General features: G+C 71.5%; 57 protein-coding genes and 2 pseudogenes (2 of these 59 running past the window's edge). 34 read left to right on the top strand and 25 right to left on the bottom strand.

The genetic code is table 11. The features are described 5' to 3' along the window. The 4 genes and pseudogenes from LK409_RS03180 to LK409_RS03165 all read right to left on the bottom strand — a co-directional run. On the bottom strand, positions 1–171 hold the start of the coding sequence (locus tag LK409_RS03180; RefSeq protein ID WP_003809215.1) for an SAM-dependent methyltransferase. 738 nt of this gene lie to the left of the window's left edge; only the first 171 of its 909 coding nucleotides appear in the window; the start codon lies at positions 169–171; its stop codon lies beyond the left edge, outside the window. A 182-nt stretch (positions 172–353) separates the two neighbouring features. Further along, positions 354–1,209 (bottom strand): annotated as a pseudogene (locus tag LK409_RS03175) (pirin family protein). Positions 1,210–1,325: 116 nt separating this feature from the next. Then, positions 1,326–1,931, bottom strand: a complete 606-nt coding sequence (locus LK409_RS03170; protein WP_003809213.1) for a HutD/Ves family protein — start codon at positions 1,929–1,931, stop codon at positions 1,326–1,328. Between the two features lie 116 nt (positions 1,932–2,047). Beyond that, positions 2,048–2,920: a LysR family transcriptional regulator gene (locus tag LK409_RS03165; protein WP_003809212.1), complete on the bottom strand. Its 873-nt coding sequence runs from the start codon at positions 2,918–2,920 to the stop codon at positions 2,048–2,050. Positions 2,921–3,044: 124 nt separating this feature from the next. Between LK409_RS03165 and LK409_RS03160 the strand changes: the two genes are divergently transcribed. Next, entirely contained in the window at positions 3,045–4,271 is a 1,227-nt protein-coding gene (locus LK409_RS03160; protein WP_041937125.1) for an MFS transporter, read from the top strand. Here the strand turns inward: LK409_RS03160 and LK409_RS03155 are convergent. Next, a complete protein-coding gene (locus LK409_RS03155; RefSeq protein ID WP_010926116.1) occupies positions 4,268–5,389 on the bottom strand; it encodes a CaiB/BaiF CoA transferase family protein in 1,122 nt (373 codons plus the stop codon). The genes LK409_RS03160 and LK409_RS03155 overlap by 4 nt on opposite strands. A 125-nt stretch (positions 5,390–5,514) precedes the next feature. Here LK409_RS03155 and LK409_RS03150 point away from each other — a divergent pair, with 125 nt between their 5' ends. Beyond that, positions 5,515–6,426, top strand: a complete 912-nt coding sequence (locus LK409_RS03150; RefSeq protein WP_010927836.1) for a LysR family transcriptional regulator — start codon at positions 5,515–5,517, stop codon at positions 6,424–6,426. A gap of 12 nt (positions 6,427–6,438) precedes the next feature. Here the strand turns inward: LK409_RS03150 and LK409_RS03145 are convergent, their stop codons facing one another. The 3 genes from LK409_RS03145 to LK409_RS03135 are packed head-to-tail and all read right to left on the bottom strand — an operon-like array spanning position 6,439 to position 9,100. Beyond that, complete coding sequence (locus LK409_RS03145; RefSeq protein ID WP_010927835.1) at positions 6,439–7,428, bottom strand: Bug family tripartite tricarboxylate transporter substrate binding protein; 990 nt, start codon at positions 7,426–7,428, stop codon at positions 6,439–6,441. 24 nt (positions 7,429–7,452) lie between these two features. Further along, a complete protein-coding gene (locus LK409_RS03140) occupies positions 7,453–7,920 on the bottom strand; it encodes a MaoC family dehydratase (RefSeq protein ID WP_003809198.1) in 468 nt (155 codons plus the stop codon). Positions 7,921–7,933: 13 nt separating this feature from the next. Continuing rightward, positions 7,934–9,100, bottom strand: a complete 1,167-nt coding sequence (locus LK409_RS03135) for an acyl-CoA dehydrogenase family protein (protein WP_010926114.1) — start codon at positions 9,098–9,100, stop codon at positions 7,934–7,936. A gap of 203 nt (positions 9,101–9,303) precedes the next feature. Here LK409_RS03135 and LK409_RS03130 point away from each other — a divergent pair, with 203 nt between their 5' ends. After that, positions 9,304–10,011, top strand: a complete 708-nt coding sequence (locus LK409_RS03130) for an ArsR/SmtB family transcription factor (RefSeq protein ID WP_010927834.1) — start codon at positions 9,304–9,306, stop codon at positions 10,009–10,011. A 22-nt stretch (positions 10,012–10,033) separates the two neighbouring features. On the opposite strand, the gene LK409_RS03125 is transcribed toward LK409_RS03130, so the two are convergent. From LK409_RS03125 to LK409_RS03115, 3 genes are all read right to left on the bottom strand, one after another. Then, a complete protein-coding gene (locus LK409_RS03125; protein WP_010927833.1) occupies positions 10,034–10,348 on the bottom strand; it encodes a hypothetical protein in 315 nt (104 codons plus the stop codon). A gap of 292 nt (positions 10,349–10,640) precedes the next feature. Then, the gene (ilvA, locus tag LK409_RS03120) at positions 10,641–12,221 is read right to left on the bottom strand and encodes a threonine ammonia-lyase, biosynthetic (RefSeq protein ID WP_010927832.1); all 1,581 of its coding nucleotides are present in this window, start codon (positions 12,219–12,221) and stop codon (positions 10,641–10,643) included. Between the two features lie 180 nt (positions 12,222–12,401). After that, on the bottom strand, positions 12,402–12,884 hold the full coding sequence (locus tag LK409_RS03115; protein ID WP_010927831.1) for a YaiI/YqxD family protein: 483 nt from the start codon (positions 12,882–12,884) through the stop codon (positions 12,402–12,404). 77 nt (positions 12,885–12,961) lie between these two features. Here LK409_RS03115 and LK409_RS03110 point away from each other — a divergent pair, with 77 nt between their 5' ends. Beyond that, positions 12,962–13,180 carry a SlyX family protein gene (locus LK409_RS03110; RefSeq protein WP_010927830.1) on the top strand — a complete coding sequence of 73 codons (219 nt, stop codon included), beginning with the start codon at positions 12,962–12,964 and terminating at the stop codon, positions 13,178–13,180. Positions 13,181–13,193: 13 nt separating this feature from the next. Here the strand turns inward: LK409_RS03110 and ppk2 are convergent, their stop codons facing one another. After that, the gene (ppk2, locus tag LK409_RS03105) at positions 13,194–14,225 is read right to left on the bottom strand and encodes a polyphosphate kinase 2 (protein WP_010927829.1); all 1,032 of its coding nucleotides are present in this window, start codon (positions 14,223–14,225) and stop codon (positions 13,194–13,196) included. Between the two features lie 125 nt (positions 14,226–14,350). Continuing rightward, positions 14,351–14,575: a YdcH family protein gene (locus LK409_RS03100; RefSeq protein ID WP_003809185.1), complete on the bottom strand. Its 225-nt coding sequence runs from the start codon at positions 14,573–14,575 to the stop codon at positions 14,351–14,353. Positions 14,576–14,827: 252 nt separating this feature from the next. On the opposite strand from LK409_RS03100, the gene LK409_RS03095 reads away from it, so the two are divergent. From LK409_RS03095 to LK409_RS03075, 5 genes are all read left to right on the top strand, one after another. Beyond that, on the top strand, positions 14,828–16,630 hold the full coding sequence (locus LK409_RS03095; protein WP_010927828.1) for an amidohydrolase: 1,803 nt from the start codon (positions 14,828–14,830) through the stop codon (positions 16,628–16,630). Positions 16,631–16,678: 48 nt separating this feature from the next. Continuing rightward, complete coding sequence (locus LK409_RS03090) at positions 16,679–17,482, top strand: AraC family transcriptional regulator (RefSeq protein WP_003809179.1); 804 nt, start codon at positions 16,679–16,681, stop codon at positions 17,480–17,482. Between the two features lie 49 nt (positions 17,483–17,531). Then, the gene (locus LK409_RS03085; protein WP_041937124.1) at positions 17,532–18,476 is read left to right on the top strand and encodes a DMT family transporter; all 945 of its coding nucleotides are present in this window, start codon (positions 17,532–17,534) and stop codon (positions 18,474–18,476) included. A 63-nt stretch (positions 18,477–18,539) separates the two neighbouring features. Further along, positions 18,540–19,415: a LysR family transcriptional regulator gene (locus LK409_RS03080; protein WP_003809176.1), complete on the top strand. Its 876-nt coding sequence runs from the start codon at positions 18,540–18,542 to the stop codon at positions 19,413–19,415. After that, a complete protein-coding gene (locus LK409_RS03075) occupies positions 19,412–20,530 on the top strand; it encodes an NAD(P)H-dependent flavin oxidoreductase (RefSeq protein WP_041937123.1) in 1,119 nt (372 codons plus the stop codon). The genes LK409_RS03080 and LK409_RS03075 overlap by 4 nt, the downstream gene beginning before the upstream one ends. A gap of 13 nt (positions 20,531–20,543) precedes the next feature. Here LK409_RS03075 and LK409_RS03070 read toward each other — a convergent pair whose 3' ends face one another. Then, positions 20,544–21,251: an IclR family transcriptional regulator gene (locus tag LK409_RS03070; protein WP_003809171.1), complete on the bottom strand. Its 708-nt coding sequence runs from the start codon at positions 21,249–21,251 to the stop codon at positions 20,544–20,546. Between the two features lie 99 nt (positions 21,252–21,350). On the opposite strand from LK409_RS03070, the gene LK409_RS03065 reads away from it, so the two are divergent. From LK409_RS03065 to LK409_RS03055, 3 genes are read left to right on the top strand one after another with little or no spacing between them, the layout of a single operon-like run. Continuing rightward, positions 21,351–22,070, top strand: a complete 720-nt coding sequence (locus LK409_RS03065) for a PIG-L deacetylase family protein (protein WP_003809169.1) — start codon at positions 21,351–21,353, stop codon at positions 22,068–22,070. A 5-nt stretch (positions 22,071–22,075) separates the two neighbouring features. Then, positions 22,076–22,705: an RraA family protein gene (locus tag LK409_RS03060; RefSeq protein WP_003809168.1), complete on the top strand. Its 630-nt coding sequence runs from the start codon at positions 22,076–22,078 to the stop codon at positions 22,703–22,705. Positions 22,706–22,739: 34 nt separating this feature from the next. After that, positions 22,740–23,702, top strand: coding sequence for a Bug family tripartite tricarboxylate transporter substrate binding protein (locus LK409_RS03055; RefSeq protein ID WP_010927825.1), 963 nt, complete (start codon positions 22,740–22,742; stop codon positions 23,700–23,702). A 16-nt stretch (positions 23,703–23,718) separates the two neighbouring features. Here the strand turns inward: LK409_RS03055 and LK409_RS03050 are convergent, their stop codons facing one another. Then, positions 23,719–24,672, bottom strand: coding sequence for an adenosine deaminase (locus tag LK409_RS03050; RefSeq protein WP_010926108.1), 954 nt, complete (start codon positions 24,670–24,672; stop codon positions 23,719–23,721). Between the two features lie 98 nt (positions 24,673–24,770). On the opposite strand from LK409_RS03050, the pseudogene LK409_RS03045 reads away from it, so the two are divergent. Next, positions 24,771–25,261: pseudogene (locus LK409_RS03045) on the top strand (cupin domain-containing protein). On the opposite strand, the gene LK409_RS03040 reads toward LK409_RS03045, so the two are convergent. After that, a complete protein-coding gene (locus LK409_RS03040) occupies positions 25,258–26,148 on the bottom strand; it encodes a LysR substrate-binding domain-containing protein (protein WP_010927823.1) in 891 nt (296 codons plus the stop codon). The pseudogene LK409_RS03045 and the gene LK409_RS03040 sit on opposite strands and share 4 nt — an antisense overlap. Before the next feature lie 130 nt (positions 26,149–26,278). Between LK409_RS03040 and LK409_RS03035 the strand changes: the two genes are divergently transcribed. The 4 genes from LK409_RS03035 (at position 26,279) to LK409_RS03020 (ending at position 30,807) form a co-directional block, all read left to right on the top strand. Next, positions 26,279–26,515 (top strand): hypothetical protein, encoded by a 237-nt coding sequence (locus LK409_RS03035; protein ID WP_010927822.1) that lies wholly within the window; start codon positions 26,279–26,281, stop codon positions 26,513–26,515. A gap of 313 nt (positions 26,516–26,828) precedes the next feature. Continuing rightward, on the top strand, positions 26,829–27,236 hold the full coding sequence (locus LK409_RS03030) for an Hsp20/alpha crystallin family protein (protein ID WP_003809153.1): 408 nt from the start codon (positions 26,829–26,831) through the stop codon (positions 27,234–27,236). Then, complete coding sequence (gene lon, locus LK409_RS03025; protein WP_003819660.1) at positions 27,233–29,584, top strand: endopeptidase La; 2,352 nt, start codon at positions 27,233–27,235, stop codon at positions 29,582–29,584. The genes LK409_RS03030 and lon overlap by 4 nt, the downstream gene beginning before the upstream one ends. Positions 29,585–29,880: 296 nt before the next feature. Beyond that, entirely contained in the window at positions 29,881–30,807 is a 927-nt protein-coding gene (locus LK409_RS03020; RefSeq protein WP_010927821.1) for an alpha/beta fold hydrolase, read from the top strand. 22 nt (positions 30,808–30,829) lie between these two features. Here the strand turns inward: LK409_RS03020 and LK409_RS03015 are convergent, their stop codons facing one another. Then, positions 30,830–31,183 carry an EF-hand domain-containing protein gene (locus tag LK409_RS03015; protein ID WP_003809146.1) on the bottom strand — a complete coding sequence of 118 codons (354 nt, stop codon included), beginning with the start codon at positions 31,181–31,183 and terminating at the stop codon, positions 30,830–30,832. 315 nt (positions 31,184–31,498) lie between these two features. Here LK409_RS03015 and dsrO point away from each other — a divergent pair, with 315 nt between their 5' ends. Genes dsrO through LK409_RS03000 form a run of 3 tightly spaced genes read left to right on the top strand, consistent with a single transcriptional unit; the run spans position 31,499 to position 36,475 of the window. Next, a complete protein-coding gene (gene dsrO, locus LK409_RS03010) occupies positions 31,499–32,272 on the top strand; it encodes a sulfate reduction electron transfer complex DsrMKJOP subunit DsrO (RefSeq protein ID WP_010927820.1) in 774 nt (257 codons plus the stop codon). Positions 32,273–32,285: 13 nt separating this feature from the next. Further along, positions 32,286–33,287 carry an NrfD/PsrC family molybdoenzyme membrane anchor subunit gene (nrfD, locus tag LK409_RS03005; protein WP_010927819.1) on the top strand — a complete coding sequence of 334 codons (1,002 nt, stop codon included), beginning with the start codon at positions 32,286–32,288 and terminating at the stop codon, positions 33,285–33,287. Positions 33,288–33,313: 26 nt separating this feature from the next. Further along, entirely contained in the window at positions 33,314–36,475 is a 3,162-nt protein-coding gene (locus LK409_RS03000) for a tetrathionate reductase subunit A (RefSeq protein ID WP_010927818.1), read from the top strand. Between the two features lie 10 nt (positions 36,476–36,485). On the opposite strand, the gene LK409_RS02995 is transcribed toward LK409_RS03000, so the two are convergent. The 5 genes from LK409_RS02995 to LK409_RS02975 form a co-directional block, all read right to left on the bottom strand. Then, positions 36,486–36,818, bottom strand: a complete 333-nt coding sequence (locus tag LK409_RS02995; protein WP_003809136.1) for a hypothetical protein — start codon at positions 36,816–36,818, stop codon at positions 36,486–36,488. Positions 36,819–36,969: 151 nt separating this feature from the next. Then, positions 36,970–38,391 carry an aminotransferase-like domain-containing protein gene (locus LK409_RS02990; RefSeq protein ID WP_003819654.1) on the bottom strand — a complete coding sequence of 474 codons (1,422 nt, stop codon included), beginning with the start codon at positions 38,389–38,391 and terminating at the stop codon, positions 36,970–36,972. A 16-nt stretch (positions 38,392–38,407) separates the two neighbouring features. Then, entirely contained in the window at positions 38,408–38,554 is a 147-nt protein-coding gene (locus LK409_RS02985; protein WP_003819653.1) for a DUF2474 family protein, read from the bottom strand. A 10-nt stretch (positions 38,555–38,564) separates the two neighbouring features. Then, positions 38,565–39,572 carry a cytochrome d ubiquinol oxidase subunit II gene (gene cydB, locus LK409_RS02980; RefSeq protein ID WP_010927817.1) on the bottom strand — a complete coding sequence of 336 codons (1,008 nt, stop codon included), beginning with the start codon at positions 39,570–39,572 and terminating at the stop codon, positions 38,565–38,567. A 1-nt stretch (position 39,573) separates the two neighbouring features. After that, on the bottom strand, positions 39,574–40,962 hold the full coding sequence (locus tag LK409_RS02975; RefSeq protein WP_010927816.1) for a cytochrome ubiquinol oxidase subunit I: 1,389 nt from the start codon (positions 40,960–40,962) through the stop codon (positions 39,574–39,576). A 289-nt stretch (positions 40,963–41,251) separates the two neighbouring features. On the opposite strand from LK409_RS02975, the gene LK409_RS02970 reads away from it, so the two are divergent. The 13 genes from LK409_RS02970 to LK409_RS02910 all read left to right on the top strand — a co-directional run bounded on the left by LK409_RS02970 (position 41,252) and on the right by LK409_RS02910 (position 52,055). Further along, on the top strand, positions 41,252–42,400 hold the full coding sequence (locus tag LK409_RS02970) for a metallophosphoesterase (protein ID WP_010927815.1): 1,149 nt from the start codon (positions 41,252–41,254) through the stop codon (positions 42,398–42,400). Positions 42,401–42,567: 167 nt separating this feature from the next. Beyond that, positions 42,568–43,071, top strand: coding sequence for a VOC family protein (locus LK409_RS02965; RefSeq protein ID WP_010927814.1), 504 nt, complete (start codon positions 42,568–42,570; stop codon positions 43,069–43,071). 56 nt (positions 43,072–43,127) lie between these two features. Beyond that, positions 43,128–43,787: a DNA-3-methyladenine glycosylase family protein gene (locus LK409_RS02960; protein WP_010927813.1), complete on the top strand. Its 660-nt coding sequence runs from the start codon at positions 43,128–43,130 to the stop codon at positions 43,785–43,787. A 58-nt stretch (positions 43,788–43,845) separates the two neighbouring features. Next, positions 43,846–44,922 (top strand): bifunctional DNA-binding transcriptional regulator/O6-methylguanine-DNA methyltransferase Ada, encoded by a 1,077-nt coding sequence (gene ada / locus LK409_RS02955; protein ID WP_003809128.1) that lies wholly within the window; start codon positions 43,846–43,848, stop codon positions 44,920–44,922. Then, positions 44,919–45,554, top strand: a complete 636-nt coding sequence (locus LK409_RS02950; RefSeq protein ID WP_010927812.1) for a 2OG-Fe(II) oxygenase — start codon at positions 44,919–44,921, stop codon at positions 45,552–45,554. The genes ada and LK409_RS02950 overlap by 4 nt, the downstream gene beginning before the upstream one ends. After that, positions 45,551–45,841 carry an Ada metal-binding domain-containing protein gene (locus tag LK409_RS02945; protein WP_010927811.1) on the top strand — a complete coding sequence of 97 codons (291 nt, stop codon included), beginning with the start codon at positions 45,551–45,553 and terminating at the stop codon, positions 45,839–45,841. Before LK409_RS02950 ends, LK409_RS02945 begins: the two co-directional genes overlap by 4 nt. Positions 45,842–45,878: 37 nt before the next feature. Then, entirely contained in the window at positions 45,879–46,406 is a 528-nt protein-coding gene (locus LK409_RS02940; RefSeq protein ID WP_003809125.1) for a hemerythrin domain-containing protein, read from the top strand. A 232-nt stretch (positions 46,407–46,638) separates the two neighbouring features. After that, entirely contained in the window at positions 46,639–47,058 is a 420-nt protein-coding gene (locus tag LK409_RS02935; RefSeq protein ID WP_010927810.1) for a nuclear transport factor 2 family protein, read from the top strand. Between the two features lie 50 nt (positions 47,059–47,108). After that, the gene (locus LK409_RS02930) at positions 47,109–47,729 is read left to right on the top strand and encodes a 2-hydroxychromene-2-carboxylate isomerase (RefSeq protein WP_010927809.1); all 621 of its coding nucleotides are present in this window, start codon (positions 47,109–47,111) and stop codon (positions 47,727–47,729) included. A 168-nt stretch (positions 47,730–47,897) separates the two neighbouring features. Beyond that, the gene (locus LK409_RS02925; RefSeq protein WP_226376509.1) at positions 47,898–48,782 is read left to right on the top strand and encodes a TRAP transporter substrate-binding protein; all 885 of its coding nucleotides are present in this window, start codon (positions 47,898–47,900) and stop codon (positions 48,780–48,782) included. Between the two features lie 31 nt (positions 48,783–48,813). Next, the gene (locus LK409_RS02920; RefSeq protein WP_010927807.1) at positions 48,814–49,317 is read left to right on the top strand and encodes a TRAP transporter small permease; all 504 of its coding nucleotides are present in this window, start codon (positions 48,814–48,816) and stop codon (positions 49,315–49,317) included. After that, positions 49,318–50,604 (top strand): TRAP transporter large permease, encoded by a 1,287-nt coding sequence (locus LK409_RS02915; RefSeq protein WP_010927806.1) that lies wholly within the window; start codon positions 49,318–49,320, stop codon positions 50,602–50,604. A gap of 5 nt (positions 50,605–50,609) precedes the next feature. Continuing rightward, positions 50,610–52,055: an amidase gene (locus LK409_RS02910; RefSeq protein ID WP_010927805.1), complete on the top strand. Its 1,446-nt coding sequence runs from the start codon at positions 50,610–50,612 to the stop codon at positions 52,053–52,055. A gap of 5 nt (positions 52,056–52,060) precedes the next feature. On the opposite strand, the gene LK409_RS02905 is transcribed toward LK409_RS02910, so the two are convergent. Together LK409_RS02905 and LK409_RS02900 are read right to left on the bottom strand one after the other, a co-directional pair. Next, positions 52,061–52,852, bottom strand: coding sequence for an AadA family aminoglycoside 3''-O-nucleotidyltransferase (locus tag LK409_RS02905; RefSeq protein WP_010927804.1), 792 nt, complete (start codon positions 52,850–52,852; stop codon positions 52,061–52,063). Between the two features lie 65 nt (positions 52,853–52,917). Then, positions 52,918–53,169, bottom strand: a complete 252-nt coding sequence (locus LK409_RS02900; RefSeq protein WP_010927803.1) for a hypothetical protein — start codon at positions 53,167–53,169, stop codon at positions 52,918–52,920. 187 nt (positions 53,170–53,356) lie between these two features. Between LK409_RS02900 and LK409_RS02895 the strand changes: the two genes are divergently transcribed. Beyond that, positions 53,357–53,824 carry a YMGG-like glycine zipper-containing protein gene (locus tag LK409_RS02895; protein WP_226376508.1) on the top strand — a complete coding sequence of 156 codons (468 nt, stop codon included), beginning with the start codon at positions 53,357–53,359 and terminating at the stop codon, positions 53,822–53,824. Positions 53,825–53,876: 52 nt separating this feature from the next. On the opposite strand, the gene LK409_RS02890 is transcribed toward LK409_RS02895, so the two are convergent. After that, a protein-coding gene (locus LK409_RS02890; RefSeq protein WP_010927801.1) for a sensor domain-containing diguanylate cyclase crosses the window boundary here: on the bottom strand, positions 53,877–54,110 show its 3' portion. 1,470 nt of this gene lie beyond the right edge of the window; only the last 234 of its 1,704 coding nucleotides appear in the window; the start codon falls outside the window, past its right edge; it ends in the stop codon at positions 53,877–53,879.

The following is a 54,110-nucleotide window of genomic DNA, read 5'->3' as shown; positions in this document are numbered from 1 at the left end:
CAGGAAGCGGCCCAGCTCGGACTCGGCCAGCCCATGCAGCAGTTCGATCTGGCGCGCCACATCGAAACCGGGCACGTTGCCTTGCAGGAGGATGCGCTGGCGGGCCTGGCGCACCATGCCGGCCAGATCGGCCGACGCCGCGCGATGGGAAATGAGAGGGGATGGGGACATGGCTGGCCGAATAAAAAAAAACCGGCGGATGAACGCCGGCAGAGGTTGCTACGAAGGCAAGCCAGAGTAACTCGCAGATGTCCGCGCCAGCGTCAGGTATTTGCTCCACGTAAAGCAGGAAATATCGGAGAGAGGGGGGCCTGTCCCCGTGGGGACAGGCCCCCCCTCGTGGGGATGGCCGCTCAGCCCATGCGGCCGAACGCGCCGCGGTTGAAGTCGTCGATGGCCTGCACGATCTCGGCCTGGGTGTTCATGACGAACGGCCCATGGCCCACCACCGGCTCGTCGATGGGCTCGCCGCTCAACACCAGCAGCACCGCATCGTTGTTGGCCTCGACCTGCACGCCCGCGCCGCCGCGCTCGAGCACGGCCATCTGGGCGTCGCGCAGCACTTGCGCGCCGTTGACCAGCACCGTGCCGCGCAGCACCACCAGCGCCGCGTTGTGGCCGTCCGGCACCGGCAGCGCGGCCTGCTTGCCCGCCGCCAGCCGCACATCCCACACGTTGACCGGCGTGAAGGTGCGCGCCGGCTTCGCCGAACGCCCCGGCGATGACGCGTACCGTGCCGGCCTCGCCGTCGAGCGCCAGGCGCGGGATGTCGCTGTCCACGATGCTCTGGTAGGTCGGCGCGGCCATCTTGTCGCGAGCCGGCAGGTTGACCCACAGCTGTACCATTTCGAGCGGACCGCCGCGGCGCGCGAAGGCCTCGGAGTGGAACTCCTCGTGCAGGATGCCGGCGCCGGCCGTCATCCATTGCACGTCGCCGGGACCGATCACCCCGCCCTGCCCGGTCGAGTCGCGGTGCGCGACTTCGCCCTCGTACACGATGGTGACGGTCTCGAAGCCGCGGTGCGGATGCTCGCCCACGCCGCGCTGGCGGGCGGTGGCGTCGAACTGCGCCGGACCGGCATAGTCCAGCAACAGGAACGGGCTGAGTTCACGGCCCAGGCTGTGGTACGAAAACAGCGAGCGGACAGGGAAGCCGTCACCCACCCAGTGGGGACGGGGAGCGCTGTGCGTGCCGATGACTTGCTTCATGGTTTCCTCCTTGCGGGCGCCTCGCGGCGCGAGGGGTGCATGTAAGCAAGATAGGGCCGGCGGCCCGGTTCCGGTAGAGGGGGAATCACGCCCTCAGCGTCCCACCCATGGAACGGTCACGCATCCGGCGCAACCGCCGTCGCGCCCGCCTCCAGCAGGCGCACCGCGATCAGTCCGCCCTCGCCGCCCAGCGGCGTGGCGTGGATGGCGCCGGCCGCGGCGCGCCACACCACGCCGGCCCCGGCGCGCAGCAGCGCCTGGCCAGCGTCGCATTGCACGCGCCAATCGCCGCCGGCGGCAAACAACACGCCGGCTGGCGCCGGCGCCAGCACGGCCTGGCCGTGCAGCACGCGCGCCTCGGCGCGCCAGCGGCCGCGCCGCGTCATGACATTGAAGTCGCGCGATGGTCCGCCCAGCAAGGTCGCGTCGATGGCATGTTCGCCGGCAAAGGCGAACGGGCGCAGCGCCACGTCGAGCAAGTGGTCGAGCGTGCCGTCGGCCGAGCGCATGCGCACGCCAGCGCCCTCGAGCAGGGTGATGCTGCGATCGATGCCCGGATAGGCCGAGAACGGCCCGTCCGCGCCGATATCGGCGACGCTGACGCGCCATTCGAAGCCGTCCGCGGCGGCGCCCTGGGGATGGCGCGCCACTTCGCGCGTGGCGCCGCCGCCGTTGCGCCATGGGCTGACGGGCAACTGCGCCAATTCGAAACGCTGGAACATGATGCGGTACTCGCGGGCCGCGCGGCCCGCCCTGTGCGGGAAGTCAGATTACGGCCGGCATCATACCGGCGTCGCCATGCGATATATATACACCGGCCGGCGCGGCCGCTGCGGCGTCAGCCGCGCAGCGCCGCCGCGCCTTCGCGCAGGCTGTCGCACAGGCTGCGCGCCGCCGGCCCCAGCGGCTCGTCGGCGCGGTGGCTGAGGTAGGCGCGCATCTGCACCGCGCCGTCCGGGCCGAGCTCGGCCAGCGGCAGGCGCACCAGGGTGCCTGCCCGCAGGTCGGCCTGCACCAGCCAGGCGGGCAGGCTGCCCCAGCCCACGCCGGCGCGCAGCAGCGCCAGCTTGGTGACCATGTCGCCCACCCGCCACGTGCGCGGCGACAGCACGCCGTAATCGCGGCCGCGCGTGGCGGCGGACAGATCCTCGACCACCACCTGCAGATGATCGGCCAGCTCCGTGCCGGCCTCGCCGCGCGCCAGCGGATGGCCCGGCGCGGCCACCGCCCAGGTGGTGACCGGCGCCAGGAAGCGACGCCGGATCTGGTCGTCGGGCCGCTCCAGCACGGCGACCGCCAGCGTGCAGCGGCGCGCCTTGAGCGCCTGCGCCGGCCCGCCCAGCGAGGCATATTCGACCCGCACTCCCACGCTGGGATAGCGCGCGTGCATGGCCTTGAGCGCATGCGCCACCGCGTCGGGCGGAAACAGCGTATCGACCGCCAGCGACAGGCCCAGTTCGACCCCTTCGCCCAGTTCGTGCGCATGGGCGCGCAGGGCGTCGACCTTGGCCAGGATGATGCGCACGTCGGCCAGCAGCGCCTGGCCCGCGGGCGTCAGGACCGGCTTATAGACCGAGCGGTCGAACAAGGTGACGCGCAGCTGCGCCTCCAGGTTGGCGATGGCGTGGCTGACGGCCGATTGCACCCGATGCAGCCGCGCCGCCCCGGCGCGAAAGCTGCCGGCCTGCGCCACGGCGGCGAAGGTGCGCATCTGGTCGAGCGTGAGGTTGTCCAACATGATCTAAATATTAGATCAGCTTGGACGAAAATATCTAATTTCATGGAACATGAAAGACTGGCACAGTAGCGCCATGCCCGCCCACCGGAACCCCCCCATGTCCCGCTCGCTCGCTTCCGCCCTGCCCGCCGCGCCCGGCGCCGCCCCCGCCCGCCACGGGCGCGTGGTCGCGCTGGTGGTCGGGGCGGGCATCGTCTCGGCCATGCAGGTCGGCAAGGTGCCCGCCGCCCTGCCCGAGCTGCGCGCCGCGCTGGACGCCAGCCTGGCCCAGGCATCCTGGCTGCTGTCCGCGTTCGCCGCCATCGGCGCGGCGCTGGGCGCGGGCGTCGGCATGGCGGTCGATGCCTGGGGCGCGCGGCGCATGGCGGTGGCCGGCATGCTGGCGCAGGGCGTCGCGTCGCTGCTGGGCGCGATGGCCGGCGCGATCGGCTGGCTGCTGGCGCTGCGCGTGGCCGAAGGCATAGGTTTTCTGGCCGTGGTCGTATCGGCGCCGTCGCTCATCGTGGCCGCGACCGGCACGGCGCCGGCGCGCGCGCGGGCGCTGGCGGCCTGGAGCACCTTCATGCCGCTGGGCGTGGCCGCCGCCATGCTGAGCGCCCCCGCGCTGGAATACCTGGGCTGGTCCGGCATGTGGCGCCTCTACGGCCTGGCGCTGCTTGCCTACGCCTGCTGGCTGGCATGGGGCACGCGCGGCCTGCCGGGCAGGGCCGCGGCGCGCCGCACCACCCTGGCCGGACTGCGCGCCACCCTGGCCGCGCCCGGGCCGCGGCTGTACGCGATGCTGTTCGGCCTGTATACGGCGGCCTATTTTTCCATCTTCGGCTTCCTGCCCTCCATCCTGGCCGAACGCCTGCATGTCGCGCCCTGGGCCGCCGGGCCGCTGGCCGCGCTGGTGGTCTCCGCCTGCGTGGCCGGCAACCTGGGCGGCGGCGCGCTGCTGGCGCGCGGCGTGCCCCGCACCCGCCTGATGGCGGCCGGCTTCGTCCTGCTGGCCCTGGGCACGGCCGTGACCATGGCGCCCGGGGTGCCCGGCGCGGCCGCCTACCTGGCCTGCCTGGCCGCCTCGGCGCTGTGCGGGCTGGTGCCCACCGCCCTGCTGGCCGGCGCGCCGCAGCACGCCCCCCGGCCGGAACTCGCCGGCGCCACCATGGGCATCATCATGCAGGGCAACAACACCGGCCTGCTCGTCGGTCCGGCGGTGGCCGGCGCCATTGCCGGCGCATGGGGCTGGACCTGGGTGGCCGCCTGGGTCGGCCTGCTGGCGCTGGCCGCGCTGGGCCTGATCGCGCGGCTTGCCCGCACGCCGCGCGAGCGGGCGCCCTAACCGCGCCGCGCTTCGTCTTCGGCGGCCCAGCGGGCCAGCACCGCCGCAAGCGTGCTGTCCGGCGACTCGGACGGCGGCCGGGGCGTGGCCGGCGGCGTGCGGCCAAAGCGCGGGGCGGGCGCCGGCTGCACCACGCCATCGACCTCGACGAACGTGCCGCGCGCCTTCAGGTGCGCATGCGCCGGCGCCTCTGCGAACGACAGGACCGGCGCGAAGCAGACATCCGAACCCTCGAGCAAGGCGCACCATGCATCGCGGGTGCGGGTACGGAAGCGGCTGGCGATGGCCATCCTGGCGCGCGGCCAGGCGGCGCGGTCGTCGCGCGCGCCGACATCCTGGGCGCGCAGTTCCAGCTTCTCCAGCAATTGCGCGTAGAAGCGCGCCTCGATGGGGCCGACCGAAATCCAGGCGCCATCGGCGCACTCGTAGACATCGTAGAAAGGCGCGCCGCCATCCAGGATGTTGGTGCCGCGCGCGTCCTGCCACAGCCCCGCCGCGCACAGGCCGTAGAAGACCGTCGCCAGCGACGCCGCGCCGTCGACGATGGCGGCGTCGATGACCTGGCCCAGGCCCGAGCGGCCGCGCTCCAGCAAGGCGGCCAGCACGCCCAGCGCCAGGTACAGCGCGCCGCCTGCCATGTCGCCGGTCAAGGCCAGCGGAATCGACGGCGGCTGGCCGGCGCGCCCGATGGCGTGGATGATGCCGGTCAGCGCGACGTAATTCAGGTCGTGCCCGGCCGCCTGCGCCAGCGGCCCGGACTGCCCCCAGCCGGTCATGCGGCCGTACACCAGGCGCGGGTTGCGCGCCTGGCATGCCTGCGGCCCCAGGCCCAGCCGCTCGGCCACGCCCGGCCGGAACCCTTCGACCAACACATCGGCGCGCGCGACCAGGTCCAGCGCCTGCTCGACCATGGCGGGCTGCTTCAAGTCGGCGGCGACCAGGCAGCGGTTGCGCATCAGGAGGTTGTAGCGCGCGGGCCGCGCCACGCCCAGTTCGACCGGCTCGGCGCGTTCGATGCGCACGACCTCGGCGCCCAGATCGGCCAGCAACATGCAGGCCATGGGCGCCGGCCCGATACCGGCCAGCTCCACGACGCGCGTTCCCTGCAATGGTCCCATGTCCCGCTCCCAAGAAAAGTGCCGCAATCGGCCGCGCCCCGCCGGCCGCCCCGCCCAACCCTGCGCATGCCCGGGTTGGCCTATATTCGTGCCATTCCTTCCGCTTCCCCGCCAGGCCCGTACCCATGGATCTTCGTCAGTTGCAGCAATTCGTCGTGCTTTCGGAAACCCTCAACTTCCATCGAGCCGCCGAGCGCCTGCACATGGCCCAGCCGCCCCTGTCGACCGCCATCCGCAAGCTGGAGGACGAACTGGGCATCGTGCTGTTCGACCGCAAGCCGCGCAGCCTGTCCCTGACGGTGGCGGGCGCGGCCATGCTCAAGCACGCCCGGCGCACCTTGAGCAACGTCGACGAACTGCAGCGCTGCGCCAGGGAATACGTCAGCGGCGACCAGGGGCGCATCGTCGTGGGCTTCTCCAACACGGCCAGCAATGCGGTGCTGCCACGCATCCTGCACAGCTTCCAGGCGCGCTACCCCCGCGTCGAGCTGGTGCTGCACGAATCGACCACCCACGAGCTGGTGAGCGAACTGGCGGCCCACACCGTGAACGTGGCGCTGCTGCGCACGCCGCTGTTCGACGCCTGCGATGCCGAGCTGATCGACCTGGAGCAGGACCATTTCATCCTCGCGGTGCCGGCCGACCATCCGCTGGCGCAGCAAAGCTGCGCGCGGCTGGCCGACCTGGATGGCCAGCGCTTCATCGCGTTCTCGCGCGAGAAGGTGCCGGCCATGCACGCCATCATCAGCCTGGCCTTCGGCGAGGCCGGCGTCACGCCCAAGGTGGTGCAGCAGATCGTCCAGGTGCCGACCGCGATCGCGCTGGCCGAAAGCGGCATCGGCATGGCCCTGGTGCCGTCGGCGGCAGCCCGCTATCTGCGCACCGGCGCCCGGCTGCTGCCGGTGGTGGACCTGCCCGCGTCGCTGCGCATCGGCATTGCGCTGGGCTACGACGCGCTGACGGCCTCGGCGGCGACGCTGCGCTTCGTGGAAAACACCCGCGCCGTCCACGCCGCCGCGCCGCCGCCCGCCGCCTGAGCGCCCGCCGCCTCAGGCCGGCGTCACGCCGGCCTCGCGCGCGGCCGTGCCCCAGCGCGCGATCTCCTCGCCCAGGAAGGCCGAGAACGCTGCCGGGGTCGAGGCATGCAGCTCCACCGCCTGCTCGGCGAACTGGCGCGCCAGTTCGGGTTCCTGCGCCACCAGGTTGATCTGCGCGTTCAGGCGCGCCACCACGGCGGCCGGGGTCGACGCCGGCACGAACACGCCGTGCCAGGTGGTCGCCGCGAATTTCGGAATCACGGTTTCGGCCAGGGTCGGCACGTCGGGCAGCACCGCGGCGCGTTGCGGACTGGTGGCGGCGATCGCACGCGCCCGCCCTTCCCGGATAGCGGGCAGCGCCGTGCTCAGGGCGTCGAGCATGAAGTGCACCCGCCCGCCGATCAGGTCCACCATGGCCGGCGCCGTGCCCTTGTACGGGGCATGCGTGGCCTGCGTACCGGTTTCCTGCAGCATCAGCTCCACCGCAAGGTGGGTGATGTTGCCCACGCCGCCCGAGCCATAGCTCAGCTTGCCCGGATTGTCCCTGAGGTACTGCACGAATTGCGCGGGCGTGGCGACGCTGGCGGGCAAGGCGGGGCCCGCGATGATGATGGCGGGAATCGAGGCCGGCATCGCCACGGCGGCCAGGTCGCGCGCGGGGTCGTAGCCCATCTTGCTGTACAGCGCCGGCGCGATCGCGATGCCCGACGAATGGTAGAGCGCGGTATAGCCATCGGCCGCGGACTTGGCGACGAACTCGCTGGCGATGTTGCCGCCGGCGCCGGGCTTGTTCTCGACGATGAACTGCTGGCCCAGCCGCTCGGCCAGGCGGGCGGCGATCCGGCGCGCCACCACGTCGGTCGGCCCGCTCGCGGCGTAGGGCAGGATCAGCCGGATGGGCCGCTCGGGCCAGGCGCCGGCACTTCCGTGCGCGAACGGAAAGGCGGTCATGCCGGCCATTCCCGCCATCGCGGTGAGCATGCGGCGACGATTGCTGTTCATGCGTGTCTCCCTGGTCTGTTGTCGTTATGGAATCTGGCGTGTGCGCATCATGCGCAAAGGCGTATAGACGAGGACCGGCTCCCCGTGCTGGTTCACCACGGTATTGCGGGTGCGCACCAGGCCGCGGCCGGGCCTAGAGGTCATGCGCCGCTGCACGACCTCGCACTCCACATGCAGGGTATCGCCGACGAACGTCGGCCCCTTGATGTCCAGCTCGGCGTTCAGGAAGGCGATCCCCGCGGCCTGGAAAGAAGGCGCGACCAGCCCTTCGGCGAATACGTAGACCAACCCGCCGGGCACCACGCGTCCGGTTATCCCCATGTGCGCGCGGTCGGCGGGCTCGCCGTTGCTGAACAGTTCCTCGGTCAGCCAGGTCAGGTTGACGAAGTTGACCAGGTCGGTTTCGGTGACGGTGCGCTTGCGCGTGCCGAAGCGCGTGCCCGGCTCCAGGTCTTCCCAGTAGATGCGCACTTCGGTATCGAGCAGGGTCATGGCGGCGGGCTCCTCAATAGGATTTGGGCAGTCCGAGCACTTTCTCGGCGACGAAATTCAGGATCATCTGCGGACTGATGGGCGCGATGCGCGGAATCAGCGCCTCGCGCAGGTAGCGCTCGACGTGGTATTCCTTCGCGTAGCCGTAGCCGCCATGCGTCATCACCGCGGCCGTGCACGCCTTGAAGCCCGCTTCGGCCGCCAGGTACTTGGCGGCGCTGGCTTCGGTGCCGCAGGACTCGCCGCGGTCGAACCTGGCCGCCGCGTGGAAGGTCATCAGGCTGGCCGCTTCCAGTTCCATCCAGCTTTCGGCCAGAGGATGCTGCACGCCCTGGTTCTGGCCGATGGGGCGGTCGAACACGACCCGCTCCCTGGCGTACCGGGCCGCCCGGGCCAGGGCGCAGCGCCCCAGGCCCACCGCCTCGGCCGCGACCAGGACGCGCTCGGCGTTCATCCCATGCAGGATGTAATGAAAACCCTTGCCCTCGTCGCCGACCAGGTCGTCGGCCGGGATTTCCAGGCCATCGATGAACAGCTGATTGCAGTCGACCGCCTTGCGGCCCATCTTGGGGATCTCGCGCACCTCGATGCGGGCGCGGTCGAAGTCCGTATAGAACAGGCTGAGCCCGTCGGTCTTCCTGCCGACCTGCTCCAGCGGCGTGGTGCGCGCCAGCAGCAGGACCTTCTCGGCGATGCTGGCCGTGGAGATGAAGGTCTTGGCGCCATGCACGACATAACGGTCGCCCTTGCGCACCGCCATGGTCTTGAGCTGCGTGGTGTTCAGGCCGGTATTGGGCTCGGTCACCGCGAAACAGGTACGCTCCTCGCCGCGGATCAGGGGCGGCAGCACACGCTGCTTCTGCGCCTCGGTGCCGAACTTCACCACCGGGTTGAGCCCGAAGATATTCATGTGCAGGGCCGACGCGCCGCTCATGCCGGCGCCCGATTCGGCCACGGCCTGCATCATCACCGCGGCCTCGGTTATGCCCAGCCCCGACCCGCCATAGGCCTGGGGAATGCAGATTCCCAGCCAGCCGGCCTCGGCGATGGCGCGGTGGAAGTCGTCCGGGAAGCCGCCGTCCTGGTCCTTGCGATACCAGTAGTCGGCGTCGAAGGGACGGCACGCCTGCAGGATGGCGTCACGGATTTCGTGATGTTCGGGCGACAGCGTGGAGTCCATGAACGGACAGTCTCCTGATGGATTCGGATGGCGGCATCACCGCGGTGAACCTATGCTAGGGAGTCCGTGCGCAAAGCGGAAATACCGATTGCGTCTCGTGCAATACACGCCATCTATCGCGGCGCGCGGGCGCGGGGTTGTGCCGCCGCGCGGGACGGCGCTAAGCTGCGGACTTGCAATCACATTTCGGAGATTGGCGAACCATGGACGCAGACCACGCCGACACCCGCCTGGCCGCCGTCGCCGCGGCGATTGCGGATCCCGCACGCGCGCGCATGCTGTGCAGCCTGCTCGACGGCTGCGCGCGGACCGCGACCGAACTGGCCGCGCTGGCCGACATCGGCGCCTCCAGCGCGAGCGCGCACTTCGCCCGCCTGCGCGCGCAGGGCCTGGTCGAACTGGCCGTGCAGGGCAAGCACCGCTACTACCAGCTGGCCGACGCCGACGTGGCGCAGGCGCTGGAAGCGCTGCTGGTGGTGGCCGGCGTGCCGCGCGCGCCGTTCAAGCCCGCCACGCCCGGGCCGCTGTGCCACGCCCGCACCTGCTACGACCACATGGCCGGCACGGTGGCGGTGCGCCTGCACGACGCCATGCTGGCGCAGCGCTGGCTGCAGCCCGATGGACGCGATTACCGGGTCACCCCGGCCGGCGCGGCGGCGCTGACCAGCCTGGGGCTGGACCTGGGCGTCATCGGCCGCCAGCGGCGCCGCCACGCCTATGCCTGCCTGGACTGGAGCGCGCGCCGCCCGCACCTGGGCGGCGCGCTGGGCGCGGCGCTGCTGCAGTGTTGCCTGCAGCATGGTTGGGTAGAGCAGCAGCTGGATTCGCGCGCCTTGCGCGTCACCGCGCAAGGCGCGCGCCGCTTCGACGCCTGGTGCCGGCCGCGCGGCCGGCTGGCCGACGCGGCGTAAAGGGCGCGCGCGCCCCGCTGGATCAGGCGGCCGAACCCTTGTTGGCGAACAGGTTGCGGATGATGCCTACGATCAGCGTCAGCACCGCGCCGCCTATGCCCCCGCCCACTACGTCGCCGACGATGGCGCCGACGTTCATGCCGCTGGCCGCGCCGCCGGCCATGGCCGCGATCGCCGGCCCCAGCCAGGTGCCGCCGGCCAGGCCGCCTATGGCCCCCGCAATGGTGTTGCCCGTCGTGCCGAGATTGAGCGAGTGCGCCGCCTTGGCCAGGCCATTGCCGCCGGCCGCTCCGGCCACGAGCTGGATGACGAGATTGATGATGGTGGCTGAATCCATGATGCCCTCCGCAAGGATAGATACATCGGTTGAACTCACGCTGCGTGACGCCGGCCATGTCCCCGGCCGGCACTGCCGCCACGGGGACATGATGTGCCCAAAACCCGCGCCCGTCCTGGTTTTGCCGGCAAAAACCGCCGAAAGGTGGTGAAAAGGAGACAAACCCCCTTCCCGGCGTGCCCATCCCCGAAGGGGGAAATCCTGACCCCTGCGGGGACAGGCACCCGCCGCACCCGCAAACTCCCGGCATCCCGGTGCCTGTCCCCGCAGGGGGACTGGCACCTCGCCTCCCTCACCGGATGAACAGGCGATACGAGGGATTGGCCGTCTCGTCCCGGAACGGATAGCCGATGCGCGTCAATGCCTGCGGCACCAGGTGGCGCTCGTCGGCCGGCACCTGCAGGCCGGCCACCACGCGGCCGTCGGCCGAGCCGTGGTTGCGGTAGTGGAACATGGTGATGTTCCAGCGGCCGCCCAGTTTGCTCAGGAAGTCGAACAGCGCGCCGGGACGCTCGGGGAACTCGAAGCGGAACACCTGCTCGTCGTCGATCTGGTTGGCGCGCCCGCCCACCATGTGGCGCACGTGCAGCTTGGCCAGTTCGTCGTCGCTGAGGTCCTGCACCGCGAAGCCCTGGCCGCGCAGCCCGGCCAGCAGCGCATCGCGCCGGTCGTGCTCGGGATGGGTCCGCACCCCGACGAAGATCTGCGCCTCGTCGCCGGGATGGTAGCGATAGTTGAATTCGGTGATCTGGCGCGGCCCCAATGCCGCGCAGAAGGCCTTAAAGCTGCCCGGCCGCTCGGGGATGGTCACCGCGATCAAGGCTTCGCGCTGCTCGCCCAGCGCGGCGCGCTCGGCCACGTGCCGCAGGCGGTCGAAGTTGATGTTGGCGCCCGAGTCGATCGCCACCAGGGTGCGCCCGGCCGCCTCGCCGCGCTCGGCGTACTTGCGCAGGCCCGCCACCGCCAGCGCGCCGGCCGGTTCGGTGATGGAGCGGGTATCGTCGTAGATGTCCTTGATGGCGGCGCAGATTTCATCGTTGGTGACGCAGATCACCTCGTCGACATGGTCGCGGCAGATCTCGAAATTGTGATGGCCGATCTGCGCCACCGCCACGCCGTCGGCGAAGGTGCCCACGCGGTCGAGCACCACGCGCCGGCCCGCCGCCAGCGCGGCCTGCAGGCAGTTCGAATCCACCGGCTCGACGCCGATGATGCGGATCTCCGGACGCACATGCTTGACGTAGGCGGCCACGCCCGCGATCAGGCTGCCGCCGCCGACCGGCACGAAAATGGCGTCCAGGCGGCCCGGATGCTGGCGCAGGATCTCCATGCCCACCGTGCCCTGGCCGGCGATCACGTCGGGATCGTCGTACGGCGGGATGAACACCCTGCCCTCGCGTTCAGCCAGCGCCTGCGCGTGCGCCAGCGCCGCCGGAAAGGCGTCGCCATGCAGCGCCACCTGCGCGCCGTGCGCCAGCACGCCGTCGATCTTCAGCTCGGGCGCGGTGCGCGGCATGACGATGAGCGCCGGAATGCCCAGGCGCGCGGCGGCCAGCGCCAGCCCTTGCGCATGGTTGCCGGCCGAGGCGGCGATGACGCCGCGGCGGCGCTCCTCGGCGCTCAACTGCGCGACGCGGTTGTAGGCGCCGCGGATCTTGAACGAGAACACCGGCTGCAGGTCTTCGCGCTTGAGCAGCACGCGGCAATCCAGCTGGCGCGACAGGCGCGGCGCCGCTTGCAGCGGCGTCTCCAGCGCGACGTCGTAGACCGGCGCGGAAAGCGTCTTGCGGGCGTAGTGGGCAAGCAGATCGGCGCGCGCCGGCGGCGCGGTGCGCGGCTCGGCGGTCGTCGGGGCGGTGGCGGTATCGGACATGAAGGCTCCTGGTTTCGGATACGCCCAGGAGACAGAAAAGGAAAACCCGCCTCGAGGGCGGGTTTTCTGGGAATTCGTAGGCTAACCCGCCACTGCTGGAATGGCGGTAATAATGCTCTGGCCGGGGGAAGTCGCACGCGGATCCATAAGCAACAACGTTATTCCCTTTTGCCGGCGCCGTCAAACGGCGCCCGGCTTGCCGCCCGCGCCGCGCGTGCGCGCCCAGCGCTGCATGGCCGCGTCCAGCGCATTGGCGAAGGCGCGCCGGTCGGCCTGCCCGAACGCGGCCGGCCCGCCGATATCGACGCCGCCGGCGCGCAGTTCTTCCATCATGTCGCGCATGGTCAGGCGCTCGCCGATGCTGCCGGCGTCGAACACCTCGCCGCGCCAGCTCATGGCCGCCACGCCCTTGCCCACCACCTCGGCCGCCAGCGGAATGTCGGCGGTGATCACCAGGTCGCCGGGCACGGCGCTGGCCACGATGTGCGCATCGGCCACGTCGAAGCCGCGCGGCACCTGCACCGCGCGCATCCACGGCGAGGCCGGCACGCGCAGCAGCTGGTTGGCCACCAGCGTCACCGGCACCTGCCAGCGTTGCGCCGCGCGCCACAGGATGTCTTTCACTTCTGCCGGACAGGCGTCGGCATCGACCCAGATGTTCATGCGGGCATTATGGGCCATGGCGCGGCGATTGGGGCGGCCCGTTTCGGCCCGGCGCGCCGATGCGCTTTAATACGCCCATGGAACACACCCACGACCCCGCGCAGCGCCTGACCGAGCTGGAGATCAAGGCCGGCTTCGCGGCAGACCTGCTCGAACAACTCAACCAGATCGTGGTGCGCCAGCAGCGCCAGATCGATGCGCTGGCGCGCGAAGTGGCCGAGCTGCGCCAGCAGGTGCCGGCCGGCGGCGCCGGCGCGCCGCGCAGCCTGCGCGACGACCTGCCGCCGCACTACTAGCCGGCCCGCGCCGCTAGATCGCCCGGTCCACCAGCAGCGCGTCGACCGGGCCGATGCTTTCGAAGTCGCGGTTGGCGTACGACATCTTGTGCAGCACGTAGCGCATGGCGTTCAGGCGCGCGCGCTTCTTGCAATCCGAACGCACCACGATCCACGGCGAATCGGCCGTGTCGGTATGGGCGAACATGTCCTCCTTGGCCTGCGTGTAGGCGTCCCACTTGTCCAGCGAGGCCATGTCCACCGGGCTCAGCTTCCACTGCTTGAGCGGATGCACCTGGCGCTCCTTGAAGCGGCGATGCTGCTCCTGCTGGCTGACCGAGAACCAGAACTTGATCAGGTGCGTGCCGCTGCGGATCAGGTGGCGCTCGAACTCGGGCACCTGGTGCATAAAGGCCTCGTACTCGTCCTGCGAGCAAAAGCCCATGACGCGCTCGACGCCGGCGCGGTTGTACCAGGAACGGTCGAACAGCACGATCTCGCCGGCCGTCGGCAGGTGCTGCACGTAGCGCTGGAAGTACCACTGGCCACGCTCGGAGTCGGACGGCTTTTCCAGCGCCACCACGCGCGCGCCGCGCGGATTGAGGTGTTCCATGAAGCGCTTGATGGTGCCGCCCTTGCCGGCCGCGGCGCGCCCTTCGAACAGGATCACCACGCGCTGGCGCGTTTCGCGCACCCAGGCCTGCAGCTTCAGCAGCTCGACCTGCAGGCGGTACTTCTGTTTTTCGTAGGCGCGGCGCGACATGCGGTTGCGGTACGGATAGCCGCCCTCGCGCCAGTCGGTGGCCAGTTCGTCGTCGGGGTGGTTCGGATCACGCGCGCGCCACGGCACCTGCCCGCCGGTCAGCAGCAGTTCGCGCAGCTGGGCGGTTTCGTCGGGCGACAGGCCATCGAGCAGGGTCTTGACCGTGTCGCGCACGCGCGCCGGTTCGACCTTGGAGGTATTGCGCAGCACTTCCAGCAGGCTGGCGGCCTGGTCGACGGCGGCGGCCTCGATGGCGGCCTGCACGGTCTGGCGCTCGGCCTGCCCGGCCGTCTGGACGGGCATTTCGCCGCGCTGCCGCGAGCGGGCGGGCGGTCCGGTGCGCGGCGAGACCACGCGTTGGGATTTGCTGGGGGTGGACTTTTTCATTGCAGGAACAGTATCAGACAACGCGGACTTCGGCATGACGCCTATGAACTGTCGCGGTCGGCGGCGCGCAGGATGTCGTACAGTTTGTCCTTCAGGCGCAGCTTTTCCTTCTTCAGGTTCTCGATGTTGCCGCTGGAGGCGGGAACGATCCCGGCCTCCATGTTCTGGATTTCCTGATCGAGCTCGTTGTGGCGCTGGAACAGCGCCGTGAAATGCGGGTCCTCCGCTTTGAGTCGGGTAATGACATGGCGATACTCTGGAAACATGGCGTCCTCCTGGCAAGGCCGGAAAAAATCGCGCGGCGGGCCGGCGGCCGGCCGCGCCCGCCGCATTGCCGATCACATCGCAAGCCCATGGCCTTGTCAACCGGCCGCCCGGCGGGCCCGGCGCCGGCCTTGCCCGGCCCGCCCGCCCGCCGCGCCGCCGGCGCTTTCGGCGGCGCGCCGCGGCGCCGCCCGGCTGCGCCCTTGCGGCCCCGGCGCTACGCTGGCGAATCCGCCTGTCCGCAAGGAGTCGCCATGATCCGTTCCCGCCTGCTACCGGCCGCCGCGCTGGCGCTGCTGACCGGCTGCGCCAGCCAGTTGCCGCCCGCCGACAGCACCGCCATGGCCGACGCCATCTGGTTCGGCGGCCCCATCGTCACCATCGATGCGCACACGCCCTCGGCGCGCGCCGTCGCGGTCAGGGACGGCCGCATCATGGCGGTGGGCCGCGAGCACGCCGTCCTGCGCTATCGCGGCCCGGACACCCGCATGCACGACCTGCGCGGCGCCACGCTGCTGCCCGGCTTCGTCGACGCCCACAGCCATGTCAGCACCGTCGGCATGCAGGCCCTGAGCGCCAACCTGCTGCCGCCGCCGGACGGGCCCAACGCCAGCATCGCTGACCTGCAGAACACCTTGCGCCAATTCCGCCGCAACTCCGACCTGCCGCGCCAGTTCGGCATGCTGCTGGGCTTCGGCTACGACGACTCGCAACTGCAGGAACGCCGCCACCCCAACCGCGATGACCTGGACGCGGTGGCGCGCGACCTGCCGGTGGTGGCCATCCACCAGTCGGGCCACGTGGGCGTGCTCAACAGCGCCGCGCTGGCCGCCGCCGGCATCGGTGCGGCCAGCCGCGCGCCCGATGGCGGGGTCATCGGCCGGCGCAAGGGCAGCCGCGAACCCGACGGCGTGCTCGAGGAAAACGCCTTCTTCGCCGCGCTCGCGCGCCTGTTCCCGCGCCTGACGCCCGAGCAGGCGGTGGCCATGCTCGATGCCAGCCAGCAGCTGTACATCCGCAACGGCTACACCACCATCCAGGATGGCCGCGCCGCGCCCGACCAGGTGCGCATCGCCGAGCTGGCCGCGCGCCAGGGCAAGCTGGTGGCCGACGTGGTGGCCTATCCCGATATTCTCGCCCCCGGCACGCCCGCCCTGATGCAGGCGCCCTGGTTCCGCCCGGCCGGCGAACCGGTGCGCTACCAGCGGCGCTTTCGCATCGGCGGCGTGAAGCTGACGCTGGACGGCTCGCCGCAGGCCAAGACCGCCTGGCTGAGCGAGCCGTATTTCGTGCCTCCGCCCGGCCAGAACCGCAAATACGCCGGCTACGGCGTGGTCAGCGACGCGCGCGCGGCGCAGCTGTACGGGCTGGCGCTGGCCAACCGCTGGCAGATCCTCACCCATGCCAACGGCGACCGCGCCATCGACCAGATGATCGCCGCCCTGCGCCAGGCCGAGCAGGCCCATCCCGGCGTGGACGTGCGCCCGGTGCTCATCCACGGCCAGACGCTGCGCCAGGACCAGATCCCGGCGCTGAAGTCGCTGGGCGTGCTGGCCTCGCTGTTTCCCATGCACACCTATTACTGGGGCGACTGGCATCGCGACTCGGTGCTGGGCCCGCGGCGCGCCGAGAACATCTCGCCGATGCGCTGGGTGACCGACGCCGGCATGCCGGTCACCTCGCACCACGACGCGCCGGTGGCCTTCCCGGATTCGATGCGGGTGCTGTCGGCAACGGTCAACCGCATCACGCGCAGCGGCCACGTGCTCGGGCCGCACCAGCGGCTGGATCCGCTCACCGCCCTCAAGAGCATGACGCTGTGGGCCGCCTACCAGCACTTCGAGGAAGACGACAAGGGCTCCATCACGCGCGGCAAGCTGGCCGATTTCGTCGTGCTGTCGGGCAATCCGCTGGAAGTCCCGCCCGCCACGCTGGCCGGCCTGAAGGTGCTGCAGACCGTCAAGGAAGGCCGGGTGATCTTCGACCGCGCCAGCGCGGTCGGCACGCCGGCGCCCTCGCCGCTGGGACGGCGCAGCGCGCCGCGCCCGCCCGCCTGAGGCCGCCGCGTTATGCTGGCCGAACCCGCCACGCCCTCCGGAGGCCCCATGCCGCAAGGCCGCTTCATCGCGTTGCGCAGCGCCGAGCCCGGCGTCAGCGCGGTCGCCGCGCAATCGCGCCACGCCTTCGCCCGCCACACGCACGACCAGTACGGCGTGGGCCTGATGACGCGCGGCGCGCAGCGCTCGGCCAGCGGACGCGGCCCCGTGCAGGCGCGCGCCGGCGAGCTCATCACCGTCAATCCGGGCGAGGTGCATGACGGCGCCCCGCTGGGCGAGGGCGAGCGCGCCTGGTGCATGCTGTATTTCGAGCCCGCCCTGATCGCCCAGGCGGCCGCCGGGCTGGACGGCGACGCGGGCAGCTACGAATTCCACCTGCCGGTGCTCGGGCACGCGGCGCTGGCCGCCGCGTTCGCGCGCCTGTATGCCTGCGTCACCACGCCCGGCGCCGCGCCGCTGGCGCGCGACGCCGCCCTGCTGCAGTTGCTGGCGGGGCTGCGCCGCCCCGACCCGGGCCGCGCGCCGGCACGCCTGCCCCACCCCGGCATCGCCCGCGCGCGCCAGCGGATCGACGACGACCCGGCCGCCGCGCTCACGCTGGCCGACCTGGCGCAGGCCTGCGGCCTGAGCCGCTACCAGGTGCTGCGCGGGTTCGCCCACGCCACCGGCCTGCCGCCGCACGCCTACCAGACGCAGCGACGCCTGCAGCTGGCGCGCCGCCTCATCCTGCAAGGCGTGCCGCTGGCCGAGACGGCGGCGGCCTGCGGCTTTGCCGACCAGAGCCACCTGAGCCGGCTGTTCGCGCGCAGCTACGGCATGACGCCCGGCCGCTACGCGCGCGCCGCGCGCTAGACCCGCCGCGCCGCAATTTCGTTCAAGACCGCCGGCCTGGCATGCGCCTATGCTGCCGGCCATGTCCCGTTCTTCCTCACCGCCCCTGGCCCCCGCCCGCCGCACGCGCGGCGGCCATGCCTGCCTGGCCCTGGCCATGGTGCTGGCCGGCAGCACCGTGCCGGCCAGCAAGCTGATCGCCGCCGAGGTGGCGCCCTTTACCGCCACCGCCATCCGGCTGGGCCTGGCCCTGCCGGTTTTCCTGCTGCTGATGCGCGCGACCGGCGCGCGCTGGCCGCGGCCCGGCCGGCGCGATGCCTGCCTGCTGGCGCTGCAGGCCGCCGCCGGCAGCGTCGGCTACACCGCGCTGCTGATCGCCGGGCTGCGCCTGACCTCGGCCGCCGACGCGGCCGTCGTCATCGGCACGCTGCCCGCCGTGACCGCGCTGCTGGCCATGGCGGTGCTGCGCGAGCGGCCGCCGCCGCGCACGCTGGCGGCCATCGCGCTGGCCGCCGCGGGCGTGCTGGTGCTGGTCGGCGGCCGCACGGACGACGCGCCCGGCTCGCTGGCCGGCAACCTGCTGGTGCTGGGCGCGGTGGTCTGCGAGGGGCTGTTCATCCTGCTCAGCAAGCGCCTGCGCGCGCCCATTGCGCCGCTGCCGCTGTCGGCCGCGCTGACGGCCATCGGCGCGGTCCTGGCCGGCGCCGCCGCGCTTGCCGAGGCGCCCTGGCACGCCGCCTTCGGCAGCCCCGCCCTGGCCGTGCTGGCTTACTACGCGTGGCTGCCCACCGTGGCCGGCTTCGTGCTCTGGTACGCCGGGCTGGCGCGCGCCAGCGCCAGCGAAGCGGCGCTGTTCACGGCCCTGGCGCCGGTGGCCGCCGTACTGCTGGCCGCGCTGGCGCTGGGCGAAACCGTCGGGCCGCGCCAGGCCGCCGGCATCGGCTGCGTGCTGGCCGCCGTACTGGCGCTGCGGCCGGGCGGCGACAAGCAATCCCAAAAAGAGAACATTAAATAGCAAGTTGTTCTTTTTTTCGGATAGAAGCGCTATGCTGGCGGCTCTGCTACCCGAGCCCCGCCGATGGAACTGGCCGAACTGGAAATCTTCCGCGCCGTCGCGCGCACCGAGAGCGTGACCCGCGCCGCGCACGCGCTGGCGCGCGTGCAATCCAACGTGACCACGCGGCTGCGCCAGCTGGAAGACAGCCTGGGCGTGACGCTGTTCCTGCGCGAGAACAAGCGCATGACGCTGACCCCGGATGGCCGCCGCCTGCTCGCCTACGCCGAGCGCCTGCTGGCCCTGGCCGAGGAAACGCGTCAGGCCATGCGCGCCGACACGCCGGCCGGGCGGCTGCGCCTGGGCGCGATGGAAAGCGCCGCCGCCAGCCGCCTGCCGCAGCCGCTGGCCAGCCTGCACGCGCAATGGCCGGACCTGGCCATCGACCTGCACACCGGCACCACGCAATGGCTGGCCGGCCAGGTCGCCGCGTGCCGGCTCGATTGCGCCGTCATCGCGCATCCCGCCGCCAGCCCGGCCGACACCGCCATGGCGCCGCTGCACCCCAGCCTGCGCGGCGCCTACCTGTATTCCGAAGAACTGCTGCTGGCGCTGCCGCCCGGCCATCCGCCGGTGCGCACGCCGCAGGACATACAGGTGCGCACGCTGGCCGCGTTCGCGCAGGGCTGCACCTACCGGCTGTGCGCCGAGCAATGGCTGGACATGGCCGGCGTGCGTGTCATCGAAATGGCGTCTTACCACGCCATGATGGCCGGTGTGCTGGCGGGTTCGGCCATGGCCATCCTGCCGCGCTCGGTGCTGGCCCTGCACCCGGGCGCGGCGCTGGCGCGCACCGTGCCCGTGCGCACCGTGCCCTGCTTTCTGATCCACCGCGACGGCTACGACAGCGCCGCCCGACTCGCCCTGCTGCGCGCGCTGCAAGCGCCGCCAGCCCCATGATCCACGCCGACCCGGAGTCCGCCATGCCCGCCGCCTACGCCGCCACCCCGTTCGCCCAGCGCCTGGGCCTGACCCTGCCGGTGGTCCAGGCGCCCATGGCCGGCGTCAGCACACCGGCGCTGGCTGCCGCCGTCAGCAATGCCGGCGGGCTGGGCTCGCTGGGCCTGGGCGCCATGAACGCCGACGCCGCCCGCCAGGCCATCGCCCTGACCCGCGAGCAGACCATGCGGCCCTTCAACGTCAACCTGTTCTGCCACGCGCCGGCCACCGCCGACGCCGCGCGCGAAGCGCGCTGGCTGCAATACCTGGCGCCGCGCTTCGCCGAATTCGACGCGCAGCCGCCGGCCACGCTGCGCGAGGTCTACACCAGCTTCCTGGCCGACGACGACATGTTCGACATGCTGCTGGCCGAGCGGCCCGAAGTGGTCAGCCTGCACTTCGGCCTGCCGCCGGCTTCGCGCATCGCGGCGCTGCGCCAGGCCGGCATCTACCTGATGGCCACCGCCACCGATATGCGGGAAGCGGCGCGCATCGCCGCGGCCGGCGTCGACGCCATCGTGGCGCAGGGCATCGAGGCCGGCGGCCATCGCGGCATGTTCGACCCCGCCGCGCGCGACGAACAACTGGGCACCCTGGCGCTGACGCGCTTGCTGGCGCGCCGCTTCGATGCGCCGGTGATCGCCGCCGGCGGCATCATGGACGGCGCCGGCGTGGCCGCGGTGCTGGCGCTGGGCGCGCAGGCCGCCCAGTTGGGCACCGCCTTCATCAGCTGCCCCGAATCGTCGGCCGACATGCCGCACCGCCACGCCCTGCTGGACCAGGCCGAAGTCGCCACCACGCTGACGCGTGCCATCTCGGGCCGGCCGGCGCGCAGCATCGCCAACCGCTACACCGAACTGGGCGCGGCGGCCGACTGCCCGCCCACGCCCGACTATCCCATCGCCTACGATGCCGGCAAGGCCCTGCACGCTGCGGCCAGGGCGCGCGGCGACGCCAGCTACGCCGCGCAATGGGCCGGCCAGGCCACCGCCCTGTCGCGCGGCGTGCCCGCGGCCACGCTGATGCGCCAGCTGCAGGCCGAACTGAACGATTGCATCGGCCGGCTGGCGCGCTGAGCGCGGGCGCGCCTCAATCGCCGTAGAGCGCGGCGCGGATCGTGGCGCTGGCGCCCAGGCGGCGCGCCAAGTCGTCGGCGTGCTCGAGCACCAGCCGTTCGAAGCGCGGCACGTCCACCGTGCGCAGGCGCTCGGACGGCCCGGCCACGGTCAGCGCGCCGACGAAACGGTCGTCGTCGCCCACCACCGGCACCGACCAAGACGAGGTATAGGGGTCGCGCGCGCCGCACGAGAAAAACGGCAGGCGCTCGTCGCCGCCGGGCTGTCCTTGCGCCCAGACCGCGAACACGCGGCCAGTGGACGAGCGGTCCGGCGGCATGACGCTGCCGGCCAGCACCTGGCTGTGCAGGCCCACATAGGGCTGGTGACGAAACAGGCACAGGCGCTGGCCCGGCTGGTCGCCCTCGACGTAGTAGGCGGCGCTCTCGCCCGTCTGCCCCGACAGGCTTTCGAGCACCGGCATCACCACCCCCGACAGATTGAAGCCGCGCTCGTAGACGCGCGCCAGATAGAGCACGCGCGGGCCCAGCGAGTAGCGGCCGTCCGGCTCGCGCAGCACATAACCGCAGCGCGCCAGCGAATTCAGCAGGCGGAAGATGGTGGTCTTGTGCAGCGGCAGGCGGGCCGCGAACTCGGCCAGGCCCAGGCGCTCGTCACCCGGCTTGAAACAGTCCAGCACCGCCAGGGCGCGCTCCACCGCCACCACTCCGTCATTACTCATGTTCTCTCCAAAACCGCATGAATGCTTGCTTGTTGTACATAATACAACGACGTTTCATAAAAATATAATGGAGCCTTGCACAATTCGAGGAGCAAGGCAGTGGCAAGCGCGATCCTGGTGGTGACCGCCCATGTGGGCGATTTCGTATGGCGTTGCGGCGGCGCGATGGCCCTGCATGCCCAGCGCGGCGTGGACGTGCGCCTGGTGTGCCTGAGCTACGGCGAGAACGGCGAATCGAACGCCGCCTGGCAGGCCAATCCCGATGGCGCGCGCGACGAGGTCAAGCAGGTGCGCCGCGCCGAGGCCGAGGCGGCCGCCGCCATCCTGGGCGCAGCCGGCGTGGATTTCTACGATCTGGGCGACTACCCCATGCCCGAGTCGCCGGACGCGGTGCGGCGCCTGTCGCAGACGCTGCGCGCGGTGCGCCCGGCGGCGGTGATCACCCACCCCGAGCACGACCCCTCCAACCTGGATCACTGCCGCGCCTACGACATGGTGCTGCGCGCGCGCATGCAGGCCATGGCGCCCGGGCACGGCGCGGACTACATCGTGCCGCCGCAAGTGCTGTGCTTCGAGCCGCACCAGTCCGAGCTGTGCGGCTTCAAGCCCAACCTGCTGCTGGACATCAGCGCGGTGTGGGAACAGAAGCAGCGCGCCATGCAGGCGATGGCCACGCAGCGCAACCTGTGGGCCTATTACGAACGCGTCGCGCTGCAGCGCGGCGCGCAGGCCGGCCGCCGCGCCAAGACCACCGCCACGGCCTACGCCGAGGCCTACCAGAGCATCTTCCCCGCCGTCGTGCCGGCCTTCGTGGAGTAAGCGCCATGTCCGTCTCCCCTGCCCGGGACCTGAGCACCACCCTGCTGGCCGACGCCGGCGCCCGCGTCATGAGCGCCGGCATCAAGCCCCTGCGCGCCGGCTGGCATGTCCACGGCCGCGCGCTGACGGTGTCGGTCGATGCCGGCGACAACCTGGCCATCCACGCCGCGCTGGCGCAGGCGCGCCCCGGCGAAGTGCTGGTGATCGACGCCCAGGGCTACCTGGACCGCGCCGTCATGGGCGGCATCATGTGCGCCCAGGCCGCCGCCGTCGGCCTGGCCGGCGTCATCATCGACGGCGCCATGCGCGACCTGGCCGAACTGCGCGCCGGCACGCTGCCGGCGTACGCGCTGGGCGGCTCGCCGGCCGGCCCGACCAAGCGCGGCGGCGGCACGGTGCGCCGCGCCATCCGTTGCGGCGGCGTCGACGTGCGCCCGGGCGACTGGATCATGGCCGATGACGACGGCGTCGTGGTGTACCGCGACGACGAAGCCGAGGCGGTGCTGGCCGCCGCGCTGGCCAAGCAGCAAGCCGAAGCCGCCCGCATGGCCGCGATTGCCCGCGGCGAACTGCGGCCGGCCTGGCTGGACGACGCGCTGGCGCGCGCGCCCATCGACACGGGCGAATCCGCCTGACCCATACCCACACACACACACACTGGAGAAGACAATGTCCTTGAAGCACACGCTCGGCGCCCTGGCGCTGGCACTCGGCCTGCTGCCGGCCGGCCCGGCCGCCGCCGACTATCCCGAACGCCCGGTCCGCATGGTCATCCCGTTCGCCGCCGGCGGGCCGGCCGACATCGTGGGCCGCGAATTCGCGCAACTGTTCGGCCAGGCGCTGGGCCAGCCGGTGGTGGTGGTCAATGCCGGCGGCGGGCACGGCGTGCCGGCGCTCAACCAGGTGCTGGGCGCGCCCGCCGACGGCTATACGCTGCTGATGCCCGCCTCGGGCAACATGACCATCCCGTCCAAGGCCATGCAGGGCAAGGACGTGCTCGCGCTGCTGGCGCCGATCAGCCAACTGACCCAGAGCCCGCACGTGCTGGTGGTCACCGCCGGCCTGCCGGTGGACTCGGTGCAGAGCCTGATCGACTACGCCAAGGCGCATCCGGGCAAGGTCAACTTCGGCTCGGCCGGCGTGGGCGGCGTCGCGCACCTGGGCATGGAGCTGTTCAAGAGCCAGGCCAAGGTCGACGTGGTGCACGTGCCCTACCGCGGCACCTCGCAGGTCATCACCGACCTGGCCTCCGGCCAGGTGCAGGCGCTGTTCAGCAGCATGCCGTCGCTCAAGCCCATGATCGACAAGGGCGCGGTCAAGGCGCTGGCCATGAGCGCGCCCAGCAGCGGCGCCGATACCAGCAAGCTGCCGGTGGTATCCGCGACCCTGCCCGGCATGGCGTACACCACCTGGTATGGCCTGTTCGCCAAGGCCGGCACGCCGCCCGAGGTGCTGGAAAAACTGAACCAGGCCGTGGTCGAGACGCTGAAGGACCCCGAGCTGAACCGCAAGTTCGAGTCCGAGGGCGTGGAATTCGTCGCCAGCACGCCGCAGCAGCTCGAGGCGCTGGTGCGCCAGGACACGAAGAAGTGGACGGCGCTGATCGAGCAGGCCGGCATCCAGGTCGAGTAAGGCCTGCGGCGGGCAGCTAACCGCCCGCCAGGCGCGCGTCCATGCTGTTGGCCGCCAGCCGGCGCGCCTGGTCCTGCGTCATGCCCAGGTGTTCATGCAGGGCATGGAAGTTCTCGGTGATGTAGCCGCCGAAATACGCTGGGTCGTCCGAGTTCACCGTGACTTTGACGCCGCGCTCGAGCAGTTCGAGGATGTTGTGCTCGGCCATGCTGTCGAACACGCGCAGCCGCGTGTTCGACAGCGGACACACCGTCAGCGGTATCTGGGTATCGATCAGCCGTTCGATCAGCCGCTCGTCCTCGGCCGCGCGCACGCCATGATCGATGCGCCGCACTTGCAGCAGGTCGAGCGCTTCCCAGATGTATTCGGGCGGCCCTTCCTCGCCGGCATGCGCCACCGCGGGCAGCCCTGCGGCGCGCGCGCGCTCGAACACCCGCTGGAACAGCCGCGGCGGAAAGCCGCGCTCGCTGCTGTCCAGCCCCACCGCGATGAAGGCGTCGCGATACGGCAGCGCCTGCTCCAGCGTGCGCATGGCCGCCTCTTCGGGCAGGTGGCGCAGGAAGCTGAGGATCAGGCCGCCCTGGATGCCCAGCTGCGTACGACCGTCTTCCAGCGCCTGGGTAATGCCGGCCAGGACCGTCTCGAACGCGATGCCGCGATCGGTGTGCGTCTGCGGGTCGAAGAACGGCTCGGTGTGCACCACGTTCTGCTCGCGGCACTTGAGCAGGTAGGCCCAGGTCAGGTCGTAGAAATCCTGTTCGGTGCGCAACACCTCGGCGCCGCGGTAGTACAGGTCGAGGAATTCCTGCAGGTTGTCGTAGTCGTACGCCCGCCGCAGCGATTCGACGTCCGGCCACGGCAGCGCCACGCCATTGCGCCGGGCCAGTTCGAACATCAGTCCGGGTTCCAGCGTGCCTTCCAGGTGCAGGTGCAGTTCGGCTTTGGGCAGGGCATTGAGCCAGTCGTACATGATGGGTCTTCCGCAGTCGCTCACAGCCGTGATGTTAGCCGGCCGGACGGCGCCATTGGGTTTAGACTGGCGCCACCGACGTCCGCGAGCAGCCCGCCATGACCGACCCCGCCGCCACCCTGATCCGCCGCCTGGGCCTGCTGCCGCACCCCGAGGGCGGCCACTACCGCGAAACCTACCGCGCCGACGATGCCGTGACGCGCGCCGACGGCGCGCGCCGCGCGGCCAGCACCGCCATTCTGTACCTGCTGTGCGACGGCGCCTGGTCCACCTGGCATCGCATCCGCGCCGACGAGCTGTGGCATTTCCATGCCGGCGCGCCGCTGCACATCCACGTGCTGGCGTCCGACGGCGGCTACCGGCGCCTGCGGCTGGGCAACACGCTGGAAGATGCCGGCGCCGAGTTCCAGGCGGTGGTGCCGGCCGGCAGCTGGTTCGCCGCCGAGCTGGCCCGGCCGGGCGGCTACGCCTTGGCCGGCTGCACGGTGGCACCGGGCTTCGAATTCAGCGAGTTCAACTGGCCGACGCCACCGTGCTGCGGCGCCTGTACCCCGCGCAGGCCGACCTGATCGCGCGGCTGGCCCGCTAGGGGGCTTCAGCCAGGGCGTGCGCCACGAACTGGCGCGCATAGGACGGCAAGGCGTCGGGATCGCGCACGCACAGCATCAGGTCGCGCTCGGCCCAGTCGTCGGACAGGCGCAGGCGCCGGATGCGGCCCGCGCGCGCCGCGCGCAGGGCCGCGGTGCGCGGCACGATGGCCACGCCGATGCCATGCCCGACCATGTCGCAAATGGCGTCGAAGCTGCGCAGGCGCACGCGGTAATTGAGCACCTGCCCGGCGCGGCGCGCATGCTGGCCGATATGCGCCTGCAAGGCGCTGCCCTCGACCAGGCCGACGAAATCCAGCGCCGCCACGTCGGCCAGGCTGACCGCGGCGCGGCCCGCCAGCGCGTGCCCGCGCGGCACCGCCACCACCAGCGGATCATGGCGGAACGTGCGCGCCTGCAGGCCGTGCAGGTCGGCCGAATCGGCCAGCACGCCGATGTCGCACGTCCCGGCGCGCAGCGCATCGGCGATCTCGCGGCTCAGGCGCTCCTCCAGGTCGACCGACACTTGCGGGTGGGCGGCCAGGAAACCCGCCAGCACGGCCGGCAGGTGCTCGCTGAGCGCGGCCGTATTGCACAACAGGCGCACATGGCCCTTGAGCCCCTGGCCGTACTGGCCCAGTTCGCCGCGCAACCGGTCCATCTGCAGCAGCACGGCGCGCGCATGATGCAGCAGCGTGCGGCCGGCCGCGGTGGGCTGCACGCCATAGCGCTCGCGCAGCAGCAGCGCCACGCCCAGCGCGCCTTCCATGCCGCGCACCCGTTCGCTGGCCGAGGCCAGCGTCATGTGCGAGCGCCGCGCGCCGGCGGTGATGGTGCCGGCCTCGCATACGTTGAGGAACAGGCGCAGGTCGGTGAGGTCGAAACGCATGGCCCAGCGTAGCACGGCCAGCCTCTGGCCCGCCCTGATCCTGGATACGAGACATCCCGATAGGCCGGGGCGCGCCGGCGCCGCACAATGAACGCTCCCGCCGCACTCGCGGCGCCTTCGGAGCCCCGCCATGCATCCTCTTTCCCGCATCGCCGCCGCCCTGCTCGCCACGCTGCCGGTGTTCGCCGCGCAGGCCGACAGCCCCGCGCAGCAATACGGCCTGGCGCTGGAAGCCCAGACCGCCGGCGACTATCCGCGCATGCTGTCCCTGCTGCAAAGCGCCGCCGGCGCCGGCCACGCGCCGGCGCAACAGACGCTGGGCCTGGCGCTGCTGGGCGCCTACCAGATCGTGCAGGCACGCTGGTGAGCCGGCGCCTGTCCCGGTTGAGGCTGACACCTGCGGCAGGGCGTGGCGCCTGTCCCCGGACGGGCGCTGACATCCGCGGCGAGGTGTGCCTGTCCCCACTGGGACAGGCACACCGCTCTACGCCATGAACGGGACGGCCAAGACGGTATCTGTCCCCGCTGGGACAGGCACCCCGTGCGCTTGAGCGCGAAGCGCAACGGCGCGCAAGGGTCTACACTGGATTGGACCTGCGAGCGCCGCCGCGCTCGGCTTGCCAGCTTGAAAAGCCAGCGTGGCGTCGCCACTTACCCTGTATGGAACAGAGGGCGAGTACATGAGATCGCGCGACTTTTCATCCTGGATCTGGGGCGATGCCCTGTCCCTGCTGCAGCAGGCCGATCGCCTGCACCGGCAACTGCTGCGCACCGGCCCGGCGCAGGCGCCCTGCTGGGAGCCCCCGGTGGACATGATCGAAACCGAGAGCGCCGTCCTGATCTACGTGGCGCTGCCCGGCGTGGCCGCCGGCGACGTGGCGGTGCGCTTCGATCCCGATGGCATCAGCATTTCCGGCGTGCGCCCCTTGCCGGCGCTGCGCAACGCCCGCATCCACGGGCTGGAAATCCCCTATGGCCGCTTCCAGCGGCGCATCCGCCTGCCCCTGCATGCCCTGGAGCCCGAGGCCCCGACGCTGGCCGACGGCTGCCTGACCCTGACCCTGAAAAAACTGAGGGAGGCCCCATGACGGACCCGCGCACCCTGCCCGAAGACGCACGCATCATCATCCCGTTGCGCGACGCCGTGCTGTTTCCCGGCGTGCTCTCGCCCGTTACCGTACACCGCCAGAGCTCGGTGGCCGCCGCCCAGGAGGCCGTCAAGAACGAACGCCCGCTGGGCTTCCTGCTGCAGCGCGATCCGCAGAAGAACGACGTCGGCCCGGACGATCTGTACTGGGTCGGCACCGAAGGGCCGGTGGCGCGCTACATCACCGGCCAGGAAGGCGCGCACCACCTGCTGGTGCAGGGCCAGGCGCGCTTTCGCGTGCTCGAATTCCTGGAAGGCTGGCCGTTCCTGGTGGCGCGGGTGGCCCTGGTCGACACGCCCGCGGCCAGCGACAGCCAGACCGAGGCGCGCTTCCTGCAGCTCAAGCAGCAGACCATCGACGCCATCGCGCTGCTGCCCAACGTGCCCGACGAGCTGGCCGACGTGGTGCGCGGCATCGAATCGCCCGCGCTGCTGGCCGACATGGTCACCAACCTGATCGACATCAAGGCCGGGCAGAAGCAGGACATCCTCGAGACCTTCGACCTGGCGCGCCGCCTGGACAAGGTCATCGAACTGCTGGCCGCGCGCCTGGAAGTGCTGCGCCTGTCCAAGGAGATCGGCGAGCGCACGCGCGCGCAGTTCGACGAACGCCAGCGCGAGACCGTGCTGCGCGAACAGCTGCGCCAGATCCAGAAGGAGCTGGGCGAGACCGACGACGGCGCGGCCGAGGCCGCGCAGCTGAAAGAGACCATCGAACAGGCCGGCATGCCCGAGGAAGTGCTCAACCACGCCCGCAAGGAACTGAGCCGCCTGCAGCGCATGGGCGACGGCAGCGGCGAGTACGCCATGCTGCGCACCTACCTGGAGTGGCTGACCGAACTGCCCTGGAAGCACGAGCCGCAGCAGGCCATCGACCTGGCCGAGGCGCGCCGCGTCCTGGACGAAGACCACTTCGGGCTGGACAAGATCAAGCGCCGCATCCTCGAATACCTGGCGGTGCGCAAGCTGAATCCGGAAGGCCGCAGCCCCATCCTGTGCTTCGTCGGCCCGCCGGGCGTGGGCAAGACCTCGCTGGGCCAGTCGATCGCGCGCGCCACCGGGCGCGCCTTCCAGCGCGTGGCGCTGGGCGGCGTGCATGACGAAGCCGAGATCCGCGGCCACCGCCGCACCTACCTGGGCGCGCTGCCGGGCAACATCATCCAGGCCGTGCGCCGCGCCGGCACCGGCAACCTGGTGCTGATGCTCGACGAAATCGACAAGCTGGGCGCCGGCGGCTTTCATGGCGACCCGGGCAGCGCGCTGCTGGAAGTGCTCGACCCCGAGCAGAACCACAAGTTCCGCGACAACTACCTCGCGGTGGACTACGACCTGTCGCACGTGATGTTCATCTGCACGGCCAACGTGCTGGACACCGTCCCCGGCCCCTTGCGCGACCGCATGGAGATCATCGACCTGCCCGGCTACACCGAGGAAGAGAAGATCCAGATCGCGCGCCGCTACCTGATCAAGCGCCAGCTGGAGGCCAACGGGCTGCGGCCCGAACAGGCCGACATCACCGACGCGGCGCTGGCGGCCATCGTGGGCGACTACACGCGCGAGGCCGGCGTGCGCAATCTCGAGCGCGAGATCGGCTCGGTGCTGCGCCACGCCGCCATGCAGGTGGCCGAAGGCAAGGCCGGGCACGTCTCCATCGACACCGCCGACCTGGGCGCCACCCTGGGCCCGCGCCGCTTCGAGAACGAGGTCGCGCTGCGCACCAGCCTGCCGGGCGTGGCCACCGGCCTGGCGTGGACGCCGGTCGGCGGGGACATCCTCTTCATCGAGGCCAGCAAGGTGCCCGGCAGCGGCCGCCTGATCCTGACCGGGCAGCTGGGCGACGTCATGAAGGAGTCGGCCCAGGCCGCGCTGACGCTGGCCAAGACCTGGAGCGGCGACGCGCTGGAGAAGGTCGATATCCACATCCACGTGCCGGCCGGCGCCACGCCCAAGGACGGGCCCAGCGCCGGCGTGGCGATGTTCGTGGCGCTGGCCTCGCTGCTGTCGGGCCGGCCGGTGGACGCCAACGTGGCCATGACCGGCGAGGTCAGCCTGCGCGGGCTGGTGCTGCCCATCGGCGGCATCAAGGAGAAGACCCTGGCGGCGCTACGCGCCGGCATCACCACCGTGATGCTGCCGCGCCGCAACGAGAAGGACCTCGACGACGTGCCGGCCGAGGCGCGCCGCAAGCTGCGCTTCGTGCTGCTGGACCGCGTCGAGGACGCGCTGCGCTGCGCGCTGGGCGACGAACCCCAGGCCGAGGACGAGCCGGCGGCGCGGGCGACAGGCTAGAAGCGCCCGGGCTGAAGGCGGCACCTGCGGCCAGGGTGCCTGTCCCCGCGGGGACAGGCACCCCTTCACCCGCGGGGACAGGCCCAGCGGCTGCAACCGCGCGCCGCGCGGACGGCGGTATCGAAAGGTATCGGCCCTGGTCGCGACGCCCCGGGCGGGCATACGACTGTACGCATCTGGACGAGTCCTGTGACGCTTGTTACGGGCTGGATTTCTATCATAGGCAGGCAAGCCCGGGCGCGCCGACCGGCGCGCGTGTCCACCATGCCGCGGCCCGCCGCGGTGGGAGTCCGCCGATGACCCAATCCAGCCAGACCACCTCCCCGAGCGCGGACGCCCGTGTCAAGCATCGCTACCTGGACCTCGACGAGCTGCGCATTTTCTATCGCGAAACCGGCCCGGCGGACGCGCCGGTCGTGCTGCTGCCGCATGGCTATCCCTGTTCGTCGTTCCAGTACCGCGATTTCATGCCCGCGCTGGCCGACCAATGGCGGCTGCTGGCGCCGGATTTTCCCGGCTTCGGCTACAGCGACACGCCGGACACGGCGCGCTTTGCGTGCGACTTCGAGCACTACACCGACTTCCTGCAGCAGTTCGCCCATGCGCTGGGGCTGCCCAGCTATGCCCTCTACCTGCACGACTACGGTTCGCAGATCGGCCTGCGCCTGGCCATGCGCGAGCCGGACAAGGTCAGCGGCCTGATCATCCAGAACGGCGACATCTACGAAGACGAGCTGGGCCCGCGCTACGCCCCGCTGCAGGCGTATTGGGCCGACCCCACGCTGGAGGGCCGCTACAAGCTGAGCCTGGCGGTCAGCGAGGAAGGATTCCGCGACGAATTTCTCAACGACCTGCCCGAGGAGCAGGCCGAATGCATCACCCCGGACATGTGGAAGCTGGCCTGGGCGCTGCTGCGCGAACCGCGCCGCCGCGAGATCATGGTGGGGCTGATGGAGGGGCTGGAAGACAACCTGGCCTGGTTCCCGCGCTACCAGGCCTACCTGCGCGAGCGCCAGCCGCCCACGCTGATCGTCTGGGGCGTGCACGACGGCTACATGCCCGAAGCCGCGGCGCGCGCCTATCTGCGCGACCTGCCCGACGCGGAACTGCATCTGCTGCAGGCCGGCCACTGGGCGCTGGAAACCCATCTCGCGCCCATCGTGGCGCTGACGCGCGCGTTCCTGCAGCGGGTGCACGCCACGCCGAACTTCCCGCCGCCCTGAGCGGCGGCGGGCGCGGGCCGCGCTACTTCAGTTCGCCGCCGCGGCTGGCGGTGGCGAAGTCGCGCATCACCTGGCCCAGGAACTCCTGGCGGCTGACGCGCCCGTCCTTGTTGGCGTCCATGGCGGTGAACTGCGCGTCGGAGACTTCCTGGGGCAGTTCCTGGCGGGTGAGGCTGCCGTCGCCGTTGGCGTCCAGCTTGGCGAACGACGCTTCCATGAAGGCCTGGTACTCCTTCTGGCTGACGCCGCCGCTCTTGTCGGTGTCCAGGTGCTGCAGCTGGTCCGGCGTCAGGCTCGCGCCCGATTGGGCCAGGACCGCGCCCGAGGTGGCCAGCAGCGCCGCGCACGCCGCGCTCGCGATGATCGTTTTCTTCATGCTTGCCTCGCTATGGGTTGATGACCGACCGGCCGCAGGCAGGCGCCGCAACGCCTCGCCCACGCGCCAGGGTGGCAGACACCTTAGCATCTCGCCCCGAAAAAAGTGACGGCCTCGCGCCGCGCGGACATGAAGCGGCACGTTTTTTACATCGCCTCATAAATACCGCGCCGCTTTACTACTGTCTTGACCCATATCAAGGCTTTATATAACTACGAGTGATAAGTTTATGGCTCGAATCACGGGGAACGGGACAGGCGGCGCACCCAGGCCCGGGCGGCAGCGGCTACCGGCCCAAAGACAAGCTGCAGGACTATGCACAACGCGCCCTCCTCCGACCGGCCGCCCGCGCCCAGCAAACGCGGTTTTCTCAAGGAATTGCTGGGGCTGGCCGCCACGGCCACCGTCATCCCCATCGCCCCCGAAGCGCGCGCCGGCATGAACGCCCAGCCGCCGCGCCGTCCCGGCGCCGCGGGCAAGCGCTACGGCATGGTGGTCGACCTACGCCAATGCATCGGCTGCCAGGCCTGCACGGTCAGCTGTTCGATGGAAAACCTGCCGCCCATCGGGCAATTCCGCACCACCGTGCTGCAGTACGAGGTGCTGCCCGACGATGGCGGCCCCTGTTCGATGGTGATGCTGCCGCGCCTGTGCAACCACTGCGACAACCCGCCGTGCGTGCCGGTGTGCCCGGTGCAGGCCACCTTCCAGCGCGAGGACGGCATCGTGCTGGTGGACAACGAACGCTGCGTGGGCTGCGGCTACTGCGTGCAGGCCTGCCCCTACGACGCCCGCTTCATCAACCACGAGACCCAGACCGCCGACAAGTGCACGTTCTGCGAGCACCGCCTGGAGGCGGGCCTGCTGCCGGCCTGCGTGGAGAGCTGCGTGGGCGGGGCGCGCGTCATCGGCGACCTGAACGACCCCGCCAGCGCCGTCTCGCGGCTGCTGGCCGAGCACCGCGACGAGGTCAAGGTGCTCAAGCCCGACATGCGCACCGATCCGCATGTGTATTACATCGGCCTGCCCGACGCGTTCGTCAACCAGATCGATGGCCAGGCCGGCGTGCGCCTGGCCGGCCGGCACTGAAGGCGAGGCATCCATGCGCATCTCGGAACTCATCACTCCGGTCTACGACGCGGCCTGGCTGCCCTGGGCCGTGCAGTACTTCTTCCTGATCGGCATCAGCGCGGCCGCCGCGCTGACGGCGGCGGCCTGCGCCTTCGGCCGGCCCGGCTCGGCGCGCGCGCGCCTGCTGCCGGCCGCCATCGCGGTGCTGGCCGTCAGCGCCGTGGCCGCGCCGGTGTCGCTGCTGGCCGACCTGCACCAGCCCGGCCGCTTCTGGCATTTCTACACGCAGGCCACGCCCTGGTCGTGGATGTGGCTGGGCGCGCTGCTGCTGCCGCTGTACGCAACGCTGGCGCTGGGCCTGTGCGCGGCGTGGTGGCTGGGCTGGCGGCGCGCCATGCGAGCGCTGGCCGTGCCCCTGGCGCTGTCGGCGCTGTCCATCCTGGTCTATACCGGCTCGGAGGTCATGGTGCTGCGCTCGCGCCCGCTGTGGCACACGGTATTCCTGCCCATCAATTTCGCGCTGACCGGCTGGCTGGGCGCGCTGGGCGCCATGCTGCTGCTGGGCCGCTGGCTGCCGGGCGGCCTGGCCATGGCCGCGCTGGCGGCGCTGGCCGCGAGCGCGGGCGCCTGGGCCGTGCTCGGCCTGCTGGGCCACGAGCCCTCGTTCGACGCCGCGCTGCGCCTGTTCGCGCAGTTCCCGGCCTGGCGCGCCAGCCTGGCCGGCGCGATCGCCACCGGCCTGTGCATGGCGGCGCTGCTGCAGATGCGGCCCGCCCGGCTGGCCGGCCCGGCCGCCTCGCTGGCCCTGGCGCTGACCCTGCTGGCGGCGGCCTGGATCTTCCGCTGGGTCGTCTTCATGAATGTGCAGGGCGTGCCCAAGTACGGCGCCGGCCTCTACCTGTACGACATGCCCTGGGGCAGCGACGGATTGCTGGGCATGGCGGGCGTGCTCGGCCTGTGCGTGGCGCTGGTCGCCGCCCTTGCCTGGGCGCTGGAACGCTTTCCCGCGCGCACCGCCGCCCCGGCCCGCTGAACCCGAATACCTCATACGGACATTCCATGCCCAAGCAGCACCCCACCCCCGACACCGACGCGCCGGCCGACGCGCGCCGCCGCAAGCTGATCGCCCGCGGCGGCGCCGTGGCCGGCGGCATGGCCGCCTTCGCGGCCGGCTACGGCGAAACCGTGGCCCGCGCCGTCAAGGGCCTGGCCCAGGGCAGCGCCGGCGCGCCCACCGCCGACGCCTTGCGCGGCAATTCGCTCACCCCGGAATTCCGCATCGATCCGGTCACCGGCGCGCTGTCGGCCCAGCCGGGCCAGACCGTCAGCCCCTCCAGCTGCCTGGGCTGCTGGACCCAGTGCGGCGTGCGCCTGCGCGTGGACACGGAAACCAACCGCATCCTGCGCGTGGCGGGCAACCCCTATCACCCGCTGGCCACCACGCAGCCGGCGCCCATGCACGCGCCGGTGCGCGAGGTCTACGCCCGGCTCGGCGGCGACAACGGCCTGGAAGGCCGCGCCACCTCGTGCGCGCGCGGCTCGGCCATGCTGGAGCAGCTGACCAGCCCCTACCGCGTGCTGCAGCCGCTCAAGCGGGTCGGCCCGCGCGGCGCGGGCCAGTGGCGCACCATTTCGTTCGAACAGCTGGTGGAAGAAGTGTGCGAAGGCGGCGATCTGTTCGGCGAAGGCCATGTGGACGGCCTGCGCGCCATCTACGACCCGGTCACGCCGCTGGATCCCGACAACCCCGAATACGGACCGCGCTCGAACCAGCTGCTGTTCACCGACTCGGCCAACGAAGGCCGCACGCCGCTGATCCAGCGCTTCGCCGCGCAGTCGTTCGGCACCGTCAACGTGTCCAACCACGGCTCGTACTGCGGCCAGAGCTTCCGTGTCGGCACCGGCGCCGCGTTCGGCGACCTCAAGGGCATGCCGCATGGCAAGCCGGACTGGATGCGCGCGCGCTTCGGCCTGTTCATCGGCACGGCGCCGGCGCAGTCGGGCAACCCGTTCCAGCGCCAGGGCCGCCAGCTGGCCGAGGCGCGCGTGCGCGACGACGGCGCGGGCTTTCATTACGTGGTGGTCTCGCCGGTGCTGCCCGCCAGCGCCAGCCTGGCGGCCGGCAGCGGCAACGAATGGCTGGCGGTCAACCCGGCCGGCGACCTGGCGCTGGTCATGGGCATGATCCGCTGGATACTCGAGCACGACCGCTACGACGCCGCCATGCTGTCGCAGCCCGGCCCGGCCGCCATGGACGCGGCCGGCGAGGCGGCCTGGACCAACGCCACCCACCTGGTCATCGACGCCCCCGGACACGCCCGCCACGGCAGCTGTCTGCGCGGCGCCGACCTGGGCTGGCCGCGCGCCGGCGCCGACCCGCAGGCCGAGGACGTCTACGTGGTGCAACGGCCCGACGGCACGCTGGCCCCGCATACCCATGCCGGCCCCGCCGCGCTGTTCGTCGAGCGCGACCTGTCCGCCGCAGGCGTGGCGCCCGGCCTGGGCGGCGTGCGCGCCAGCTCGGCGCTGGCGCTGCTGCGCCGCGAGGCGCGCCGCATGACGCTGGACGAATACGCCCGGCACAGCGGCGTGCCCGCCGCGCGGATCGCCGGGCTGGCCGAACGCTTCACCAGCCACGGCAAGCAGGCGGTGGCCGACGCGCATGGCGGCACCATGAGCGGCGCCGGGTTCTACACGGCCTACGCCATCGCCATGCTCAACACCCTGGTGGGCAACCTCAACGTGGCCGGCGGGCTGGTGCTCGACGGCGGCCCGTTCGCGCCCTACGGCAAGGGCCCGCGCTACGACATCGCCGGCTTTGCCGGCCGCGTCGCGCCGCGCGGCGTCTCGCTGTCGCGCAACCGCTTCCCCTACGAGAAAAGCAGCGAGTACCGCCGCAAGGCCGAGGCGGGCCAATCGCCCTACCCGGCGCAGTCGCCGTGGTACCCGGCGACCGGCGCGCTCAGCTCGGAAATGCTGGCCTCGGCGCTGGCCGGCTACCCCTACCGCGCCAAGGTATGGCTCAACCACATGAGCAACCCCGTCTACGCCATCGCGGGGCTGAAGAACGTGATCGCCGACAAGCTGCGCGACCCCGGCCTGCTGCCGCTGTCCGTGTCGATCAATGCCTTCATCAACGAAACCAACGCGCTGGCCGACTACATCGTGCCCGACACCATCACCTACGAAAGCTGGGGCGTGTCGGCGCCCTGGGCCGACGTGCAGGCCAAGGCCTCGACCGTGCGCTGGCCGGCCGTGGCGCCGCGCGTGGCGCGCACAGCCAACGGCGAGCCGGTATGCCTGGAGTCGTTCCTGATCGCCTGCGCCAAACGCCTGGACATGCCCGGCTTCGGCGCCGATGCGATCGCCGGCCGCGACGGCCGGCGCCATGCGCTGGATACGGCCAGCGACTTCTTCCTGCGCGGCATGGCCAACATGGCCTATGCCGGCGGCGCGCCGGTGGCCGAGGCCAGCGAGGACGACCTGGCCCTGACCGGCGTGGACCGCCACGCCGACCTGCTGCGGCGCACGCTGCAGGACGACGAATGGCGCCGCGTGGCCCTGCTGATGAGCCGCGGCGGGCGCTTCGACGCGGCCGAGGACGTCTGGCGCGACGGCCGCGTCCACCCGCCCTACCGCAAGCCGCTGCACGTCTGGAGCGAAGACCTGGCGCGCATGCGCCATGCGATGACCGGCGAGCCCTACAGCGGCTGCCCCACCTGGTACCCGACCCGGCTGGCCGACGGCCGCGCCATGCGCGAGCAATACCCGCAGGCCGACTGGCCGTTCCTGCTGAGTTCGTTCAAGTCCAACCTGATGAGCTCGATGTCGATCGGCGTGAGCCGGCTGCGCCAGGTGCACCCGCACAACCCGGTCTCGATCAGCCGCGCCGACGCCGCGCGCCTGGGCATCGGCAATGGCGACGCGGTGCGCATCGTCACGCCGGGCGGCGCGGTCACCGGGCTTGCGCTGGTGCGCGACGGCGTGCAGCCCGGCGCCATCGCCATCGAGCACGGCTACGGCCACACCGAGCTGGGCGCGCGCGCCCATGTGGTCGACGGCCGGCCCATGCCGCACGACCCGGCGCTGGCCGCCGGCGTCAATCTCAATGACCTGGGCTTTGGCGACGCCACCCGCGCGCTGCGCGACAACGTGTGGATCGACTGGGTATCCGGCGCCGCGGTGCGGCAGGGCCTGCCGGCGCGGCTGGAGAAGGCCTAGGCGGCGGGCCTCAGGCCAGCGGCTTGAGGCCCACGCTGTAGGCCGCGGCGTTGCCGCGCGCGGCGGCCTTGATCTTCAGCATCGAGGCGCCGGGCGCGTACTCGAAATCCTGGTAGGCCACCTCGAACCATTGGTGGAAGCTGGTGCGGGCGAACTCGGGCACCCACACCTTGGCGCGCGCGTCGTCGCAATGGAACTCGACCCGCGTGCGGTCGATATTGAGCGGACGCCCGCTGCCGATGCGGTAGCTGGCGCGCAGCTCGGCGCTTTCGGCCTGGCCCGGCGTCCAGGGCAGGCCGATGGCCTGCATGAATTGCTTGATCGCTTCGTGGCCGCGATACATGTCATGACACTCCGTCGAAACAGGCTTGCATGATACCTGCTGGCGTGACGTTCATGCTTATGCGGTGCCTGTCCCCGTGGGGACAGGCACCGAGATGTCGGCCCGGGTGCCTGTCCCCGCTGGGACAGGCACCAAGGTGTGGCGCGGGCCTTCAGCACTGCCGCGCGATCAGCTTGCCCAGCGTGGCCAGGCCGTCCTGCGCGCGCGCGTCGAAGGGGTGGCCGTAGTTCAGCCGCAGGCAATGGCGAAAGCGGTCCTGCACCGAGAAGATCGGCCCGGGCGCGGTGCTCACGCCCAGCGACAGCGCGGCGCGGTGCACCGCCAGCGCATCGACCTGCGGCGGCAGCGCCACCCACAGGAAGTACCCGCCGTCGGGGTGGGTGGTGCGCGTGCCCGGCGGGAAATGCCGGGCGATCGCCTCCATGACCTGGTTGCGCTGCTGCTCCAGCGTCTGGCGCAGTTGTCGCAGGTGGCGGTCGTAGCCGCCGTGCTCCAGGTAGGTGGCCAGCGCCGCCTGCGACGGCGCCGACGTCGACAGCGACAGCGCCAGCTTGCCGCGCAGGATCCGGTCGGCATAACGCCCGCCCAGCACCCAGCCGATGCGCCAGCCCGGCGCCAGGCTCTTGGAGAACGACGAACAGCTCATCACGATGCCGCTCTCGTCATAGGCCTTGGCCGGCAGCGGCCGCTGCGCGCCGAAATACAGCTCGCTGTAGACGTCGTCCTCGATCAGCGGCACGTCGCGCGCGGCCAGCAGTTCGACCAGGGCGCGCTTCTTGTCCTCGGGCATCAGGCTGCCCAGCGGATTCTGGAAATTGGTCATCAGCCAGCAGGCGGCCGGCCGGTGCGTATCGATGGCGCGCGCCAGCGCATCGAGCTCGATGCCCTCGCGCGGATGGGCCGGCACCTCGATGGCGCGCAAGCCCAGCCGCTCCAGCGATTGCAGGGCCGAGTAGAACGTGGGCGATTCGATGAGCACCGAATCGCCCGGCCGCGTCACCGCGCCCAGGCACAGGTTCAGGGCCTCCAGCGCGCCGTTGGTGATCACGATGTCCTCGGTGCGCACCTGCACGCCGTCGGCCAGGTAGCGCAGCGCGATGGCGCGGCGCAGCCGCGTGTTGCCCGCGCTCAGGTCGTCGACCGAGCTCCAGGGGTCCAGCGCCGCGACGCTGGAAGCCATGGCGCGCGCCAGCCGCGCGTGCGGAAACAGCGAGGGATGCGGAAACGCCGAGCCGAACGGCACCACGTCGCGCCGCATGGTCAGCTGCAGCACGTGCAGCACCCGGTCGCTGACATCCACGTCCACGCGGCGCGACTCGGCCGGCGCGCCGGCCTCCAGTTCGGGCGGCAACGCCTTGGGCTTGCCCACCACGTAGTAGCCCGAACGGTCGCGCGCGCGGATCAGGCCGCGCGCCTCCAGCAGGTAATAGGCCTTGAAGACCGTGGTGGCGCTCAGGCCGCGGCTGGCGCTGGTCTGGCGCACCGACGGCAGGCGGTCGCCGGCGCGGCGCGTGCCGGCCTGGATCGATGCGGTGATTTCGTCGGCAAGCACTTCATAGCGCTTCAGCTTCAATTCGCGGCCCCGGTCGTCACGGCGTCAAGCCGGCCAGTTTCATGATCAGTTTCAGTCCGCCGGCCGCCAGCCCCAGGCCGGCCACGCCGCCGGCCCACAACAGCGCCAGCCAGCCCAGGCGGCGCAGCGTCGACGCGGGTCTGTCCAGGGTATCTTCCGTCATGGCGGCCTCCTCAGTGATAGCCGTCGCCGGCGCGTACCTTGCCGCGGAACACGTAGTACGACCAGGCAGTGTAAGTCAGGATGATGGGCACGATGAACAGCGCCCCCACCAGCGCGAAGCCCTGGCTTTGCGGCGGCGCGGCCGCCTCCCACAGGGTGACGCCGGGCGGAATCGCGTGCGGCCACAGGCTGATGCACAGGCCGCTGTAGCCCAGGAACACCAGCGCCAGCGTCAGCAGGAACGGCGCCATGTCCGGCTGCCCGCGCAAGGCGCGCAACAGCCCCCAGGCCGCCGCCAGCACCAGCACGGGCACCGGCGCGAACGCGTAGAAATTGGGCAGGCTGAACCAGCGCCGGGCTATGGCCGGCTCGATCAGCGGCGTCCAGACGCTGATGACCGCGATCACCGCCAGCAGCGCGCCGCTCAGCGGGCGCGCCACCACGATCATGCGCCGCTGCAGCGCGCCCTCGGTCTTCATGATGAGCCAGGTGCAGCCCAGCAAGGCGTACGCCACCACCAGGCCCGCGCCGCAAAAGAGCGAGAACGGCGTGACCCAGCCCCACGGGCCGCCCTGGTACGCGCCGCCGACCAGCTCGATACCCTGCAGGTACGCGCCGAGCGTGGCGCCCTGGAAGAAGGCCGCGGCCACCGAGCCGCCGATGAAGGCGCGGTCCCAGAACGGACGATGATGTTCGTCGGCCTTGAAGCGGAACTCGAACGCCACGCCGCGAAACACCAGGCCCAGCAGCATGAACACCAGCGGCAGGTACAGGGCGCCGAGCACCACGGCATACGCCCGCGGAAAGGCCGCCAGCAGGCCCGCGCCGCCCAGCACCAGCCAGGTCTCGTTGCCGTCCCAGACCGGCGCCACCGTGTTCATCATGACGTCGCGGTCCGACTTGCCGGGCAGCAGGGGAAACAGCACGCCGATGCCCAGGTCGAACCCGTCCATCACCACATACATCATCACGCCGAACAGAATGATGATGGCCCAGATCAGCGAAAGATCGACACCCATTTCACAGCCCTCCCTGCTGCGCCGCGGCCAGCGGACGCTGGACCAGCCCCGGCTCGCCGCCGGCCGGCGCGCTGCCCGACGGGCCGCGCGCGATCAGGCGCAGCACGTAGACGATGCCGGCGCCGAACACGATCAGATAGACGAACACGAACAGCAGCAGGGTCAGCGTCAGCGCCGGCACGCCGTGCGGGGTCGCCGCCTCGGCCGTGCGCATCAGCCCCTGCACGATCCATGGCTGGCGGCCGATCTCGGTCGTGTACCAGCCCGCCAGGATCGCGACCAGCCCCGACGGTCCCATCGCCAGCGCGAAGCGCTGCAGCGCGCGCGAGTCGTACAGCCGGCCGCGCAGCCGCGCCCAGCCGGCCCACGCGGCCAGCGCGATCGCCAGCAGGCCCAGCCCCACCATCACGCGGAAACTCCAGAACACCACGGTCGCGTTGGGACGGTCGGCCGGCGGATACGACTTCAGGCCGGGAAACTGGCCGTCCAGGCTGTGGGTCAGGATCAGGCTGCCCAGGCGCGGCACGCTCAGCGCGTAGCGCGTGGTCTCGGCCTGCATGTCCGGCACGCCGAACAGGTGCAGCGGCACGCCCTCGCCCGGCACGTTTTCCCAATGCCCCTCGATGGCGGCGATCTTGGCCGGCTGGTGCTTGAGCGTATTGATGCCGTGCATGTCGCCCACCACGGCCTGCAGCGGCGCGGCGATGGCCAGCATGCCCAGCGCCATGGCGAACATCCTGCACACCGCCGGCGTGCGGTGGCCGCGCAGCAGGTGCCAGGCGCCGGAAGCGGCCACCAGCAGCGCGGTGGCCAGGAAGGCGGCGATGCCCATGTGCGCCAGGCGATACGGAAAGGACGGATTGAAGATCACCGCCAGCCAGTCCACCGGCACCACCCGCCCATCGACGATCTCGTAGCCGGCCGGCGTCTGCATCCAGCTGTTGGAAGCCAGGATCCAGGTGGCCGAGACCAGCGCACCCAGCGCCACCATGATGGTCGAGAAGAAATGCAGCCGCGGCCCCACGCGCGACCAGCCGAACCGCATCACGCCCAGGAAGCCCGCCTCCAGGAAGAACGCGGTCAGCACCTCGTAGGCCAGCAGGGGCCCCGTGATGCTGCCGGCGAACTCGGAGAAGGCGCTCCAGTTGGTGCCGAACTGGTAGGCCATCACCAGGCCCGACACCACGCCCATGCCGAAGTTGACGGCGAACACCTTGCTCCAGAAATGGTACAGATCGCGATACACCGTATCGCGCGTGCGCAGCCAGCATCCTTCGAGCACGGCGAGATAGCTCGCCAGGCCGATGGTGATGGCCGGAAAGATGATGTGAAAGGAAATCGTGAATCCGAACTGAATCCGGGCCAGGAGTAGGGCTTCGCTACTCATCATGTGTGGCTCCCGCGGGCATCGTGCCTGTCAAAAACGGTCTCCGGGAAGGTCCCGGAGCACGGTTTTGATGCTACGCAGCATGTCGAAATCAGTACAGATTCAATTAACGATAAAAAAAACGTATCAGTTGTTGGCGTTTCCGCGCAGTGACACGATGGCATGGTGCCTGTCCCTGCAGGGACAGGCACCATGCGGCGCGGCGTGGCATCCGGGTGCCTGTCCCCGCGGGGACAGGCACCCCAGCCGCCGCACGCTAAGATGCAAGGCATCGCCGCCCTCCCTGCCCGCCATGTCGCTGCGCCGCTCCGCCTTTTTCATCCGCTTCCTGACGCTGGGCGCCCTGGCGCACGTGTACGTGGGCGCGCGCCTGATTCCCGACGCCGGCCTGCCGGCCGCCGGCGTCGCCGCCGCCATCCTGGCTCTGTGCGCCAGCTGCGTGCTGATCCCGCTGGGCATGGCCAGCCACGCCTCGGGGCGCCAGCCCTGGGGCGACCGGCTGGCCGCCGTGGGCCTGGTGGCGATGGGGTATTTCTCGTCGCTGTTCGTGCTGACCGTGCTGCGCGACGCGGCGCTGCTGCTGGCCTGGCTGGCCGCGCTGCCCGTGCCCATGGATGCGCTGCGCGCCGCCTCGGCGCCGGCCGTGCCGCTGCTGGCGCTGGCCGCGACGCTGCTCGGGCTGGCCAACGCGCGGCGGCGCGCCCGCGTGGTGACGGTGGACGTGCCCATCGACGCGCTGCCCGCCGCGCTGCAGGGCTACACCATCGTGCAGATCAGCGACCTGCACGTCGGCCCCACCATTAAGCGGCGCTACCTGCAGGCCGTCGTCGACGCCGTCAACGCGGCCGGACCGGACCTCGTCGCCGTCACCGGCGACGTGGTCGACGGCCCGGTGGCGCACCTGGCGCCGCACACCCAGCCGCTGGCCGCGCTGCGCGCGCCCGACGGCGTCTACCTGGTGACCGGCAACCACGAATACTATTCGGGCGCGGCGGCCTGGGTGCAGGAATTCCGCCGCCTGGGCCTGTGCGTGCTGCAGAACGAACACCGCGTCGTGCGGCGCGGCGACGCCGCGCTGGTGGTGGCCGGCGTCACCGACTACGGCGCCGCGGCGTTCGACGCCAGCCAGCGCAGCAACCCCGCGCAGGCCCTGGCCGGCGCGCCGGCCAAGGCCGCCGTGCGCCTGCTGCTGGCCCACCAGCCGCGCAGCGCCGCCGCGGCCGCGCCGCTGGGCTACACGCTGCAGCTGTCCGGCCATACCCACGGCGGCCAGTTCCTGCCCTGGAACTGGTTCGTGCGCCTGCAGCAGCCCTTCACGGCCGGGCTGCACCGCTACGGCCCGATGTGGGTCTATACCAGCCGCGGCACCGGCTACTGGGGCCCGCCCAAGCGCCTGGGCGCCCCCTCCGAGATCACCCGGGTGCGCCTGGTCCGCGCCTGATCCGGCCCCGGCCGCGCCTGTCGCAAACACCCCGGCACATTGTCGCGATTGCCCGTCGCGCACGCGCCTTTTTTGCTGCACAGTGGGAGCTGCACCCACCGCCCGCCCCGCCGCGCCTGCTCCAGGCCGGCGCCGCCGGCGCCTCCCCTTCCTGCCGGAGACACCCCATGGCCACCGCTGTCAAACCCATCCCCGAGGGCATGCACACCCTCACGCCGCACATCATCTGCGCCGGCGCCGCGCGCGCCATCGATTTCTACATCAAGGCATTCGGCGCGGTCGAAATGGCGCGCCTGGCCGGCCCCGACGGCCGGCTGATGCACGGCGCCGTACGCATCGGCGATTCGACCCTGATGCTGATGGACGCCTTCCCCGAGTGGGACCCCCCCGATCCCAAGGCGCTGAACGGCACGCCGGTCGTGCTGCACCTGTACGTCGAAGACGTGGACGCCGCCCACGCGCAGGCGGTGGCGGCCGGCGCCACGTCCGTGATGCCGGTCACCGACATGTTCTGGGGCGACCGCTATGGCCAGGTGCGCGACCCGTTCGGCCACCTGTGGTCCATCGCCACGCACAAGCAGGACCTCACGCCCGAGCAGATCGCCGAGGCCGCCCGGAACGCGCCGCCCTGCCCGGACGTCGCCGAGCAGGCCGGCAAGGCGCGCGAGTAGCGCGCCGGCGCGCGCTATCCTAGTGTCATGGCCCCACTGCCGCGCCCACGCCGACCATGACCGCCGCCACCCTCAGCCCTGCCGCCTACGCCCACGCCGAGCGCTTTCTCGCCGGCCTGGACGCCGACTGGCGCGGGCACGTCGCCGCCACCGGCCCCTGCCTGCACCGCCCCTTGCCGGCGCGCGAACCCTATGAAGCGCTGGTGCGCGCCATCGCCTACCAGCAGTTGCACGCGCGCGCCGGCGACGCCATCGTGGGACGCCTGCTGGCGCTGTTTCCCGGCGGCGCCTTTCCCGCTCCCGGCCAATTGCTGGCCGCCGACCCGGCCGCCTTGCGCGCCTGCGGCTTTTCGGCGGCCAAGACCCAGACCATCCTGGGCATCGCCCAGGCCGCGCGCGACGGCGTGGTGCCGGACCGGCGCGCCGCGCGGCGCATGAGCGACCAGGCGCTGGTCGAGCGCCTGACCACGCTGCGCGGCGTGGGCCGCTGGACCGTGGAAATGCTGCTGATCTACACGCTGGCGCGCGCCGACATCCTGCCGGCCGACGACTTCGGCGTGCGCGACGGCTACCGGCGCCTCAAGGGCGCCGCCGCCACGCCCACCGCGCGCCAGATGCGCAACATCGGCCAGGCCTGGGGGCCGTACCGCACGCTGGCGGCCTGGTATCTGTGGCGCGTGCCGCCCGAGGCGCGGATTCGCGCGCAAGAAACGTAGTGCTTGCGGCGCAATCGCGCCCTACATTGCAGCCATACGCCACTGCCCGGACCCCGCCATGAACCTCCCCGTCCGCCCCGCTCCAGCCTACGCCACGCCCGAAGCGCGCTGGGCCGCCGTCCAGGCGCGCGACCCGGCGGCCGACAGCCACTTCGTCTATGCCGTGCGCACCACCGGCGTGTACGGCCGGCCCAGCAGCGCGGCGCGCCTGCCGCGCCGCGAGAACGTGGAGTTCTTCGACAACGCCGAGGCGGCGCGCGCCGCCGGCTACCGGCCCAGCCGCCACAACGCGGCCGACCGCACCGTCACCGCGCGCCAGCACAGCGCGCTGGTGGCCGCCGCCTGCCGCCATATCGAGCAAGCCGACACCCCGCCCACGCTGGAGGCGCTGGCCGCCCACGTGGGCCTGAGCCCGTTCCACCTGCACCGCCTGTTCAAGGCCGAAACCGGCCTCACGCCCAAGGCCTATGCCAGCGCCCAGCGCGCGCGCCGCCTGCGCGCCGAGCTGGGCGAGTCGGCCAGCGTCACGGCGGCCATCTACGACGCCGGCTTCAATTCCAACAGCCGCTTCTACGAGGCCTCGCAGCAGCTGCTGGGCATGGCGCCGCGCGCCTACCGCGCCGGCGGCGCCAACGCCCGCATCCGCTTCGCCGTCGCCCAGTGCGCGCTGGGCGCCATCCTGGTGGCGCAAAGCCAGCTCGGCATCTGCGCCATCCTGCTCGACGACGACCCCGACTACCTGGTGCGCCAGTTGCAGGACCTGTTCCCGCGCGCCACGCTGATCGGCGGCGACGCCGGCTTCGAGCGCCTGGTGGCCGAGGTGGTGGGCTTTGTCGAAGCGCCCGCCCTGGGCCTGAACCTGCCGCTGGACGTCCGCGGCACCGCCTTCCAGGAACGCGTCTGGCAGGCGTTGCGCGAAGTGCCGCCGGGCGCCACCGTCAGCTACACCGACATCGCCGAGCGCATCGGCGCGCCCAAGGCCGTGCGCGCCGTGGCGCAGGCCTGCGCAGCCAACCGGATCGCGGTGGCCATCCCGTGCCACCGCGTGGTGCGGCGCGACGGCGACCTGTCCGGCTACCGCTGGGGCGTGGACCGCAAGCGCGAACTGCTGCGCCGCGAAGCGGCCACCCCATGACGCCCGTCCTGACGCCCGGTATCCTGCAAGCCGGCGCCGCGGCCATCGCCGCCCTAGACCGCGCCGCCCTGCACGCGCGGCTGGACCGCGACGGCTGGGCCCTGCTGCCCGCGCTGTTCGACGCGCCGGCCATCGCCGCGCTGCTTGCCTGCGCGCCGCCGCAAGGCGCGGGCAGCGCGGCCGGCGTCTTCGCGCCGCTGCGCGCCGCGCTTTATGCGCAGCTCGCGCCGCTGGCCAACGCCTGGGCGCAAGCCCTGCAGACCGGCTGGCGCTATCCGGCCTCGGCGCCGGCCGGCGTTCCACCCGACATACGCCTGGACCTCGTCGAGGCCGGCCACGCGCGGCCGCTGACGCAGCACGAACCCGCGCCCGACGTCTTCCCGCTGCAGCTCGTCGTCCTGCTGTCGGACCCGAAGCGCGACTTCGCGGGCGGCGAACTCGTGCTCACCGAGCAGCGCCCGCGCATGCAATCGCGCCCCATCGTCATCCCCCTGCGACAGGGCGATGCCGCGCTCATCCCCACCGCCCACCGGCCCTGCCGCGGCGCGCACGGCTTCTATCGCGCCAGCCTGCGGCAGGCCATCAGCCCGGTGCGGGCCGGCCGGCGCGTCGGCCTGGCGCTGCTGCCATGAGCCCGTCCGCGCGCCGCTGGCGCCTGATCGGCGCCGACGGGCAGCCCTTGCTCAGCGCCGAACCCGGCACGCTGGGCGGCCACCGCCGCGGCCGCCTCTACGGCCGCCTGGATTGCCGCGCCGCCGCGCGCGCGCTGGCGCGAGGCGGCTATGCCGCCCAGCGTGTCTTCTTCCTGGACGAAGCCAGCGCCGTCGCCGCCGGCTACCGTCCCTGCGCGGTCTGCATGCCGCAGGCCTACGCCGCCTGGAAAACCGCCCGCGCCCACAAGCGCGCCGCCATGGAGTAAAACAGGCAGGACGCTCCTGCCATCCGGAACCGCCGCCATGTCCTCCGCCTTTCCCGCGCCCGCCCCCGATTTCGACCAGCCCCTGCAATTGCTGGCCGCCTGTCACGGCCGCATCGAACGGCAGTGCGCCACGCTCGAACGCCTGGCCGCCCACCTGCGCGCGCAAGGCAGCGACGACGCGGCGCGCACCGCCGCCGCCAGCGTCATGCGCTACTTCGACAGCGCCGCCGTCAAGCACCACGAGGACGAGGAACAGGATCTGTTTCCCGCCCTCATCGAATCCATGGCCGGCTCCGACGCCGTCTGCCTGCGCCAGCTGGTCGGCTCGCTGACCGACGAACACCGCGCCCTGGGCAGCGCCTGGCGCCGCGTGCGCGAGGTGCTGCAGCAAGTCGCCGACGGCCAGGGCGCCGCCTTCGCGCCCGGCCAGGCCGAAGACTTCATCGCCGCCTACCGCGCCCACCTGCGCCGCGAAGACGAAGAACTGCTGCCGCTGGCCGAGCGCCTGCTCGACGACGGCGCGCTGGCCGACATGGCGCAGGCCATGCGCGACCGGCGCAGCTAGGCCGCCGCCTCCTCCCTCCCCCGCACCGACCGCGCGCCGCCGCGCGCGGCGCCCTGCTTGCGCCCGAATTCATCCGGCGCGCGCCGTTGACAAACACGCCCCATCCAAATAGGATCCCGATCTAGAAATTTTGGGATCCCATTTTTGCGCGCGCGCCGCCGGCAGCGCCGCGCGCCCCGCCGCCGGCCGCGCCGGCCGGGCTGTCCTGTTTCATCTACCCAAGGAGACTTCGATGACGTGGAGAGTGGATTTGATTGCGCAGCACATCGAGGTGGAGAACCGCCACCTCATGAACGAGATGCTGGCCACGCTGGCCGACGAGAACCCGGTGCGCGACGAAGTCGCCGGCCGCGTCTATCGCGGCAAGGACCAGGTCGCCGCGCGCTACGCCGAACTGTGGCAGGCCTTCCCGGATTTCAACGTGCGCCCGGTGCGCTACACGGAACAGGAAGGCATCGTCGTCATGGAAGCCATCTACACCGGCACCCACCACGGCGCCTACCTCGGCCTGCCCGGCTCGGGCAAGTCGTTCAACGTGCGCCTGGTCAACGTGTTCGGCTTCGACGACGAGCGCATCGAAAGCGAAACCATCTACATCGACCTGGCCGGCCAGCTGCGCCAGCTCGGCATCACCGCGATCCCGCGCAACTGAGGCAAGGCGCGGCGGCCCGCCGCGCCCGCCACGGCAACCAGGAAGCAAGCATGCACATCGATTACTACTTTTCCGTCGTGTCCGACTGGGCCTACTTCGGCGGCGAACGCCTCGAACGACTGGCCCGCCGCCATGGCGCCACGATCCGCCACAAGCCCATGCAGCTGTCCGCCGTCTACGCGCAGACCGGCGGCATCCTGCTGCAGCAGCGTTCGACGCAGCGCCAGGCCTACCGCGTGACCGAGCTGGAGCGCTGGCGCGACCACCTGGGCATCCCCATCACCCTGCATCCGCGCCACTACCCGGTCGACGACATCCCGGCCTCGTGCGCCATCCTGGCGGCGCAGGAACTGGGCATGGCCACCGGCGACTACGCCAACGCCGTGCTGCGCGCCATCTGGACGCAGGAGCGCGACATCTCCGACCCGCGCACGCTGGACGAGATCGCGCGCGGCCTGGGCCTGGACGCCGACGCGATCCTGCAACTGGCGCAGGCGCAGCACATCCGCCAGCGCCTGGCCGACAACACCCGCGAGGCCATCGGCCACGGCGTGTTCGGCTCGCCCTTCTACCTGTGCAACGGCCATCTGTTCTGGGGCCAGGACCGGCTGCCCTTCCTGGAAGACGTGCTGGCCGGCCGCGTCGGCGCCTACGCCGGCGCACCTGCCTAGCACGCACACCTATTCATAAAACGAGGAGACAACCATGTTGCGTACCGCAAGAACCACGCTCGCCATCATCGCAGCCGCCACGCTGCTTGCCGCCTGCAGGGCGGCACCGACCGCCCGCAGGCCGCCAGCGGGGCGCAGCCGCGCACGCTGCAGCTGGCGCACGTTTCGGTGGAGAACGAAGACGACATGTACCACCACCTGGCCGCCGGCTTCGCCGAGCGCGTGGCCCGGCACACCAACGGCGCGGTCAAGGTGCAGGTGCTGGGCGGCGCCCAGCTGGGCGGCGAACGCGACGTCGCCGAGGGCATGCAGCTGGGCAGCATAGACATGAGCGTCATCGCCAGCTTCGCGCTGGGCGCCTTCGAGAAGAAGGCCATGATCTTCGACCTACCCTACCTGTTCAAGGACTACCCCACCGCCTTCCAGGCGCTGGACTCGTCCTTCACCGACGGCATCGAGGCCGACCTCGAGAAAACCGGCCTCAAGGTGCTGGGCTGGGGCCACGGCGGGTTTCGCAACCTGTACAACTCGAAGCAGCCCATCAGGACGCTGGCCGATCTCAAGGACATGAAAGTGCGCATGCCCGAGAACCCCATCTACGTGGACACCTGGCGGGCGCTGGGCGTGAACGTCACGTCCATGGCCTACCCCGAACTGTTCACCGGCCTGCAGCAGCGCACCATCGACGGCGCCGAGAACCCCACCGCGCTCTACTACACCAGCCGCTTCTACGAGGCGGCCAAGTACCTGTCCAAGACCGAGCACGTCTACGTGGCCATCCCCATCGTCGTGTCCGCGCGCATCTGGACCAGCCTCGCGCCCGAGCAGCAGGCCGCCTTCCAGCAGGCCGCCGACGAAGCCATCGCCGCGCAACGCCAGTTCCTGCTGGCCACCGAGGCGGCCACCGAGAAGAAGCTGGCCGAGGCCGGCGTGGCCATCAATGCCGACGTCGACAAGGCCGCGTTCCGCCAGGCTGCCGCCCCCGTCTACGAACGCTACAGGAACACCATCGACCCCGAGCTGGTGAACCGCGCGCAAGCGCTGGCGCAATAGGCCGGCCATCGCCATCGAGAGATTCCCCGACATGAAACGCGCACTACTCGCCGGGCTCGCCAGAACGAGCCAGGGCTGCGACGTCCTGTGCAAGGCGCTGGCCGCCGCCTTCCTGGCCATCATCGCCATCGCGGCGACGGCCCAGGTCGTCGGCCGCTACCTGCTGGGCTATTCGCCCCCCTGGATCGAAGAGCTGACCCGCTACAGCTCCATCTGGATGACCATGCTCGGCGCCGCCGTGCTGGTCAGGGCGAACGGCCACGCCGTCATCGACATCCTGGTCGCCCGCTTCGAAGGCCGCGCCCGCCGCGCGCACGCCGCCTTCGTCAACGGCGCCATCCTGGCGGCCGCGGCCATCCTGGTCGTCCAGGGCATCGACATCATCGCCATCGTCCACAACCAGCTCAGCCCCGCCATGCGCATCTCGATGGGCTACGTCTACGCGGCGCTGCCGGCGGGCGGCCTGTTCATCGCCGTGCAAAGCCTCGCCGCCCTGGCGCGGGACCGCAGCGCCGCCCCCGACGCGGAGATATGAATGCAAGACGCCCTGTTGCTGTTCTCGCTGATGTTCGCGCTGTTCCTGGCCGGCATCCCCATCGCCTTCTCGCTGCTGCTGTGCGGCGCGATCTTCCTGCTGGCCACCGGCCTGCGCCCGCTCATCGTGGTGCCGCAGCGGGTCATGACCGGCCTGGATTCGTTCCCGCTGCTGGCCATCCCGCTGTTCATCCTGATGGGCAACCTCATGGAGAAAGCCGGACTTTCGCGGCGCCTGATCGACCTCATCGACATGCTGGTGGGCCGGGTGCATGGCGCGCTGGGCTACGTCACCATCCTCGCCTGCGCGATGTTCGGCGCGCTGACCGGCTCGGCCCCGGCCACCGTGGCGGCCATCGGCGCCATCATGATGCCGGCCATGATCGCGCAGAAATACCCGCCGCAGCTGGCCACCGGCGTCACCGCCTCGGCCGGCGCGCTGGGCAACATCATCCCACCCAGCATCGCGCTCATCCTCTACGGCGCCACCGTCAACGTCTCCATCCCCAAGCTGTTCGTGGCCAACATCGTTCCGGGCCTGCTGATGGCGCTGGCCTTCATGGCCACCAACTTCCTGCTGGCGCGCCGGCTGCGCGTCCCGCGCCAGCCGGCGCGCGCCTGCACGGCCGGGCAGGCAATCCGGATCGTGTGGCGCGCCGTGCCGCCGCTGCTCATGCCCGTGGTCATCCTGGGCGGCATCTACGGCGGCGTGTTCACGCCGACCGAAGCCGCCGCCGTCGGCGTGGCGCTCAGTCTGGCGCTCGGCCTGTGCTACCGGCAGTTCACGCCGCGCAACCTGTGGCGCGTCATGGTCGGATCGGTCGAGACCTCATCCATGGTCGGCTTCATCCTGGGCGGCGCCGGCATCTTCGGCTGGATCCTCGCCTCGGCGCGCATCCCCTCCCTGCTGGCCACCGAGCTGGCGCCCGTCCTCGACAGCCAGTTCCTCTACCTGGCGCTGCTCACCGTCTTCCTGCTGCTGGTCGGCTGCATCATGGACGCGGGCGCGAGCATCATCATCCTCGCCCCCATCCTCGTGCCCATCGGCCTCATGCTGGGCGTGGACCCCATCCACCTCGGCGTGGTGTTCTGCGTCAACCTGGTGGTGGGCTTCTTCACGCCGCCCTTCGGCCTGAACCTCTTCACCACCGTATCCGTATCGCGGCAGCCCTACGAAGTCGTGGTGCGCGGCGTCCTGCCCTTCGTGCTGGCCGCCATCGCCGTGCTTTTCATCCTGGCCTACGTGCCCGGCCTGTCGCTCGCGCTGGTCAGGCTGATGGAGAACTGAACCCCATGGACCTCGCCTGCCCCACCCCGCACGACCTCGCCTACGCCAGCGCCGCCGAGCTGGCGCGGCTCTACCGCGCCCGCGCCGTCTCGCCGCTGGACCACGCGCGCGCCGTGCTGGACATGGTCGACCGCTGGAACCCCGTCGTCAACGCCTACTGCCACCTCGACCGCACGCTCACCCTGCAACAGGCCGCCGCCTCCGAAGCGCGCTGGATGCGCGACGCCCCGCTCGGCCCGGCCGACGGCGTCACCTACGGCATCAAGGACATCCTGCTGGCGCGCGGCGCGCCCACCGGCTACGGCTCGCGCGCCGCCTGCGTCGCGCAGCCCGCCACCGAGGACGCTCCGGCCGCCGCGTGCCTGCGCGAAGCCGGCGGCGTGTTCGTCGGCAAGACCACCACCTCCGAGTTCGGCTGGAAAGGCACGGCCGACAACCTGCTCACCGGCGCCACCCGCAACGTCTGGGACACCCGCCTGACCAGCGGCGGCAGCAGCGGCGGCGCCGCCTGCGCCGCGGCCGCCGGCATGGGCACGCTGCAGGTCGGCACCGACGGCGGCGGCTCCACCCGCATCCCCGCCAGCTTCTGCGGCATCGCCGGCATGAAAGCCACCTTCGGCCGCGTTCCCGCCTGGCCCGCCGGCCCCATGCTGACCCTGTCCAACGTCGGCCCCATGGCCCGCAACGTCGCCGACCTGGCCTGCCTGCAGCGCATCATCGGCCAGCCCGACCCGCGCGACTGGCACGCCGTGCCCGCCCCGCGCCACGAACGCGCGCCGCCCGCCAGCCTGCAAGGCCTGCGCATCGGCCTGCACCTGGACCGCGACGCCTGCGACCCCGAAGTCGCCGCCGTCATCGGCCAGGCCGCCGAGCGCCTGGCCGCCCACGGCGCCCGGCTCATCGACACGCGCCTGCCCCTGGACGGCTGCGACAACCTCATCCGCGCCCACTGGCAGGCCGGCGCGGCGTGGCTGGCGGCGCAGATACCGCCGCAGCGCCAGGCCCTGCTCGACCCCGGCCTGCAAGCCGCCGCCGCGCACGGCCGCGAGCTGCCGCTGCCCGACTACTACCGGGCGATGATCGGCCGCCAGAAACTGGGCGAGACCATGGCCGCCCACCTCGCGCAATTCGACCTCGTGCTCACCCCCACCGTCCCCATCCTGCCCTTTGCCGCCGGCCGCGAAGCCCCCGAGGACGCCGCCTCGCAGGACTGGCTGGACTGGAACCCCTACACCTACCCCTTCAACCTCACCCGCCACCCGGCCATCTCGCTGCCGGCCGGATTCAGCGCCGCCGGCCTGCCGGTCGGCCTGCAACTGGCGGCCGGGCTGTACCAGGACGAATGGCTGCTGGGCGTGGCGGCGTTGGTGGAGGCCTGCCTGGGCGTGGCGGGCGGCGTGCCGGCGGGGCTACGGGAAGGGACGCGGCAGGCAGTGCGGGCGCGGGCCTGAACGGCTCAATCCGCGCAAAGCCGTTCGATCTCGCCGCGGGCGCAGGCAATGAAAGCCGCCACCGCGTCCGCGCAGCGGCCCAGCCCGTCGGCCGCCTGCCCCAGGTAGCTCGCGCGCGCCATGCGCAGCACGGGCCGATGCTCGGGCGCGATCCGCTCCAGCAGCCAGGCCGCCGCCGCGTCCTTGGACGCGATGCCGCCCGTCGCGGCGGTGTACCAGCCGCGCGCCAGCGCGAGCACGATGTTGCGTTCGTCGCCGGCCCAGTCCTGCGGCGTATTCCATTGCGCCACCGTATCGCGCAGCGCGCGCGCCAGGTCGGCCCCGGGCACCGGCGCAAACAGCGCCTGCGCGGCCGGGCCGCGCAGCGCGACGCTGTGGGCGCGCGCCTTGGTCAGCAGGATGGCCAGGTCGTGGTCGAACACAGGCGCTTCGAACACGCCGGCGCGGATATCGTCGCGCAGCCACTCGCCAAACTGCATCAGCCGCCGCGCCGGGTAGCGCCACGGCACGACATCGGCCAGCGCCAGCACCGTGACTTCCAGCGCGCGCAGCGACGCCGAGGCGCCGGGGAACGCCGACACGTCCAGCAGTTCGCGCATCAGCGCCTGCAGCGCCGACGCATCCGGCGGCGCGTCCACCGTCACCAGCAGGTCGATATCGCTATGGGGCCGCAGCCCGCCGTCCACCGCCGAGCCGAACAAATGGATCGCCACGATATGCGGCGCCAGATGCCGTTCGAGCATGGCGCAGGCGCGCGACAGTTGCGGTTCGATGGAGAGCGCGGGGTCTTGGTCCATGGAGCAGATGCTAACAAACGGAGCGGCATGGCGCCGCGCGCAGGTCGCAGGGACCAGGGCCAGGCTCAGTGGCTGTTGACCCAGTCCTGCGTATCCTGGATGAACCAGGGCAGGTTCAGTTTCTCGCCCTCGCCGGACTGTATGGTCAGGCGCTGGCCCGAGGAGCCAGGGGCGCGGTTGGCGCCCTGCGTCGCGGCCGCTGGCGGGCTCCGGTAGTCCAGCTCGGTGTGCCGGGGCGGATTGTCCGCGCAGGCCGCCATCGACGCGCACGCGGCCGCGGCCAGCAATGGCCGCAATGCCAAACAAAGGGTGTTCATGATGTTCAGGTTCCAGCTGGCGGCACAGGCCGAAGTGCCGGGCAATCAAGGCCTCCAGCTTCGTACCTTACTCGCAATACGGGGTCTGCGTCAGCGCCGGGCCGGGCGGCATGAAAGTAGAGGAATTGCCCCGGCCGCCGGGCTACACTGCAACATCCGGGGTTCCTGAACATCCATGGAGTTTTTCATGAAAAAGTCCATATTCCCCTGTGCGGCTTCCCTGCTCTGCCTGTTCGGCCTGGGCGCCGCCGCCCAGACCGTGACGCCGCTGCAAGGGCAGTCTCCCGAAACCACCCAGCAAGACATGGCCGCCTGCCAGACCCAGGCGGGCAGCACCGGCAGCGCCAGCACCGACAGTTCGCGATCCGGCGGACGCGTGCGGGGCGCCGCCGCCGGGGCGGCCGCGGGCGCGGCGGTGGCGGGCGTGCGCGGCCGGCAGCACGAAGAGGTCTATGACCGGGTGGACGACGACGTCAAGCAAGAGTACCGGCAGAACAAGGCCAAGGATGGCGCGGCGGCGGGGATGGTCGTGGGCGGTTCGCGGCAGCGCCAGGACCGCCGCCAGGACCGCAGGAATGACGCCCAGCAAGGCACGGCCGCGTCCTCGGCCTACAGCAGTTGCATGCAGCAGCGCGGCTACCAGGTAACGCCTTGAGCGCCGCAAGCCGTTCCTGAGCCGCCCCTGCCGGCAGGCGGGCGGCGGCTCCTCAGGCAGGCACCGCCCCTTCGCCGTCCATCACGCCAGCCGCCCGCCTTGCCTGCTTGTCCGCATACATCAAGCGGTCGGCTTCCTTCAACACGGCTTGCACGGAGCTCGCGGACGGGTCCACGCTGACCACGCCCAGGCTCGCGCCGGGATAATCGAAGCCGCAATCGGCGAAGCGGTAGGCGCCCACCAGCAAGGGCGCCAGGCGCTCGCGCATGGCCGCGGCGGCCGCGTC

Origin of the sequence: Bordetella parapertussis (assembly GCF_020735925.1) — a bacterium.
Taxonomy (GTDB): Bacteria; Pseudomonadota; Gammaproteobacteria; order Burkholderiales; family Burkholderiaceae_B; genus Bordetella; species Bordetella pertussis.
Note: the sequence above shows the minus strand (reverse complement) of the source record. Positions and strands in the feature narration are given on the sequence as shown.

Excerpts from the sequence above, each read along its gene's own strand:
- LK409_RS03170 (WP_003809213.1), bottom strand. The coding sequence starts at position 1,931 with ATGTTCCAGCGTTTCGAATTGGCGCAGTTGCCCGTCAGCCCATGGCGC.
- LK409_RS03165 (WP_003809212.1), bottom strand. The coding sequence starts at position 2,920 with ATGCGCACCTTCGCCGCCGTGGCGCAGGCCGGCAGCTTTCGCGCCGGG.
- LK409_RS03160 (WP_041937125.1), top strand. The coding sequence starts at position 3,045 with ATGTCCCGCTCGCTCGCTTCCGCCCTGCCCGCCGCGCCCGGCGCCGCC.
- LK409_RS03155 (WP_010926116.1), bottom strand. The coding sequence starts at position 5,389 with ATGGGACCATTGCAGGGAACGCGCGTCGTGGAGCTGGCCGGTATCGGG.
- LK409_RS03150 (WP_010927836.1), top strand. The coding sequence starts at position 5,515 with ATGGATCTTCGTCAGTTGCAGCAATTCGTCGTGCTTTCGGAAACCCTC.
- LK409_RS03145 (WP_010927835.1), bottom strand. The coding sequence starts at position 7,428 with ATGAACAGCAATCGTCGCCGCATGCTCACCGCGATGGCGGGAATGGCC.
- LK409_RS03140 (WP_003809198.1), bottom strand. The coding sequence starts at position 7,920 with ATGACCCTGCTCGATACCGAAGTGCGCATCTACTGGGAAGACCTGGAG.
- LK409_RS03135 (WP_010926114.1), bottom strand. The coding sequence starts at position 9,100 with ATGGACTCCACGCTGTCGCCCGAACATCACGAAATCCGTGACGCCATC.
- LK409_RS03130 (WP_010927834.1), top strand. The coding sequence starts at position 9,304 with ATGGACGCAGACCACGCCGACACCCGCCTGGCCGCCGTCGCCGCGGCG.
- LK409_RS03125 (WP_010927833.1), bottom strand. The coding sequence starts at position 10,348 with ATGGATTCAGCCACCATCATCAATCTCGTCATCCAGCTCGTGGCCGGA.
- ilvA (WP_010927832.1), bottom strand. The coding sequence starts at position 12,221 with ATGTCCGATACCGCCACCGCCCCGACGACCGCCGAGCCGCGCACCGCG.
- LK409_RS03115 (WP_010927831.1), bottom strand. The coding sequence starts at position 12,884 with ATGAACATCTGGGTCGATGCCGACGCCTGTCCGGCAGAAGTGAAAGAC.
- LK409_RS03110 (WP_010927830.1), top strand. The coding sequence starts at position 12,962 with ATGGAACACACCCACGACCCCGCGCAGCGCCTGACCGAGCTGGAGATC.
- ppk2 (WP_010927829.1), bottom strand. The coding sequence starts at position 14,225 with ATGCCCGTCCAGACGGCCGGGCAGGCCGAGCGCCAGACCGTGCAGGCC.
- LK409_RS03100 (WP_003809185.1), bottom strand. The coding sequence starts at position 14,575 with ATGTTTCCAGAGTATCGCCATGTCATTACCCGACTCAAAGCGGAGGAC.
- LK409_RS03095 (WP_010927828.1), top strand. The coding sequence starts at position 14,828 with ATGATCCGTTCCCGCCTGCTACCGGCCGCCGCGCTGGCGCTGCTGACC.
- LK409_RS03090 (WP_003809179.1), top strand. The coding sequence starts at position 16,679 with ATGCCGCAAGGCCGCTTCATCGCGTTGCGCAGCGCCGAGCCCGGCGTC.
- LK409_RS03085 (WP_041937124.1), top strand. The coding sequence starts at position 17,532 with ATGCTGCCGGCCATGTCCCGTTCTTCCTCACCGCCCCTGGCCCCCGCC.
- LK409_RS03080 (WP_003809176.1), top strand. The coding sequence starts at position 18,540 with ATGGAACTGGCCGAACTGGAAATCTTCCGCGCCGTCGCGCGCACCGAG.
- LK409_RS03075 (WP_041937123.1), top strand. The coding sequence starts at position 19,412 with ATGATCCACGCCGACCCGGAGTCCGCCATGCCCGCCGCCTACGCCGCC.
- LK409_RS03070 (WP_003809171.1), bottom strand. The coding sequence starts at position 21,251 with ATGAGTAATGACGGAGTGGTGGCGGTGGAGCGCGCCCTGGCGGTGCTG.
- LK409_RS03060 (WP_003809168.1), top strand. The coding sequence starts at position 22,076 with ATGTCCGTCTCCCCTGCCCGGGACCTGAGCACCACCCTGCTGGCCGAC.
- LK409_RS03055 (WP_010927825.1), top strand. The coding sequence starts at position 22,740 with ATGTCCTTGAAGCACACGCTCGGCGCCCTGGCGCTGGCACTCGGCCTG.
- LK409_RS03050 (WP_010926108.1), bottom strand. The coding sequence starts at position 24,672 with ATGTACGACTGGCTCAATGCCCTGCCCAAAGCCGAACTGCACCTGCAC.
- LK409_RS03040 (WP_010927823.1), bottom strand. The coding sequence starts at position 26,148 with ATGCGTTTCGACCTCACCGACCTGCGCCTGTTCCTCAACGTATGCGAG.
- LK409_RS03035 (WP_010927822.1), top strand. The coding sequence starts at position 26,279 with ATGCATCCTCTTTCCCGCATCGCCGCCGCCCTGCTCGCCACGCTGCCG.
- LK409_RS03030 (WP_003809153.1), top strand. The coding sequence starts at position 26,829 with ATGAGATCGCGCGACTTTTCATCCTGGATCTGGGGCGATGCCCTGTCC.
- lon (WP_003819660.1), top strand. The coding sequence starts at position 27,233 with ATGACGGACCCGCGCACCCTGCCCGAAGACGCACGCATCATCATCCCG.
- LK409_RS03020 (WP_010927821.1), top strand. The coding sequence starts at position 29,881 with ATGACCCAATCCAGCCAGACCACCTCCCCGAGCGCGGACGCCCGTGTC.
- LK409_RS03015 (WP_003809146.1), bottom strand. The coding sequence starts at position 31,183 with ATGAAGAAAACGATCATCGCGAGCGCGGCGTGCGCGGCGCTGCTGGCC.
- dsrO (WP_010927820.1), top strand. The coding sequence starts at position 31,499 with ATGCACAACGCGCCCTCCTCCGACCGGCCGCCCGCGCCCAGCAAACGC.
- nrfD (WP_010927819.1), top strand. The coding sequence starts at position 32,286 with ATGCGCATCTCGGAACTCATCACTCCGGTCTACGACGCGGCCTGGCTG.
- LK409_RS03000 (WP_010927818.1), top strand. The coding sequence starts at position 33,314 with ATGCCCAAGCAGCACCCCACCCCCGACACCGACGCGCCGGCCGACGCG.
- LK409_RS02995 (WP_003809136.1), bottom strand. The coding sequence starts at position 36,818 with ATGTATCGCGGCCACGAAGCGATCAAGCAATTCATGCAGGCCATCGGC.
- LK409_RS02985 (WP_003819653.1), bottom strand. The coding sequence starts at position 38,554 with ATGACGGAAGATACCCTGGACAGACCCGCGTCGACGCTGCGCCGCCTG.
- cydB (WP_010927817.1), bottom strand. The coding sequence starts at position 39,572 with ATGGGTGTCGATCTTTCGCTGATCTGGGCCATCATCATTCTGTTCGGC.
- LK409_RS02975 (WP_010927816.1), bottom strand. The coding sequence starts at position 40,962 with ATGATGAGTAGCGAAGCCCTACTCCTGGCCCGGATTCAGTTCGGATTC.
- LK409_RS02970 (WP_010927815.1), top strand. The coding sequence starts at position 41,252 with ATGTCGCTGCGCCGCTCCGCCTTTTTCATCCGCTTCCTGACGCTGGGC.
- LK409_RS02965 (WP_010927814.1), top strand. The coding sequence starts at position 42,568 with ATGGCCACCGCTGTCAAACCCATCCCCGAGGGCATGCACACCCTCACG.
- LK409_RS02960 (WP_010927813.1), top strand. The coding sequence starts at position 43,128 with ATGACCGCCGCCACCCTCAGCCCTGCCGCCTACGCCCACGCCGAGCGC.
- ada (WP_003809128.1), top strand. The coding sequence starts at position 43,846 with ATGAACCTCCCCGTCCGCCCCGCTCCAGCCTACGCCACGCCCGAAGCG.
- LK409_RS02950 (WP_010927812.1), top strand. The coding sequence starts at position 44,919 with ATGACGCCCGTCCTGACGCCCGGTATCCTGCAAGCCGGCGCCGCGGCC.
- LK409_RS02945 (WP_010927811.1), top strand. The coding sequence starts at position 45,551 with ATGAGCCCGTCCGCGCGCCGCTGGCGCCTGATCGGCGCCGACGGGCAG.
- LK409_RS02940 (WP_003809125.1), top strand. The coding sequence starts at position 45,879 with ATGTCCTCCGCCTTTCCCGCGCCCGCCCCCGATTTCGACCAGCCCCTG.
- LK409_RS02935 (WP_010927810.1), top strand. The coding sequence starts at position 46,639 with ATGACGTGGAGAGTGGATTTGATTGCGCAGCACATCGAGGTGGAGAAC.
- LK409_RS02930 (WP_010927809.1), top strand. The coding sequence starts at position 47,109 with ATGCACATCGATTACTACTTTTCCGTCGTGTCCGACTGGGCCTACTTC.
- LK409_RS02920 (WP_010927807.1), top strand. The coding sequence starts at position 48,814 with ATGAAACGCGCACTACTCGCCGGGCTCGCCAGAACGAGCCAGGGCTGC.
- LK409_RS02915 (WP_010927806.1), top strand. The coding sequence starts at position 49,318 with ATGCAAGACGCCCTGTTGCTGTTCTCGCTGATGTTCGCGCTGTTCCTG.
- LK409_RS02910 (WP_010927805.1), top strand. The coding sequence starts at position 50,610 with ATGGACCTCGCCTGCCCCACCCCGCACGACCTCGCCTACGCCAGCGCC.
- LK409_RS02905 (WP_010927804.1), bottom strand. The coding sequence starts at position 52,852 with ATGGACCAAGACCCCGCGCTCTCCATCGAACCGCAACTGTCGCGCGCC.
- LK409_RS02900 (WP_010927803.1), bottom strand. The coding sequence starts at position 53,169 with ATGAACACCCTTTGTTTGGCATTGCGGCCATTGCTGGCCGCGGCCGCG.
- LK409_RS02895 (WP_226376508.1), top strand. The coding sequence starts at position 53,357 with ATGAAAAAGTCCATATTCCCCTGTGCGGCTTCCCTGCTCTGCCTGTTC.